Raw genomic sequence first — 42,899 nt, 5'->3', positions numbered from 1 at the left:
TTCCGTCCGAGGGGGCGCGGCTTCTATCGCCTCGTCCCAGGGGAGTCAACCACCTTCGTCGACTCCCTCATCCCCGCTCGCCGTCTTCGGTCGCCTGCGCGACTTCTCCGGTTCGTGGGGGCGCGGCTTCTACCACCACCGCGTTTCGAGTCAACACCGCTTCGTCGACTCTTTCTTTCCCACTTCGCCGCTCCGACCGCTTGCGCGCTCTCGCCGGTTCGTGGGGGCGCGGCTTCTACCACCGCCGCGTCTTGAGTCAACATCGCTTCGTCGACTCGGTATTTCGTCTTTCCCGTCCAGGTGTCCCACCGCCAGCGCGGTTTCGCCTTCCTGTTCGAGGGGGCGCGGCTTCTACCACCGCCGCGTTTCGAGTCAACACCGCTTCGTCGACTCCTTCTTCCCACGTTCCGCTTCCGCCGCCTGCGCGACCTCGCCGGTTCGTGGGGGCGCGGCTTCTACCACCGCCGTGTCTTGAGTCAACAGGCGTCTGCCCACTTCTTCTTCCCCTCCGCGCCAGCATGTTTCACGACCCTCTCCACCTCTTCTCTCCGTCCTTGTCTCCAGGACTCCGCGCCCCGAAGAGCCACTCCCTGCGCCATCCGCCCCACGCACGGCCTATCCTTCTTGGACCGTCAACCTTGGGCCTTCAACGTTCATCGGCCGTTCGAGGAAGCGAGCCCCAAAGCCCCGCCCCGGCTCACCCCCGACCCGGCGAACACATGTTCCCCATGACAAGGATGGGCTGAATGCCTCCCCGAAAGCTCCCACGACACCTCGTCTGGCTCGAGTCCTTCGCGGCCGCGGTCGAGTCCGGCAGCCTGGAAGCCGCCGCCGAGCACCTCGGCGTCGCCCGCTCCGTCGTCAGCGAGCACCTGCGCGCCCTGGAAGCCACCCTCGCCGACGGCCAGCCCCTCCTGGAACGCGGTCCCGGCCGCCGCCTCCACCTCACCACTCGCGGCGAAAAGCTCTACGAGGGCACCCAGACGCCCCTCCACCAGCTCGATCTCAAACGACTGCGCGACCTCGCCAGCACCGAGCCGAGTCTGCGACTCGGCCTCAACCCCACCCTCTCCCACTTCCTCCTCGCCGGCATCGCCGGAGACGTGGCCCGCGACCACATCAAACTGGAGGTCAACTTCGGCGGCACCTTCGAGCTCGTGCGCCAGGTGCAGACCCGACAGCTCGACCTCGCCGTGGACTTCACCCCCTTGCCCCCCCACCGCGGCGTCGAGGCCGAATCCCTCCTCCACCTGCCCTTCGTCGTGCTCTGCGGCCCCGGCAACGAGCTGACCGCCCGCCACGGCGCCCGCCGCTCGCTCCATGTGCGCGACCTGATCGGCCAGCCCTTCATCGACTGGCAGCGCGATGATCCCTACGGCACCGCCAACAGCGCCCGCTTCAACGCCCATGACGTCTCCGTGCGCGAAGTGGCCCGCGTGCAGAGCTTCCTCCTCCTCTTCGATCTGCTGCGCGCCTACCAGGCCTGCGCCATCGCCCCCGACCTCCGGCTGCTGCGCTCCTTCCCCGAGGACCTCTCCGTCTGGCTGCTGCGCGAGGAGGAGCCTCAAGCCGTCGAGGTCGTCGCCCTGCGCTCCTCCGACGGCTCCAACTCCGAAACCGCTCGGCTCGTCCTCGACGGACTGCGTCAGCGCCTCGCGTCGAAACGGCGGAAAACCGACTAGGACGTCGTTTTTTATCGGATTTCCGTCCCCTTCGTTCCTCCTTAAATTTGGTTCCTCCGGGAGGAACATCGATGACCCCCACTGAACGGACCCTCGCCCGCCTGCCCGCCCACCTGCGTCGCTACGTGGTGAGCCAGGACTATGCGTCCTATACCCCCAGGGACCAGGCCGTCTGGCGGCACATCCTCCGGCAACTGCGCGGTCAGATCGCTGGCAAGGCGCATCCCATCTACCTCGAGGGCCTGGAAGCCACGGGCATCGGCACCGAGCGCATCCCCAGCCTGGATGAGATGAACGAGCAGCTCGCCAAGCTGGGCTGGGGTGCGGTGAGCGTGCGCGGCTTCATCCCCCCCGCTGTCTTCACCGAGCTGCAGTCGCTGGGCGTGCTCGCCATCGCGGCGGACATCCGCACCCACGAGCACATCCAATACACCCCCGCCCCGGACATCGTTCACGAGAGCGCGGGCCACGCCCCCATCATCGCCAACGCGCGCTACGCCGAATACCTCAAGCGCTGCGGGCTCGTGGGCTTCAAGGCCATCTCCACCGTGGAGGACGAGGCCGTCTTCCAGGCCATCCGCAACCTGAGCGTGGTCAAGGAGGACCCTTCCGCCACCCCGGAGCAGATCCACCACGCCGAGGCTCGTCTGGACGCCGCCAACCAGAGCCGCCGCTATGTCAGCGAGAGCACCCGCGCCTCCCGGCTCTACTGGTGGACGGCCGAATACGGCCTCATCGGCTCCCTGGACAGCCCCCGCATCTATGGCGCCGGGCTGCTCTCCAGCATCGGCGAGGCCCGCCACTGCCTCACGTCCGAGGTGAAGAAGGTCCCCTTGAGCCTCCAGTGCGCGGACACCGAGTACGACATCACCCGCATGCAGCCCCAGCTCTTCGTGGCCCGTGACTTCGAGCACCTCTTCGAAGTGCTCGAGGAGTTCGAGGCCACCCTCGCCTGGAAGCGCGGCGGGGACTACGGCCTCCAGGAGGCCCTGCGCGCCGGAACCGTCAACCACCTCGTGCTCGCCGACGGCCGGGAGGTGACCGCCCGCGTCGCCGAGATGCTCCCCGGCCTCCACCCCGTCGCCGAGGGGCTCTCCACCGCGCTCGTGCGGCTGGATGGCCCCGTGCTCGTCTCCCGCGAGGGCAAGGCCGAGGGCAAGCCCTGGCCGGGACTCGCGCTCGTGGCCTTCGGTGCCGGAGCGCTCCCCGACCAGGGTCCCTTCCAGCTCGAGCTCGCCAGCGGACTGAAGCTCCAGGGCTTCGCCGCGGGTGGGGGCGAGGTGCTCAACCTGCGCGGGCAGCTCGACGGCCGCCCCGTGGCGCTGCCCAGCGTGGCGCAGCTCTTCCTCACCTCCCACCTGCCCTCCGTGGCCGGCGGCCCGGCGGACCCCGGCACCTGGGATCGCTGGTTCGGCGAACTCAACGCCTTCACCGAGGGCGAGGGGGAAGCCCAGGCCCGCGCCAAGAAGGCCTCCGCCCTGCACCCCTCGCTCGCGGCGCTCTACCGCGAGGTGCGCGCCCAGCGCGAGTCCAAGAGCCTGGACGTCCGGCGGCTCGAGCAGATCTCCCGCGCCGCCTCCGATTTCCCCGAGGACTGGTTGCTCCGGACGGAAATCGACGAACTGAAGGCCGCGCGCGCCTGAATCCTGGATTCCCGGGGGGCAGGTACGACCGGCCCGTCACTCTCTTCCTCTCCGCGAATGGCGTGGGATAGTCCCCAGACGAAGCGCGAGCGGCCGGACCGCCTCGCCCCTCTCCCGCCATGCGCCGCAAGAGCCCAAACGCTGATCCCCCGGTGAAGACCCCTCCCCCTCGCGCGGGCAAGCCCCCCGCCCAGGGCCTGCGCGAGCGCATCCGCCGCGAAGCCACACACCTCATCGCCTCGCGCGGCTTTGGCGCCATCTCCGTCAATGACGTGGCGCTCGCGGTGGGCATCAGCAAACAAGCCCTCCTCTACCACTACCCCTCGCGCGAGGCCCTGCACGCCGCCGTGCTCGACTCCCTCATCGAGCACTCCAACCGCCACCTGCTGCTGCTGCTCGGCGCCTTCACCGACAAGAGCGCGGAGCGGCTGGAGCGCGTCATGGAGCAGCTGCGCGAGTTCTTCGACACCGAACAGGATGCCGCGCGCGTCTTCCTGCGCGAGGTGCTCGACGCGGACAGCCCCCACATGACCGTGCTCATGCAGGGCATGGAGCCCTGGATTCGCATCGCGGTGGACGTGCTGCGCCAGGGCCAGCGCGAGGGCCATGTCCGCCCGGAGCTGGACCCCGAGGCCGCCGTGGGCCACGTGGGCCTGCTCCTGCTCACCTCCTTCGCCATGCGCCGCCCCACCTCCGGCTGGCCCGAGAGCGACGAGGCCGCCTGGCGCGAGCGGTGGCTCGGCGAGGCGGGGCTCATCATCAAGCGCTACCTCTTCGCCGAGCCCAGCCCCACCCCCGCCCGCCGCAAGCGCCCCCGCCGTCAGACGAAGTAGGAGCGGCGCAGCACTTCCTCGGGCAGGTGGTGCAGGTCGAAGCGATCCATCTCCTTGAGCACGTTCTCGTCGAACCCGAGCGCCTTGTACTCGGGCGTGGTGCCAATCACCCCCCGCATGACCCCAGGCGCCATGCTACGCGCCGCCGCCAGGCCCCTCGCCCCCACCGCCATGCGGTTGAAGGCCACGTGCCCCACCTCGTCCACGAGGATCTCCGTCAGCCGCTGCTCCATGGACTCGCGCACCGCGGGTTGATCCCGGAAGATCTCCCCCACGCGCTTGAGCATCCACTGGAAGACGAAGACGCCGGAGATCTCCGACGCCAGCAGGATGGGATGGAAGAACACGCCCGGCGCGTACGCCAGCGTCCCGATGAGCAGCCGCAATTGCAGGTTCGGCTTCCACGCCCCCTTCACCTGGACTCCGAAGTGCTGCGTGGCGCCAATGAGGATGCGCGTGTGGTACGTCTCCTCGTAGCTCAACAGCCGCTCGATTTGATGGAAGAGCTGGGTGCTGTCCTGGCGCTTCTGGCGCACGCGGTTGACCACCTCCACGCCATAGGCCTCGCCCGCGTTGGCCTTCACGAAGGTGAGCAGCGCCAACACCGGCAACGGCAGGTTCTTCACCTCGCGGAAGTCCAGGTACGCCCGGTTGAACGACTCGGCGTCCACCGCCCCGGCGAACTGGGCCTCCCAGCCCGCCGCCTCGCCCAGCCACGCCTCGCGCCGGGAGAAGCCCTTGGTGAAGTCCATGTCCCCGTTGCGCTGCTCGAGGAACTCCCGGTACGCCTTGAGGAGATCCTCCCGCGGCGTGTCCGCCACCGAGGAGTACAAGCCGGGTCGCAGGGAAGTGGGCATCAGGGAGTCAGCCATGGGGACCTCGGGGGCGAAGAGGGGAATCTGACCGTTTGGTCAGCCCGAATTTGCCTCCTGGTCATCATTTCGTCCAGCCACCCCGGCCCCGATTGTCGTCCCCCAACGGCTTCGCGTGAGGATGTCAGGCCGCCTCGCGGCCCTCCTGGACGAGCGGCAGCCCCACCCGGAAGCACGCTCCCCGAGCCACCGACTCGTCGAGTTCGAGCGAGCCCCCGTGGTTCTCCGCGATGATCTGCCGGCAGATCGCCAGCCCCAGGCCCGAGCCCTTGCCCACGTCCTTCGTGGTGAAGAAGGGCTCGAAGATGCGCGAGCGCAGCTCGGGGGGAATTCCCGGACCATTGTCCGCCACCACCAGCTCCGCGCGGCCCTCGCGCACCGCCGTGCACACCCGCACCTCGCCGCCCTCGCCCAGCGCATCGAACGCGTTGCGCAAGAGATTGAGCAGCACCTGGCCGAGCTGCCCCGTGTGGAACGCCAGCGGCGGCACCTCGCCACACTCCAGCTCCACCCGGATGCCCGGCGGCAACGAGCGCCGCACGAACTCCACCGTGTCCAGCACCGTCCGGTTCAAGTCCCCCACCTCCAGGCGCGGACGCTCTCCGCGCAGGAAGGCGCGCAGGTCCTCCTGGATGGAGCGGATGCGCTCGGTGGCGAAGCGCATCGCCTCCAGTGCGTCGGGCGTGTCCTGGAGCACGTAGTCCAACTCCAGCTCGCGCCACACCCGCGCCACCGCCTCCACTTCCTCCGGGTGCGTCTCCAGCCGCTCGCGCAGGCGCCGCAAGCCCTCGGCCTGCTGTTCGAAGTACTCGCGCACCGGCGGCAGGTTGTTGTGGATGGCGGTGAGGGGGTTGTTGATTTCGTGCGACAGCCGCGCCAGCAACTGCCCCATGGCCGAGAGCTTCTCCGCCTGGGCCACCTTCGCGCGCACCCGATCCAACTCGGAGGTGCGCGCCTCCACCAGGCGCTGCAGCTCGGTGTTGCGCTGCCGCAGCGTCAGGTTGCGCCAGCGCACCACGCCCGCCACCACCAGCCCCAGTCCCAGCACGCCCAGGCCCCGCCCCCACCACGAGGCCCACCAGGGAGGAAGCACCCGCAGGGCGAAGCCCGCCACCGGTCCCCACGGCCCCTGGTCATGGCGCGCGCGCATCTCGAAGCGGTAGTCCCCCGGTGGCAACACGCTGTAGTGCACCGGCTGCTCCGTCACGGTGTGCCACTCCTCCATCCCCTCCAGGCGGACCTGCCGCTCCAGGCTCTCCTCATCCACGTCGCCCAGGACCGCGAAGCGCACCTCCAGGTTCGTCTCCCTCGGATGGGTCTCCAGGCCCTCCTCCGGCGGCCGCGACCACATGCGCGACCCCAGTTGGGTGCCCAGCAGGACGACACGCGGAGGCGCCACCGGACCGCGGTAGCGCGCCCCGTCGAAGCGTCCCAGTCCACTCGCGGACCCCACCCAGACCGTGCCGTCCGCGTCCGCCAGGAAGGAGTTGCCAGTGGCCTCGTTGCCCGGCGCCCCGCCACTCGCGCCAAAGTGCTCCGGCACTCCGTCCGGCCCCACCACGTGCACCCCCGCCCCCGTCCCCACCCAGAGCCGGCCCGCCGCGTCCTCGCCCAACTGGTAGACGACGTTGCTGTGCAGCCCATGGCCACGGTTCAGGTGCGACAAGTCCGTGAGGCGCCCCTCCCGGTAGCTGAAGCAGCTCACCCCCAGGGGCTCCACATAGGACACGCACATGCGGCCATCGCGCCGCACCAGGATGTAGCGCAGTTGGTCATCCAGCAGCCCCTCGGCCACCCCGAAGCTCCTGGCGGACTCCCCCTCGCGCACGCCGAGCCCGTTGCCCGGCATCCACAACCGCCCCGCCGCGTCGAGCGCCAGGTCCATGGCGAGCACCCGCTGGCTCATGCGCACCACGAGCGTGAAGGACGGCACGCCGTCCTTGAACACCCCCCGCGCGAAGCCCGCGGGCGTGGCCACCCAGAGTGAGCCGTCGGGCATCCACTGCATCGCGAAGGTGTAGCGGAACAGGTAGCCGGACTCCGGGCCGAACGTCCGCAGCCGTCCGCTCCATGGCTCGTAGCGGTGCAGCCCCGCCGGGTTGCCCGCGGCCCACACCACCCCGTCCCGATCCACGCTCACGGCCTTGAGCGAGTAGCCCTCCAACCCCGGCACCGGCACCCACCCGGCCGCCGTGCCCCGCACGAGTCCCTTGTCCGTGCCCACCCACAACGTCCCGTCCGCGCCCCGCGCCAGCCCCCACACCATGTTCGCGGGCAGCCCCGTGGTGGTGTCATGCACGCTCCACAGGCCTCGCCCCAACGAGCGGTGCACCCCCATGCTCGCGGCCCACAGCGCCCCCTGCCGATCCTCCAGCACGTCCTTGATCCGCGCCGACTGGTTGGCCAGGCCCAGCCGCAACAGCGTCGAGCGCTCGCCGCGGATCTCCAGCAGGCCGCCATTGTGGGGCACCAGGAGCTGCCCCTCGGTGCCCACGCGCAGGCGGATGCCCGCTCCCGGCAACCCGCGCACCACCGAGGAGCGATCCACCAGGGGCGCGCCCGGCCGCGGCTGCATCGCCAACCACCCCTCGTAGCCCAGCCACAAGCGGCCCTCGCCATCTCGCACGAGCGCGTTGATGACGGTCGGCCGGCCCGGCACCTCGTGCACCGACCACTTCCCCTGGGGATCGCGGCTCACCAACCGCAGCTCGGACACGACCTGCATCGCGCCCGAGTCATCCGCCCACAACTTGAGCGCCGCGCCTCCCGGCCAGCCGGGCGCCGGAATGAAGTGCCCCGGCTGCTCCTCCCAATACAAGCCCTTGTCCGTCCCCGCCCACATCCGCTTGCGCGCGTCCACGCGCAGGCTCCACACCCGCTCGGCGACGCCAGGCACCGGCACTTCGACGAAGCGCTCCCCGTCCCAGCGCACCACCCCCGCGCGCGTCGCCACCATCAGCTGGCCTCGCGCATCCAGCGTGATGTCACTCACGCTCGTCGAGGGCAGGCCGGCCTCCCGGCCAAAGCGCTCGAAGCGCGCACCATCGAAGCGGTACACCGCGTCCGCGGCGCACACCCAGATGAAGCCGTCCGCGTCCTGGAGAATCCACGACAAGTCGTAATTGTCGACCCCCGCCTCCGTGCCATAGCTGCGAAAGCCAAGGCGGCCGGGAGGCTCGGCGGTCCAAGCGGGTGTGCCCAGGAGGGAGAAGAGGCCCACCAGGAGCACGGCGAATCGATTCAACGGCATGACTCCATGGCCCTTGAACGACGAGGCCGCACAACCCAGGAAGTCATCCTACCACGAATGGACACATCACTCCGAGACCGGCGGCCTGGGGGACACGGCCCCGGCACGTTCGGCGGAGGGCCGCGCGCGCTTGCGCCAGCGCCCATACAGCGCCTTCGCGGGCAGTGCGATCGCCAGGGAGGTGGCCAGGACAAGCAGAGCGAGTCCCAGGGCGGCGGGAGCCGTCTGTGAGTGGCCCAACCGGCTGCCCAGACCGGGGAACGTGGACCAGCCATAGGCGAGCGGCAGGTGCACCACGTACACCCAGAGCGACGCGCGCCCCACGGGCCCGAGCCATCCATCCAGCCGTGCGGGCAGCAGCATGGCCAATCCCGCCGCCACGCCCAGCAGGCCCACCCGCCAGCACACCAGCGTGACGTCTCCGCCCCACCGGGAGGCCGCGCTCGCGCCCCACAGCGACACCACGCCCAGCATCCCCGTGCCCCCGCCCAGGAGAATCATCCAGTGCGGGATGCGCTTCACCCCCGCGAGCCCCAACCCCGCCACGCAGCCCACGAAGAAGTAGGCCGACCAGGGGAAGAGCGGGAAGTTGGACGTGCGGCCCACCAGGGCCTGCTCCAGCGCCAGGGGCCAGTGCCCCGCGGCCACCACCTGGCGCATCCACGGGCTCACCCAGGGAAAGAGCAGGGCGAGCCCCGCCAGCACCCCCATGCGCGGCCCCCGCCCAGCCACCACCGACAACACCCCCGAGCCGATCAGCAACGCCCCCGCCACGCCGTGCAACGCATCGAAGGCGAGGAAGTGCCGCCAGATCTCCACACGGCCCGCGAGCAGCCCCTCGAGCGCCCAGCCCGGCCAGCGCAGCACGTAGCCCCAGAACAACAAGAGCCCCACGCGCGGCAGATAGCGGCGCCACACCGGCAGACCGTGAGCACCCGTGCGCTGCACCGTCGTCGCGAAGGCCCACCCGGCCACGAAGAGGAACAGCGGCGCGGTGATCGCCCGGAGCGACCAGTAGGCCAGCATGCCCGTGCTCTGCCGGGCCGTGTCCGACAACACCGCGTCCAGCGTGTGCCCCATCACCATGGCGATCACCGCCACCGCGCGCGCCCGGTCCAGGCCGGTGTTGCGCGGGGTGGGGACCACGGCGGGCGGAGCGACGCGCACGTCCTGGGAAGCGACACCCATCATGAAACGCGAGGGGCTCGGCGGACTCAGACGCGCATCGGCATCACGACGGCCGTGAAGCTGCGGTCCCCCGGCGCATGCAGCACGCCCGGGCTGTGCTCATCCCCCAGCTCGAACGCCACCTCGTCCGTGTCCGTCACGCCGAGCACGTCGATGAGGTAGCGCGCGTTGAAGCCGATGGTGATGGCGGCCCCCTGGTAGGCGATGTCCAGCGCGTCCTTGGCCTCGCCCAGGTCCGGGTTGTTCGCCGTGATGAGCAGCTGGTTCTCCGTCAGCCCGATGCGCACCGCGTAGCTCTTGTCCGCGCTGAGCAGCGCGATGCGCTTGAGGCCCTCGAGCAGGCGCGTCTTGGGCACCAGCACCGCCTTGTCCCCCTCCTTGGGGATGACGCGCTGGTACTCGGGGAACTGCCCGTCGATGAGCCGCATCACCATGGTGAGGCCCGTCTTCTTGAAGAGCGCCGAGTTCTCCGCGAACCCCAGGTGGCACTCGGCGTCGGGCGCCTCGTCGAGCAGGCGCTTGAGCTCCATGAGGCCCTTGCGCGGGATGATGACGCCGCCCTTGAGCTTGAAGTCCCCCGCCAGCTCGCGCTCCACCAGCGACAGGCGGTGCCCATCCGTGGCCACCATGCGCACCTTGCCACCCGCCTGCGGCTCGAAATACACGCCGTTGAGGATGTAGCGCGTCTCGTCCGTGGAGATGGCGAACTGCGTCTTCTTGATCATCTCCAGGAGCGTGTTGCCCGTCACCTGCACCAGCGGCGCGTTCTCCTCGCGCGGCAGCTTCGGGTACTCCTCGGGCGCGGTGCCCACGAGCTTGAAGTGCGCGGGGCCACTGGTGATGTCCACGTAGTTGTTCGCCAGCTTCTTGAGCGTCACGTGCGCGTCCGGCAGGTTCTGCACGATGTCGAACACGTACTTGGCGCTCAGCGTCACCGCGCCCGGCTTGACGACCTCGGCGGCGTGTTCGGAGACGATGCCGATCTCCAGATCGAACGCCGTGACCGTCACCCCCGTCTTGGTCGCGGTGAGCAACACGTTGGCCAGGATGGGCATCGTCGTCTTGCGCTCCACGATGCCCTGGGCGCGGTAGAGGGCCTTCTTCAGCTCGTCGGCGGCGATGCGGAATTCCATCTCGGGGGACCTTGAAGAACCAGGGTGCGGGAGTAAGAGGTGGCGGCCCGGGAGGCCGCCTCGGTTCGGGTGTAGCCCGGCCCTCTCGGGTCGTCAACGAACGTGACGTCCGGAGTCATGCCGACTTGTCCGGCATCCGATCAAGGCGTCCAGCCCCAGGGACTCCCGCCTGCCCGGTATGTAGGACACGGCGGGCGCCCGGAAGGCACCACCCCCCGCGTCACCTCCTCCTTCAGGTTGGAACTTTGGGTTGGAATCCACCCGGTGGGACGGCGAGACTGCCCGCCCCCCCATGACCACCCAAGAGCCCGCCCAAGAGACCGTCGTCTACATCGTGAAGGACAGTGGCGTGCGCTGCATCACCGCCCCCTGCCCCGTCTACCTCGCCCTCCGGGCGGACCGGCCCGACGAGGCCGGGCTCAAGGTCACCGACCTCGACCTGTCCGCGCTGAGCCTGGGCGACGAGCAGCGCTCCACGCTCCTCAAGTCCGCCCACAAGACGGGCCCCGGCCTCAAGGTGGAAGCCACCGTGCGCACCGTCCCCCACGCGGGCCCCGGGGGCACCGCCACCATCCTGCGCGTCAGCCGGGTCCTCTGAGACCGAAATGGGGGTGGCATCCGTTCAGGGAGAGGATGAGACTGCGCCTCCTCCTCTCGCGAGACCCCCTGCCATGACCTCACGCTCGTCGTTGCTCGCCCTTCCCCTCGCGCTCGGCCTGCTCGCCGGGTGCACCAGCAACACCCGCCCCCCCGTCGAGGACCGACCCGCCGAGTCCGGTGGCACGCCCGCCGCCACCGGCGCCGAGGTGCCCCCTCCTCCTGCCCCCGCGTCCCCCCCCACCGCGCCGAGCGAGGACGTCTCGGGTGGCACCGCCGCCGCCAGCGACAGCAAGCCCGTCATCTACATCGTGAAGGACAGTGGCGTGCGCTGCATGGCCGCTCCCTGCCCTTCCCTGGTCGCCCGGCCGGCGGATGACCCCAAGGCGGAGGGCCTGCGCATCACCGACCTCGACCTGTCCGCGCTCGGTCTCACCGACGAGCAGCAGGGGCGCCTCATGGAGAAGGTCCACCAGGGCGCCGGCCTCAAGGTCGAGGCCTCGGTGAGCAACGTGCCCCACGCGGGTCCCGCCGGCGCGGCCACCGTCCTGCGTGTCAATCGGGTGGTCGAGGGCAAGTAGCCCCTCGAGAAGACGCTGGTCACCCCGGCTCCCACCCGGGCCATCGCCTTCTGAACAACCCCGATCGGCTCCAGGTCCAGGAGCCACGAATTCACCCTCCAGTCCCCTTCGCGATCCGGGAATTCGTGATCACATAGAATCCACGGAATCCCGCTTCGGAATGGAGAGCCCGACGCCGGGTTGGTGGGTGAAGAACGGCATTCACGGAGGTGTGGGTCATGATGGCACTGCGACTCGGTCTGCTGGCCGTGGTGGGCATCCTCATCGGGGCATCCGGGGGAACGGAGTGGCGGAACGAACCGCCGTGCCCCCCTGGCGCGCGGGAGTGCGCGCCCCCCGAGCCCCTCGACGAGCCCTCCGCCCCCCGCGCGGCCCGCACCGAACAGCACCCCTGTGATTGGGTGGAGACGTGTCAGTTTCCCTGTGGGGAGGGGAGCGTCTGTTGTCAGGCCGATTGGAATTGCCCCGCCGACGCCACGCTTCCCCGCTGCTAGCGGGGGACGGGTCCTACGTGGACCCGTGCGCGATCACCGGCAGGACACGGGGGCCGCGCACGGTGAAGGAGTGATTCCACTCCAGGGGACCCGCGGGCGTGAAGCGCTCGAAGCGAGACAACAGCACCTCCAGACCGATGCGGGCTTCCAACCTCGCGAGCGGCGCGCCCAGGCAGAAGTGGATGCCGTGGCCGAAGGGCAGGTTGTTCACCCCCTCGCGATCCATGTCGAAGCGGTCCCCGTCCGCAAAGCGCGCGTCATCGTGGTTGGCCGAGCCAATGAGCAGCATCACCTTCGCGCCCGCCGGAATGCGCACTCCGCTCAGCTCCGCCTCGGCGGTGGTGAGCCGGCCCATGGCCTGCACGGGCGGCTCGTAGCGCAGCACCTCCTCGATGAAGCGCGGAAGCAATGAGCGGTCCGCCCTCAGGCGCGCGAGCACGTCCGGACGCTCCATGAGGACGCGCACGCAGTGGCCGAGCAGGTGGATGGTGGTCTCCAGGCCCGCCACCAACAGCAGGAACATGAAGCTCATCAGCTCCGCGTCACCGAGGGACTCGCCCTCCACGCGCGCCTGGAGCAGCTCCGTCACCAGATCCTCGCGGGGCTCACGGCGGCGCAGGGCCAGCACCTTGGCCATCTCCGCCTCGGCCTCCCGCACCGCCGCGCGGATCTCCTCCCGGCGCTTCTCGTCCTGGGGGTTGGCGCTGATGCTGGTGAGGTCGTCCGCCCAGCGCTTGCAGCGCGAATGCAGGGAGGGCTCCAGCCCAATGACTTCGCCGATGACGCTGGCGGGCAGCGGCAGGGTGAAGGCATCCACGAAGTCCACCTCCCGCCCCTCGGGGATGCGTGCGACGATGGCTTCGGCGTAGTGACGCACGCGCCCCTCCAGCCGGGCGAGCGCCGCGGGCCCGAACGCCCGGTTGACCAGGTTGCGCAGCCGGGTGTGCTGCGGCGGATCCTGTCCGATCATCGAGTCCGAGAAGGGGTTGTGCCCCAGCCACGCCGGTTTGGTGGCCATGCGCATCCCCACGTTGGAGAAGAGCTGGGGATTCTTGAAGGCCGCCACCACGTCATCGTGGCGGGTGATGACCCAGTAGCCACCGGGGTCCACCTGGCACACCGGCGCATGGCGCCGCAGCTCGGCATAGACGGCATAGGGATTGGCCCGGACCTCGGGCGCCAGCAGGTTGATGCGTCCGCTCATCAGAGAGTCCTCCGAATGGAAGGCGCGTGGGTGTTACCGGCCTCGCCCCACTCCCCCCGTTGGAACTGTCCCCGATTCGGGCCCGCGCGGCCAGACGGTCACTTCGCTGGCACGGGAAGTGGCTGCATCCGAGCCTCCTCGCGCTGGGCCTCGGAGATGAGCCCCGCGGACAGGAGGCGCGAGAGGACGAAGTCCCTTCGCCGGAGCGCGGCCTCGGGGCGACGGAGCGGATCATAGCGGCTCGGTGATTGGGGCAGGCCCGCGAGCAGCGCGACTTCGTGGAGCGCGAGCCGCTCGGGCTCCTGGCCGAAGTACCTTCGCGCGGCGGCATCGAGACCGATGAGGCCTTGTCCAAACCGAGCGCTCTCCGCATAGGCGGTCAGCAACTCCTCGGCGGACCAGTGGCGTGAAATCCAGACGGTGAGCACGAGCGTCTGGAAGGTCCGGTGCAGAGGCCGCTCGCGCTCACTCCTGGGCCGGGAAGCCAGCCACCGGCCCGCTGTCATCGAGGCGAGGAACTCTCCGGCGGAGCGTTGTGCCCTTCGGACCCATTGGACTCCGGGGACATGGCTCACGAGCCGCCAGGGCCAGAGGGGCTCGAGTCGAGGGGGCCCACCCTCCTCGGCGAGCCAGAGCACCTGGTAGGCGAGACCCGTCCGGGGTGGAGGTGGCCGAGGCAGTTCGCCCACACGGGCGAGTCCGTAGCGGTACACGGCCTCCACGCTCCCGAGCAACAGCACGGGAGGAAGGAGCAGGACAGCGAGGGCCCATCGGAAGAAACGACCGTGGCCGCGGGGAGACATGTCTCCGGGCCACTGCAAACGGGGGGCCTTGAGTCGACCCTCTGGAGCACGGGCCCACGACGGGCCGACTACCGCGCGCCCTGCTGACGCCTGCACTCCTCGAGCAGCTTCTTCTTCTGGATGGCGGACGCGCTCTTCCACTCCGCGGTGCCCGCCAGGTTGCAGTTCACCGAGTTGGAGTCCGTGGGCGGAGTGGGAGTCGCCGCCTCGGGTGGAGGACCCTGCTCCACGCCTTGCTGGGGAACGCCCGGGAGCGCATCCCCAGCCGGGGCATCCTCTCCGGGCGGCAGCATGGCGACCTTCACCGAGGAAGGCTCGAGCGAGTGCCACGCGCCCGTGCCCGTGTCGACGATGACGGGGAAGACGCCCAGGAGCACATCGAGGATGACCCAGCCCACCCCCACCTGGTTGCGCAGGTCGAACACCTTGTCCTCCAGCCCCTCCTTCTTGAAGACGAGCGTGTAGGAGCGCCGGGGATCCAACTGGAGCGTCAGCGGCGTGCGCCCGCGCTTGATGCCGTCGATGTAGACGTCAGCATGGGTCGGAGAGGACTGGATGGGGATGGAGTTGGTCTTCTCCGCGAGCAGCGTCGCGCAGCCCACTGAAAGAGACACGGCACCAGCCAGGACCATCGTTGCGAGCTTCTTCATCGTTCCTCTGGACATGTGATGAGCAGCGGCCCCCCGGACACGCCCCCTCATCGGACAAGGCCAGTGACGGGCTCGGAAGCCGGGGGGCATCCTCACAGGAGCCACCAGCGAACGCCAAGCCGTTTGACGCTCCCCTATTCCAGGGGGCCTGACTCGGGAGGTAAGCTCCCCGGAGTCACCTCCGAAGGAGAGGCAGGCATGAGCGACACTTCCCCACGGGAAGGCAGCAGACTGGGACCGTACATCCTCGAAAGGCGCCATCCGGACTCGGACCCGGCCCTGGGCCATATCTACGAGGCGCACCATGTCGAGACGGGAGCGCCCGCGCTGGTGCTGGTACCCAACGCCTCGGCCCGCGCGCCCCGCGCAGCCTGGACCGTGCGTTCTCGGAGCGAGGTCTCTCCGCCCTACTTCGCGGTGGAGGTGGAAAGCTCGCCCGGGGCGAGTACCCGGGCGCTCCATGAACTGACGTTGCTGTACATCGAGCTGTCGGGCGCGATGGCCAGCGTCGAGGATCGCGAAGACACGGCCGCTTTCCTCTCCCACGCGCCCCGCTCCACGCCTCGGCCGTCGCGGCGCCGGCGCGCGCTCACGGTGGGCGTCACCATCCTCGGAGCAGTGGCCCTCGGCATGGGGATGATGCTGCTCTGGCCCCAGCCTCCCTCCCCCATGGATGCGCCGCTGGAGGAGCAAGAGGTGGTCAGCGTGTCTGGAGAAGCCGTGAACTGGGCCACCCTGACCGCATCCACCGGATCCACTACCATCGGTTATCCCCTGCCACCCAAGCCGCTCAAGGGACAGCACAAACCGCCGTGCACCGAGGAAACCGAGGTGGAGATCAACGGGGGCTGTTGGGTCACACTCGAACGACGTGCCCCCTGCGGGCGGGGTTACGCCGAGTACCAGGGCAAATGCTACATGCCCGTGAAGGACCCGCCGCCCGAGCCCCGCTCCATCGAGCCTTGAGGCACCTCCAAGGTCCGTGCACCCGTCTCGCGGATCTACTTGAGTTCAAATCTACCCACCGAGAGTCAGCCCCCAAGGGGGGTTGTCTTACACTGCGCACCGACAGAGGTGTGCTGGTTTCTTCGGCCAAGCATGGCCCCCCAGAAGTCCAAGATGCACCTCGCAGGCCATCCCAGACGGTGCCTCGAGACCAACTTCCGTGGGCTTAGAATCTTCAGACAGACGATATTCTGTAGAACCTATGAACCACCAGAAAAAACCCTTGAAAGCACCACAAACAAATAACCACCAAAACCAATAGCTGCCCTCTCTTCAACCATAATCGCGCGAGAATGGCGTAGACGGGCCAAAACAACAGCCCGCAGAAGAAGAAGAAGTGGGAGTAGCCAGATCTCGCCACGGCATCACCACCAAAAGTCACCACCCAGGGAGACAGCACAATCGAGGCCACCACATCACGCAACGGAATATCGACATCCCCCCGCCAAAAATCCCCCCAAATCCCCAATGCAATTCCGACAAGCGTAACCAAGAAAAGAGCCGCCACACGCGCTCTTGAGCCCGTCGTTAGAAACATTCGCTTCACACCCGCTTTCTCGTCCCGTCAATACGGTTCACTCTGTCGCTTCTGCCTGGAATCAGCCCCAAGCAAAGCACCTCCGCGGAACTCCATCAAGCCCCACAGAGGCAGGCTTGAAAAAAACAGCGCCTAACGAGAATCCGGCTTGAGACCAATCGCCATCGGCGGAATGGTCCAATCCTTATTCCCATCAGGCGCCAAGAGTTCATACTAAAACCTGCCCATCAAGTTCCAAGTGCTCTCAAGGGGCCGCTGGAGCTCCGCGCAACCGGTACCAAATCGGCGTGTTGTCTTGCAACGAGTTCCCCAATAGGACGTATGGCACCACATCCACGATCCCATGTCCAACCGAGCCCCAGAACGTAAGTTGCGAGGAGTAGTTATACGTTCCCAGATTGGCTGGATCTGTCACGAGCTGACCATCCGGTTTGTACACAGCCTCACACATACCATCTGGCGAAACATACTTCTCGTTGTGCTCATTTCCCTTTCCATGTCGATGATAGATGGACTTCAAATCTGACATTTTCTCCCAGCCCTCCTTGATAGCGACGTCACGAGGAGGAGTCCTATTCTGGCTATTCCGGCCGTAATGAGCATTGATCCAATACGAATTTCCGGACCAAGGCCACCCCAACGCAAACAGAAACGCCAGCCGTCCAGTATCCACTTCGAGGCCCGACATGTCCGTGAACATGATGGGGTTGTTGCCCACGTACACGTACAGGTTGGTGTCTCCGCCTGCGAACCGGATGGGATCCTTGGCCGTCCACCTGCCAGTCTCGGAATCATAGTCCCGGGCGCCGAAGCGGGTGAGGCCCGTGTGCCTGTCGTAGAGTCCACCGGCGAAACCAAAGGGCTGGAAGCCAGGATTGGTGTCGACGAGCACCTTACCCCAAGCGTCATAGTCCAGACGCTGCGCGATGGCTCCAGTGCTCGCATCCACCACCAACCGCGGGCTGCCCAGATGGTCGGTGAAGATGCGGTAGGTAGCATTGGCCTTCACCATGTAGTCTGGAACGTTGGCCTGAGAGCCATACACGAACCGGCTCACCACCTGGTTGTTTCCATCCAGTTCCGCGACGATATGCAACTGCCCGTCATACAAGAAGCCCTGGACGAGCACACCATTGACCTTCTTGCCCACACGGCGGTTCTGCGCGTCGACGACATACTCCACCGGGGTGCCATCCGGAAGCTTGGCGGAGAGGAGGTTACCCAAGGCATCGTAGACGTAGGTCGTGAGCTGGGTCCCCGTCTGCTTGGATTGCAGATCGCCATTCGCACCATAGGTATAGGCCGTGTTCCCATACGTCAACAGCCTGTCCTGTGCGTCATAGGTGGCCCTACGGGTGATGCCCGCCTCGGTCAATGCCGTCCGGTTGCCGTTGCCCGGAGCATTCTCATCATACTCAGCGGACGAGACGATGACGCCATCTTCCAGTACGTCCTTCAGCCGTCCAGCGGGGTCATAGACGTAGGTCTGGACGTGGGTCACCCCTTGGACGGTCTCCTCCTTCTCGTAGATGCGCCCGGCGGCGTCTCGCCGCACGAGCCAGGAGAAGAGCGACGAGGTGTTGTGGGACGCGGTCACGGACTCCACCTCTCCGTAAGCGCTATAACCCACGCGCGAGGACACCTTGTCGAGGATCGTGTCTGAGAGAAATCCCGTGTTGGGATGGCTGATGAGGCTGAGCGACCCCGCCTTCGTCAGCAATCCATCGTCGTCATAGCCATAGGAGATGAACAGCTCTCCATTGATGGAAAGAGACGAGCGCCGGAAGAATTTGTCATAGCCATATCCGACGCTTCCATTGACGGCTCCCGCCCAGGTGACCAGGGTCGCGAGTGGACCATCGTAGACGTAGCTGACAGTGGGGCCTTGGGTGTCGGTGAGGTCCTTCAGGTATCCGCTTCCCTCATGATAGAAGACTTGACGTGTCCGAGTGGCGTACCTCCCGCCCGAGGGTGGAACCAGGCTCATGGAGAACAAGCGGCCCTTTTTGACACTGGACGTGTCATCGTAGAGGAGGGTGAATCCCGTCCCGTCCGGGTACAGCCGCGTGGTGGGCTGGCTGTCGAGGTTGTATTTCGAGGTCGTCGTGACGGTAGCGGCACCAAGCACCAGAGGCGGAGTGTAGTCCTCTTCCAGGTTTCCGGGCGTATAGGTGATGGCGTGGGCCGTCCGACCCGGCGGCCTCAGCGACGTGAGATTGCCATTGTCATCATACCCGTACCCGACGGTCCTGTTGCCTGGCAGCGTTTGCGTCTCCACCCTACCGGCCAGATCATAGGACATGCTGGTGACGCGAGACAGCGGATCTGTCTGGGTCTCCAGGTAGCCCTGCGCGTTGTAGGAAAAGTCGACGGTACGCGTTCCTTGAGTCACGAAGTCCAGCCGTCCTTTGTTGTCATAGACGTACTGCGTCGGCAAGAGCCCCGGCACCTCACTGCGCACCACCCTCCCCTTCGAATCCAGGGTGAGGGAGGACTGCCTGCCCATTGGGCTCCTCGTGGAGAGGGTGCGCGTGACCGCATCATAGGTAGACACCGTGGTCAGACCATTCACGGTCATCGATTCGGAGAGGGTGGCGGGGCTGAAGATGTCACCTTGCGTCAGCAGCGTCACCGAGCGTTCGCGCTTCACTTCCCGAGTGCGACCACTGGGCAGCGTGGTGGTTTCCAAAGGAATGTACGGGGACTGCATGCCCAGGCGAGGGTCCGGGCCTTCCTCCACCGTCATCTTCGTCCCGTCAGCGCTAGTGATGACGGTCTTGCCATCGGGCTTGAGCTCGCGGGTCGACACCTCACCCGAGGCCAGGGTGGTGGTGCGCCGCTGCTCTCCCGTGGAGAGGTTCTGCACCCGGTAGGTGGTGCGTCGGCCCAGGGCGGTGTCCACCGTGACCGTGTACCCATCCGGCTGGGTCGTGCGGGTGAGCGTCTTGGAGCCGCCCGCCGGGTTGGAATCCTTCAGCAGCCGTCCCGAGGCCGTGTACTCGTAGGTGTGCGAGTTGTTGCGCGCGTCCTTCAACTGCGTGAGCAGGCCCTCGGGCGAGTGCGTCAGTTCCACCCGCTCGGTGGCCGGGTTGACGATGGCCGACAGGTAGCCATTGGCATCCACCTCCAGCGATGTGTGCTGATCGTACGGAGCCATCAGCCCCAGCGGCCGGCCCGTGGTGCTGTCGCGCTCCACCAGGGTGGTGCGTTCATTCCTGTCCTTGATGGACGTCAGCAGCCCCCGCGCGTCATAGCCGAACTCGTACAGCACCACCTGGGTGTTGTTGGCGTCCACCGTGCGCTGGTGGCGGCCCTCCTTCCGCGTGAAGACATACAGCTCGCTGCCATCCTGGGAGGGGACCCACGCCTCGTTCTCACGTAGGAACGCACCGGGATAGCTCACGCGGCGCACGCTGTGGTTCCACTCGTCGCTCACGTAGCACGAACCATCCGGACCGACGGCCAATCCCGTGGGGGAGTCGAACTTGCCCTGGAGGGCTGGCGTGCCATTTCCGCTGAAGCCGCTCGCCTCCAACTGGCCCGCGTAGGTGGTGATGATGCCATTGGCATCCACCCGGCGCACGCGCGAGAAATGGTCGGCGATGTAGAGGTTGCCCTCGGAATCGAGCGCCAGTCCCTTGGGAGCGGAGAGCAGCGCCTGCTGGGCGGGCCCTCCATCGCCAATGCTGATGCCCTCCAGGGAGCCGTCGTCCCCCGTGCCCGCCACGGTGGTGATGCGGCCGTTGGAGCCAATGCGGCGCACGCGGTGGTTGGCGCTGTCGGACACGTACACATCGCCCGCCTTGCCCACGGCCACGTCCCAGGGGCCATTGAGACACGCCGCCGAGGCCAGACCATTGTCGCCACAGAAGCCGCGCGCATTCGGCTTGCCCGCGAGGGTATGGATGATTCCCTCGGGGGTGACGTAGCGCACCCGGTCGTTGTCGAAGTCGGCGATGTAGAGATTGCCCTCCTTGCCCAGGGCGATGCCCCGCGGGTAGCTCAGGCGCGCGCTGGTGGCGGGGCCCCCGTCACCGGAGGAACCATTGCTGGAGAAGCCGCAGGTCCCGGCGAAGGTGGACGCGGTGCCGTCGGGCAGCACCTTGCGGATGCAGTGCAGGTCGGAGTGGGCGACGTAGACGCTGCCGTCCGGCCCCACTGCGACGGAGCGCGGCTGGTACGCATCGCTGCCGGGCAGCGTGGAGATGATGCCGTCGGTGTTGACCCGGCGCACGCGGTTGTTGAAGGTGTCGGCGATGTAGAGCGTGCCGTCCGGAGCAACGGCGACATCATGGGGATTCCACAGCCGGGCCGACCGGGCGGCGGCCCCGTCGCCAATGCTGCCGAAGTCACCGTCCCCCACGACCGTGGTGAGGATGGGATTGCTGAATGAAGACAGTCCGGTGGCGCGCTGCTCCCCATTGCCCAGATACAGCGTCTGGGAGGCGGGGTCATACGTGTGGTGCACGTCAAGCGTCCATCCCCCCAACTGCGAGGTGGGAACGATCCACGTGCCCACCGTGGTGGTGAGCGTCTGCCAGAGCGTTGCCTCGCGCGCCCCTTGGTTGAAGGAGATGTCCGACGAGGCGAAACGGGCGAACAGGGGACCCGGCCCGCCGGAAAGGCCGCCCGCGGCCGACAGATGGACGAGGTGATAGGAATAGCCGATGCGGACGGTCAGCGGAAAGTAGCCCTGGACCGGACGGCCGAAACCATCCTTGCCATCCCACGTGAAGGTGTGGCTCAGGTTGGGGGTGGCGGGGTAGGACTTGACGTGGCGCTGCCCGGCCACTTCCACCTCCAGCTGGATGGAGAAGACGCCAGGGGGCAGCGTGTTGCCGCTCAGCGGAATCTTGATGGGCTGAGCGGTGCGGAAGGCGGGCACCCGGTTGCTGCGGTAGTTCAGCTGGTAGGGCGTGCCCACCACTCCGACGGACTCACCGAGCACCTGGTTCTGGCAGTCAATGATGGAGCCACACTGCAGATCGGAGTCCTCCTCGTCCTTCTGGGCCACCATTACCTGATTGGGCTTCTCGGCGCCCGGGGGGAAGTCCCAGGGCCAGTTCAGATCCCAGGCGGTGAAGTGGGCGATGGGGGTCCGCCAGAAGCTCTTGCCCGGAGAGAAGCGCGTGGAGAGGATCTGGCGCTCGGCGTCGGTGATACCGAGGTCCGACAGCGCACTGCCCGTGTCGGCGACACCGTCACCCGTGACGTCCAGGGAGACCAGGCCCCCGGACACCGCGAGCACCTTGACGATGCGGCCATTGTCGGAAGGACGCCACACCCCGGCCTTCGTGTCATACCAGCCGGAGGGGACGGGCTCGCCAACGGGGAACTCGAGGAAGTTGTCGACGTAGAGGTAGATGGGCTTGGAGAAGCGCACCTCGGCATCGGAGACCTCGTCCACGCTGAGCTCCACCGCGTAGGTGTAGCCGCTGGCGGGAGGCAGCTCGCCCGGCATGGCCTTGGGACCCTGGGGACCCACGGTGTACTCGGTGGCTCGCACGGTCAGGGTGCTCAAGGGCTCCAGGGTGCCATCGGACAGCACCCTCGACGCCCGGGTGTCGGGAGGGAAGAGGAGGGTGGCCTGACGCGAGCCGTCCTGGTCCGTGGAGACAGTCCCCTGAGCCACCTGGAAGCTGGTGGCGGAACCATCGAGGGTGATGGGGTTCTTCGTCGAGTCGTAGGGAAGGAGGATGACCTCGGGCAGCCACGCATAGCTGCCCCAGCCGGCCTTCACCTGGCGCTGCGCGAGCAGGTAGCCCTCCTTGGAGTACTCGACAGTGAAGGACTCCCCGCCGTTGACGGCCAGGTCGAACATGCCCTCGGAGCGCGTGAGGGTTTGACCATACTCGGGGTGCTCCGGAATGTAGACGCGCACCCCCTCCAGGCCGGAGCCATCGCGCGTCTTCACCTGACCGCGCAGCACCGCGACACGGTGGGGCTCCAGCGTGCCGGGCTTCACGCCCAGCTGAACCGCGTTGGGGCCGGAGTAGAGGAACTCCGTGGCCTCCGAGAGGGGGGTGAAGCGGTTGGAATCGATGGGAGTGGGCTGCGGCTCGCGGGGACCGGGGGGCGGAGCGTTGGCGACATAGAGCTCGGCGGAGGAGGAGTTGCCATTGCTGGAGCCGCCGGCCACCAGCACCTGTCCGGAGGACAGCACGGTGGCGGTGTGGCCGTAGCGGCCCACGTTCATGACCCCCGTGGTGCTCCAGGCCCCCGTGGCCGGCTCATACACCTCGGCGGAGAACTTGATGCCACCGTACTCGTGGTAGCCACCCGCCACCAACACCTGTCCAGAGGACAGCAACAGGCTGGCGCTGTGGTTGCGGCGGGGCTCGGTCATGCGGTTGTTCGTGGCCGTCCAGGCCCCCGTGGCCGGGTCATACACCTCGGCGGAGGCGGCCTGCGCTTTGTCGGCGCCGCCACCGCCCACCACCAGTACCTTGCCGGAAGACAGCAAGGTAGCGGAGTGGAAGCCGCGGGCGATGCCCAGCGAGCCCGTCGCTGTCCAGGTACCGGTGGCCGGGTCATACAGCTCGGCGGATCGCAGGAGGGAGCCATTCGTAGTGGTACCGCCCACCACCAGCACCTTGCCGGAAGGCAGCAAGGTGGCGGTGAAGTCGGTGCGGGCGGTGCCCAGGGAGCCCGTGGCCGTCCAGGTACCGGTGGCCGGGTCATACAGCTCGGCGGAAGAGAGGCTGGTGCTCGAGCCGCCGCCGGTGCGACCACCCATCAGCAGCACCTTGCCGGAGTTGAGCATGACGGCGGAGTGGTGGCTGCGGCACGTCAGCAGGCCCCCCGTGGCACGCCATTGCGCGGCAGCCGGATCATACACCTCGGCGGAGGGGGACGAGGACGAGCACTGCATGCCACCGGCCAGCAGCACGCGGCCATTGTTCAGAAGGGTGGCCGTGTGACCCATGCGGGTGGCGAGCGCCTTGGCGGTGGCCGTCCAGCTTCCGGAAGCCGGCTCATACAGCTCGGCATCCTGCTTGTAGCCACCGACCACCAGCACCTTGCCCGAGGAGAGCAGCGTGGCGGTGTGCCCCTGACGGGTCTCGAGCAGCGAGCCGGTGAGCTGCCAGCCGGCTTGAACGAGGGCGGAGCTGGCCGTGGCGCTCTGGGTGTGCGGAGCTTGCGTCTCGGTCTTTTCCCCATTGCCGCCACAGGCCACCAGGGAGGTCAACGCCCACAGCGCCAGGCCCCACCTGCGCGCCTGTCCTCGTGGGTACTGTCTGGTATCAAGATGCATGTACGAAGTCTTTCTGTTTGTTTTTCATTGACGGCATGTCTCATCACCGACGCGGCTCCCGTGACGAGGGGAGCCGGTCGGGGAGAGACACTTGCTTCAGGGAGAATCCGAGGCCCGCCGCGGGCGGTAACGCCATGCGGGCCTCGGCGAACAACACCTGACGCGGCCCGAGCGACGGGCGCTCCGAACCGCGTCAGGTCACCTCGAGAGCCCGTGCGCTCTCGAGTGACACGAGAGGACGGCTCTACGGGAGCGTCACCTCCCCGGGAGTGGAGCGGTCCGTGTTGTTGGTGGCGTAACCGAGCTGGCCGGAGTCGTTCTGACCCCAGGTGCGAACCCTCCCGCCCGAGAGCACCGCCACGGAGTGGGTGTCGCCAGCGGCCACGCCCATGACCACGTCCTGCGAAGAGAACAACACCTTCACGGGGGAGGGGCGATAGATGATGGAAGCGTCGGAGCCATCGCCAATCTGACCGTTGCTGTTGTAGCCCCAGGCCCAGACGGTGCCGTCCGCGCGCAGCGCCAGCGAGTGCCTGCCACCCGCCGCCACCGCCACCACGCCACTCAGGCCCGGCACCTGCACGGGCAACATCTGGCCGAAGTAGGTGCCGTCACCGAGCTGGCCGCTGCCATTGTCACCCCAGGCCCACACGGTTCCGTCCGAGCGCAGCGCCAGTGAGTGGTAGAGGCCGGCAACCACCGACACCACCCGATTGAGCCTGGCCACCTGCACCGGCCTGGTGCGATCGACCAGCGAGCCATCGCCGAGCTGGCCGCTGTTATTGCGGCCCCAGGCCCACACGGTTCCGTCCGAGCGCAGTGCCAACGAATGATTCTGACCGGCGGCCACGCCCAGAATGGAGAAGAGATTCGTGGGCTCCGTCGGAGAGGAGCAATAGAAGGTGGGAACGGGGGAGCAACCATCACCGATCTGACCGTAGCCGTTGTAGCCCCAGGCACTGACCTTCCCATTCGACAGCACCACCAGGGAGTGGGTTTCACCAGCGGCCACGGCCACCACGCCCGACACGCCCGACACCAGCGCCGGAGACGCGCGCGAACCGAGCGTGTCCCTGCTGACACCGAGCTGGCTGAGGGAATTGGAGCCCCAGGACCACAGCTTCCCGTCAGACCCCAGGGCCAGGGAGTGGAAGCCGCCAGCAGCCACGTTCTTCACATCCGTCAGTGAAGCGGTGGACACGGACACCGGAGTCAGGCGATTGACCGTGGAGTCATCACCGAGCTGGCCACTGAAGTTGTGGCCCCAGGCCCACAGCTTGCCGTCGTTCTTCTGGAACAGGGTGAACTTGGCGCCCGCCACGAGACGTGGAGTCTCCAGCCGGCAGACGAAGCTGCAGCCATCGCCGTTGACGAGGTTGCCGTCGTCGCACGCTTCCGCCGCGGCCTTGATTCCGTCGCCACACAGGGAAGAACCCGACTCGGCGAGGCACAGGGCCGAGCAGCCATCTCCATTGATGGAGTTGCCATCATCGCACTGCTCCTCGGGCTCGAGGCGATGGTTGCCGCACACGAAGGGCAGCAGGGCCTGTCCAGGCGTGGGGTGGGGAAGGGCGTCCTGGGAGCCATCACCGAGCTGTCCCGCGCTGTTTCTCCCCCAGGTGTAGACCCTGCCGTCCGAAAGCACCGCCACGGAGTGGCCGTCGCCAGCGGCCACGGACACGACTCCCGTCAGGCCCGGCACCTGTACGGGAGAGGAGCGACTGAGAGTGGTGCCATCGCCCAGCTGGCCGCTGCCATTGAAGCCCCAGGCCCACACGGTTCCGTCCAGGCGCAGCGCCAGCGCGTGGAACTGGCCGGCGGCCACCTCCACCACGCCTGTCAGTCTAGGCACCTGCACCGGCGAGGGGCGGTCGGTGAACGAACCAATGCCGAGCTGGCCTTGGTTGTTCTGGCCCCAGGCCCACACGGTGCCATCCCAACGCAGCGCCAGCGAGTGGGAATCGCCGGCGGATACCGACGCGACCCCCTTGAGTACCGCCGCCTGCTGCGGGGTGTTGTATTGGGTGTTGCTGCCCGAGCCCAAGCCGAGCTGGCCGCTGCCATTGAAGCCCCAGGCCCACACCGTGCCGCCCGAGCGCAGCGCCAGCATGTGGTACTTGCCAACGGAGACGCCCTTGATGTCGGAGAGGGCCGACACCTCCACGGGGGAGGATTGGTCGGTGGTGGAGCCGTTACCCAACTGGCCGTAAGCGTTGTATCCCCAGGTCAGCACCTTTCCATCCGAAAGCACCGCCGCGGAATTGAATGTGGAGGCGGCCATGGCCACCACTTCCACTCCAGTCCTGCCTGGGACCTTCACCGGGGAGAAGCTGCTGGTGGTCGAGCCGACACCGAGCTGGCCGTCGCCATTGCGGCCCCAGGCCCACAGCGTCTTGTCGGAGAGCACGGCCAATGCGTGGGAGCCACCAGCGGCCACGCGCTTCACCACCATGCCATTCGAGAAATCCACGGGCGCCGAAGCCAGACGATAGGCCGTGGTGCCATCACCCAGTTGGCCACCGGAGTTGGCGCCCCATGTCCACACGGAGCCGTCGTCCCGCTGGATCAGGGTGTATGCTTCCCCCGCCGCGGCACGCGGAGTCTCCAGCCGGCAGACGAAGCTGCAGCCATCGCCGTTGACGAGGTTGCCGTCATCACACGTCTCACCCTCCTCGAGGGATTTGTTGCCACACGTCGCGACGAGCGGCTGCGGCAATTCGCCCACCTCCTCGGCGTCCCGCCATGGCAACTCATGGGACCCACAAGCGACGAGCGTGGCCGAGATTACCAGGACGCTCAACGTCTGGATGAACCGTCTTGCTTTTCTAGCGTTCAGCAATGATTTCCTCTGTATAACCAAGGGGTTGAGCCATTGGCGGGACACAGCGTCATGCCCTCGCGCCAAGGACAGGCACGACAAAGCTCCTGGGCTCGCGACAAACCCGTCCCCCGAGGGGCGGAGCCCAGAAGCTCTCTTTCATGTGATGGAGTGCTTGTCCGGTAGATACTCGATGAAGTCTGATTCCTGAAAACCGCCTCCATTTGCCACATCCATCACGCAGCTGCTGTGAAGCGGTTCACACCTCATGTCGAAAGACTCAGGCTTCAGGCCACTCTTGCGGACCCCGTAAGCGCACTGACAAATTTTGTCAGGTCCCACACCGCGGGCCAGTTGGGCTGATGAAGCCACTGGCAGGAGGGGGCCATGAACGTCTGGCAATCCGCCTTGCGACACACTGTGAGTAAATTTCAATCGAAACCAGGTCGAGCAGCCCTTCCAGCACGATGAGGCGCAGAAGGTGCCTCACCGCGGTGACGGCAGCGTGACCGGCCCCGAGGCCGTGCCGTCACGGCACCAGTACGAGCTTGCCCACGGTGGCACCGGACTCCAGCGCCCGGTGCGCATCGGCGACGCGGTCGAACGCGAAGCGGGTGACGGGAGGCGGCGTGAGGCGGCCCTCGTCCAGCCAGGTGAGCAGTCGGCCCATGGACTCCGCGAGCACGTCCCGCCGCTCGAAGAGATAGGACAGGTTGAAGGCCAGCACGCTCGCGTTGTCGCCCGTGAGCTGCAAGGGATTGAAGCGGGGCGTGCGCAGGAAGTCCGCCGCGAGCTTCACCCAGCTCGGCCGCCCTCCCTGGCGTGGCAGCATGGAGTGAAAGCCATAGAGGACGAGCTTGCCGGGCCGGGCCAGGTGCCGATAGCTCTCGCGCAGCGTGGAGACGCCATTCGCATCGAGCACCACGTCATAGCCATGTGGAGCCGCCCGCTCGGCGGCGCGCCACAGGTCCTCGCGGCTCTTGTCGATGACGACGTCGGCGCCCAGGGCCCGCGCGGTCTCCACCTTGTGCGAGGCCCCCACCACGCCCACGGTGCGGCAGCCCGCGATGCGCCCCAATTGCAGCAGGGCGCCCCCCACCCCACCCGCGGCCGAGTGCACGAGCAACGTGTTGCCCGGGCGGGGGTGGGCCAGCTCGAAGAGGGCGAAGTACGCGGTGAGGAAGACGGTGGGAAACCCGGCGGCCTGCGCCATGTCCAGGCGCGCCGGCAGAGAGAACACCTGGTGCCGGGGCACGGTGACGTGGGTGGAGTAGCCCCCGAAGCGCGTGACGCCGAACACCCGGTCTCCCGGCCTCATGTCGGTGACGGAAGCGCCCACCGCGTGCACCGTCCCGGCGAACTCGAAGCCCGGGGTGATGGGCCAGCCCACGTACTTCCTGGCGGACGCGTACAGCCCCATGCGGACGACACAGTCGGCGTAGTTGACGCCCATGGCCTCCGAGGCGACGACCACCTCATCAGCGGCGGGCGTGGGCTCGGGCCGCGTCTCGAACGTGAGCCGGTCGTAACCACCGGCCCGGGGAATGACCACCTGGCGCATGGAACCGGGACCTCGCGTCAGCGCGAAGCGTCTTCGTCATCGAACGGAAGCACCTCGACGGCCTCGGCCTCCGGTCGTGACTCCGGCGAGGCGGTGGCCTCGGCGCTCTCGTCATCGAACGGAAGCATCGCGGCCGGGAAATCCGGCTCACGGGCGGCGTCGGCCTCGGGCGCGTCCTCGTGCGCGGCGGGCCCTTCCTCCACCTCGGCGACGAAGTCCTCTCCGGCCTCGGCGGACACCTCGGAAGCCCCCTCTTCGTCCGCGGCGGCCTCCCTCGCGCCCTCCTCGGGAGCCCACTCTTCGGATTGCTCCTCCGCGACTTCTACGTCGACTTCGGCGTCTGACCCGGGGGCGAGCTGGGCGATGTCGTCGAGGCTCGCGAGGAAGCCGCCCGCGTGAGGATCCTCGGCCGGTGCCTGTTCCAGGTTCTCCACGTCCTCGAGGCTCGCGAGGAACGAATCCGCCTCGGGATCGACGTACTCCTCCTCTTCGTCCTCCTCGTCGGAAGCGTCGGACTCGCCGTCCTCGTCCTGGAGCATCGCGAGCTCCTCGGCCATCCAGTCCACCTCCCCCTCCTCCTCCGACTCCTCCGGGAGCGCCTCCTCGTCCAACATGGGGACGCTCTCCCGAGCGGCCGCTTCGGCCTCCTCGGCCGCGGCGAGTTCCGCCGCGATCCGCTCCGCCTCGGCCCGCTCGAGTTCGGCCCGCTGCGCCGCGGCGCGCTCCTCGCGAGACACGCGCTCGTACACATTGGCCCGCGCCAGGTGGGCGAGGGACACCCCGGGCTTGTTCGCCTTCTCCCGGGCCTGCAGCTCCAGCAGATCGCGCTCATAGGCCTCGCGCGCGCCCCCGGTCAGGTCCACCAGCTCCTCGGAGCGGGCCTCATACCCATCCCGGAGCACGAGCTGCGCGCGCAGGGACTCGGTCTGCTTGGCCTTCTGCTCCCGCTCGGCCTGGAGGGCCTCCATCTCGGCGTGGTGCAGATTGTTGAGGGCGTCCAGCGCCTCTTCCTCGGTCTTGAGCTCCGCGTCCTCCGCCCCGATGTGCTTCTCCACCCGCTCGATGCGCCGCTGGGACTGGATGAGGCTCGCGGTGTTGACGAAGGGGTTGGGACCGATCCTTCGGATGGACATGGCCGGGGCTCGCTGGTCGCACGGGGGAGGAGGCTGCGGGCGCGGATTGTCGCAGAAAGCGGCGGGCTCCGGAACGAGGCATGCCCTTCCCCGCTCGCCTGGTCGAATGGCGCGTGCAATGCGGGGGGTTCTGGCGCACAACCCAGGAGCGCCGGACGGGCGCGCAGGAGGAACGAGCGGCAGATGCACGAAGACATCGCGGGAGGCACGGGCAAGGTGGCGTCGTGGTTGGAGCTGTCGGCGGGAGCGCTCGCCGCCAACGTGGCCACGCTGCGCGCGGTGGCCGCGGAGACGGGAGGGCCCCGGGCCCTGGGCGCGGTGCTCAAGGGCAATGCCTATGGCCATGGCCTCGCGCGGATGCTGCCGCTCGTGCACCCGCTGGTGGACCTGCTCTACTTCATCACCGCGGCGGACGCGCTGGCGGCGCGGGCCCACGAGCGCAGCCGGGGCCTCGCGCCCAAGCAGATCCTGGTCATCGGCGCGCTGGACGCCGAGGAGGCCGTGGCCCTCGCGCGGGAGGGCGTGGACGCGGTGCTGGCCGACAGCTCCTGGCGGGAGATGGTGGCCCCGCTGCGCCAGGCGAAGCTCGAGCGCCCCCTCCGGGTGCACGTGCACGTGGACACGGGGTTGGGCCGCGAGGGCTTCACTCCAGGGCAGATCACCTGGGGCGAGCTGGACTTCCTGCGCGAGGCGGGGGACGTGCTCCAGGTGGTGGGGGTGCTGAGCCACTTCGCCAACACGGAGGACGTGACGGAGCAGATGTACGCCCAGGCCCAGCTGGACGCGTTCGAGGGCGGGCTGAAGGCGCTGCGCGCGGCCGTCCCGGTGCACGAGCCCCTGCAGCGGCACATGGCGGCGAGCGCGGCGACGCTGGTGCTGCCCCAGGCGCGCTATGACGCGCAGCGCGTGGGCATCTCGCTGTATGGGTTCTGGCCCTCCACGGAGACGCGGCTGTCGGCGCGGCTGGTGCTGGGGCGGGTGCCGGACTTGAAGCCGGTGCTCGCCTGGCGCAGTCCGAGCCAGGTGGTGAAGTGGCTGTCGGCGGGCAGCTACATCGGCTACGGGTGCACGCACCGCTGCTCCGAGGCCACGCGCGTGGCGGTGCTGCCGGTGGGCTATTTCGATGGCTACCCGCGGCTCGTGTCGGGCAAGGCGCACGTGCTGGTGAACGGGCACCGGTGCGCGGTGCTCGGCCGGGTGATGATGAATCACATCATCGTGGACGTGACACGAGCCACCCACGACGAGCGGCCGCTGACGGCGACGCTGCTCGGAGTGGACGGCGACGAGCACCTGCACGCGGAGACGCTCGCCTCCTGGGCGCAGACGATTCACTACGAGTTGGTGACGCGGCTCGGCGCGCACCTGCGGCGCGTCGTCGTGCCCTGAAGCCCCGCCCCATCACGCGTCGCGTCACGTCCGGGGAACGACCTCCGAGGAGGGCCGTCGTTTGACCCGTACAAAAGTTCTGGGCTATCAAACCTGACAGTTGAATCAGTCGTCACCTCGACGAGGGAGCGGGCGGAGCTTTCCCGGGGGGTGGACGCGATAGCCCAGAGGAGCGGCGCAGATGAGTGATCAGGCCCGGGCCGTGGAGGCCCGTAGCATCCAGACGAAGCGGCTGAGCATGCACACGCGCATGGCGGGCGAGGGCTTTCCCGTCCTGTTCGTGCATGGCAATTGCTCCTCCTCGGCCTTCTTCCAGGGCCTGCTCACGCGCCTGCCGCGGGGGCTGCGTGGCATCGCGATGGACCTGCGCGGCTACGGCGACACGGAGCCCAAGCCCATCGATGCCACGCGCGGCATGCGCGACTCGAGCGACGACGTGGCGTCGTTGATGGACGCGCTCGGGCTGACGCGGGCGCTCTTCGTGGCGCACTCGGCGGGGGCCGGTGTGGTGATGCAGCTGGCCATCGATCATCCCGAGCGCGTGGCGGGCCTGGTGCTGGAGGCGCCCATCTCGCCCTTCGGCTTCGGGGGCACGCGCGACGTGGACGGCACGCCCTGCTGGGATGACTTCGCGGGCTCGGGGGGCGGCACGGCCAACCCGGACTTCACGCAGCGACTGAAGAACAAGGACCGCTCGGCCGAGGGCAACACGGCGCCGCGCGCGGTGCTGACGGGCAGCTACGTGAAGCCTCCGTTCAAGATGGAGGACGAGGAGGCGATGCTCGACTCGGTGCTCTCCACGCACGTGTCGGACGTGCACTACCCGGGCACGTTCTCCCCGAGCGCGCACTGGCCCGGCGTGGCCCCGGGCGACACGGGTATCAACAACTCGTTCTCCCCCAAGTACTTCAACCTCTCCGCCTTCGCGGGCATCTCCCCCCAGCCGGACGTGCTGTGGATCCGCGGCACGGACGACGTCATCGTCTCGGACACGTCGCTGTTCGACTTCGGCTACCTGGGCAAGCTGGGCTTCATTCCCGGCTGGCCCGGCGAGGCGCAGTACCCGCCGCAGCCCATGGTGAGCCAGACGCGCCGGCTGCTCGAGCGCTACGCGGCCCAGGGCGGACGCTTCCACGAGGAGGTGTTCGCGGACACGGGCCACAGCCCGCACGTGGAGAAGCCGCGCGAGTTCGAGCGCCTCGTCTTCCCCTTCCTCCAGGAGCACGCCCGCTGACGAGCCCCTGAAGTCCCCCTACCCCGGTCCTTGCCCCCCCAGCCGTTGCCCCAAGGAGTGTTGGATGACCCCGACGTGGAAGCTGTCGCTCCCGACCCTGGCGTTGTTGTACGCCCCCCTGGCCACCGCCGCGCCGCCCGCGGACCTGGCCCCCTACTTCGACACCAACGCGGCTCCGGCCAACACGTACCGGGTGGTGGGCACGCTCACGCCGCCGAGCTGGTCCTGGGGACAGATCGAGCTGCTCGAGGGCCAGCAGCTCTTCCGGAGTGAGTACTACAACCGCCGCACGGAGAAGCTGCGCTCGCAGGACACCTTCCAGTCCTCCAGCTATCCCTTGCGCACGTACTACGGCTCGCTCAACCAGCAGCTCGTGGACACCTTCAACCTGTACTACCAGAACAGCTGCGCCACGGTGGCGGGGAGCACCTGCCCGGTGCCCGGACCCACGCGGCCCGAGGCGCGCTTCGCGCTGTTGCACAAGGGCCGCAAGACGGCGGCGCGCACGTGCAACGTGAACCTGACGCCCACGCTGCTGGTGCACGGCGCCATCCAGGACGCCAACGTGTGGATGTTTCCCAACGGCAACGATGGGACGGGGAGCGCCTACGGAGGCGCGGCGCAGGTGACGGGCTTCGTGCAGGACCTGGAGGCCAAGAACCGCTGCGTGTACGCGCTCACCTTCGGCAACTTCCACGGGGACAACTTCAACCAGGCCATCCACGTGTCCAACGCCGTCAAGCGCATCAAGGCGCTGCATGCGGGGGTGGCGCGGGTGGACGTGGTGGCGTGGAGCAAGGGCGTGCTGTCGGTGGACGCGTGGCTGACCAACGCGCCCACGTGGACGGGCTTCAGCACCACGCGCTTCTTCGAGCGGCTCGCGGCGGAGCAGGCCAAGGCGGTGCCAGCGTATGACGACTCGGTGCGCAGCTACGTGGCGCTGTCGGGGCCGCACAAGGGCATCGACCTGAACTTCCGCCACCCCATCCACACGCTCACCATCGCGAGCACCTCGTACAACGCGCCGGTGGGCCGCGGCCCCATGCCGTGGACGTATTTCTCCGCCTTCCAGTGCGTCAACTGGGGCTCGGACGTGCCCTGGTACAACAACCCCTACGCGGAGAGCGTGTGCGAGGGCTCGGGCGGCACCTGGCCGGACTACTTCCGCCGCATCTACGTGTCCAACCTCACGGGCCTGGACTCCACGGGCAAGCCCGTGTCGGGCGGCTCGCTCCAGACGTTGAACGTGAACCAAGGCGTGTCCTCGAGCGCGTTCAACTTCGACGAGTACAACATGAGCCTGTTCGGCAGCGTGAACGACAGCGGCAAGTACGTGAATGCCTACGTGGGCCAGTTGCAGACGGCGGATGATCTGCGCGGCACCTACCCGATTCCGGATCGCTCCTCCTCCACGTGGTCGGACGTGGACCCGGACGAGTCGCGCTACTTCTCGTGGGTCTCCCAGAAGCTCGTCTACAACCCGTACAACATCTACGTCGCGGCGGGCTACCTGGACAGCACCCACCCCCAGTGCAAGACGACGGCGTATGACTCCGTGGGCAGCCCCTGCTTCGCGTACCACGCGTACAACACGAACCAGAATCGCGAGGGGTACGACTCGCTGAACTACGGCAAGTACCGCATCATCCACGGCCTGGGCATGGCGGCGGCCAAGGAGATGGGAGGCAAGTTCATCACCCGGCTGTCCGAGCGCGGCCTGGACTCGCGCCTGCCCTCGCTCTACGTGCTGTATGGCAACACCTACGGGGCGAGCACCGACGCGCGCTACGAGACGGATGGCATGACGTGCACCACCTGCTCGGTGCGGGGTGACGGCGTGCTGTTCGAGGCGAGCATCGCCGCGGTGGATCAGCTCACCCAGGGCTGGACCACGACCAAGAAGACCGCCTCGGCGAAGCAGGAGGGCATGCCCTACGGCCACCTGGAGATGGGCGTGACCCCGACGGTGTGGAACAAGATGTCCACCCACTTCGGCTCGCTCGACTGACGCGGAGCACGGAGAAGCGCGATGGCCCCGGTTGCCCCCTCGGGTGGCCGGGGCTTTTTCGTGGGGGCCGCCAGCGGTTCTCAGCGGCCCTGGGCCGAGAGGGCCCGCTCGCGCAGCTCGCGCTTGAGGATCTTCCCCGCCGCCGACATGGGCAGGGACGCCACGCACTCCACCTGCCTGGGCACCTTGTAGCGAGCCACCCGGCCGCGCAGGTATTCCAGCAGATCCTCGGGGGTGGCGTGCGCGCCCGGCTCGAGCACCACGAAGGCCCACCCCACCTCGCCCCACTTCTCGTCGGGCAGGCCGATCACCGCGCACGCCCGCACGGCGGGGTGCTCGTGCAGCACCGTCTCCAGCTCGAGCGGGTACACGTTCTCCCCGCCGGAGATGAACATGTCCTTCTTGCGTCCGGCGATGAAGTAGAAGCCGTCCGCGTCGCGGCGCGCGAGGTCCCCCGTGTGGAACCAGCCGTCCGCGTCGATGGCCTCGGCCGTGGCGCGCGCGTCCTCGAAGTAGCCCGAGCACATGGCGGGCGACTTGAGGAGCAGCTCGCCCGTGGCGCCCTCGGGCACGTCCCGGCCCGCGTCGTCCACCAGCCGCGCGTCGACGAAGTAGTTGGGCCGGCCGATGGAGCCCGCCTTGGACACGGCGAACTCGGGGCCCATGCTGAAGATGCCGGGGCCGAACTCCGTCATTCCGAAGCCCTGCTTGAAGGGCACCCGGTGCACGCCCTGCCACGCCTGGAGCAGCGGAAGTGGCAGGGGAGCTCCGCCGCTCGTCATGAAGCGCACGTGGGACAGGTCCGCCGAGCGGAAGCGCGGGGCGTCGTGCATCTGCTGGTATTGCGTGGGCACGGCGAAGAAGAAGGTGACCTTCTCCTGCTCCACCAGCCGCAGCATCTCGTCCGCGTCCCAGCGGCGCATGAGCACCACGGTGCCGCCACAGGTGAGCAGGGGCAGCGTGTACACGAGCAGGCCCCCCGTGTGGAACATGGGCGTGTGTGTCACGGTGATGTCCCCGGGGCGCAGCTCGTGGAGGAGCGTGTTGAGCGTGTTCCACGCCACCATCCGGTAGCTGATGCGCGCGCCCTTGGAGCGGCCCGTGGTGCCCCCGGTGAACAGCAGACAGAGGATGTCCTCCTCGCTCACCGCCTCGTTCGTCACCTTCGTGGCGGGGACATGCGCGAGCGCCCCCGCGTACGCGTGGCTGCCCTCCACGCCCGGCCCGTCCAGGTGGACGAGCGTCAGGGCGCCGCCCACCTGCCGCTTCACCGCCTCGAGGGCCGGAGCGAACTCGCCGCCGAAGAAGAGCACGCGCGACCCGGTGTCGCGCACCAGCTCCGCCAGCTCCTGGGTGTGCAGGCGCCAGTTGAAGGGAACGAAGAGGGCGCCCAGCTTGCCGCAGGCGAAGAGGGCATCGAGGAACTCCACGCCATTGAGGGCCACCATCCCCACGCGGTCCCCTCGGGACACACCGGCCACGTCGCGCAGCCAGCCCGCGAGCGCCTCGGCGCGCGCGTTCATGTCCCGATAGGTGAAGCGACCGGCGGCTCCCCGGGCCACGTCCACCACCGCCGTGTGCTCGGGCCAGTACATGGCCCCCCGGCCCATCCAGTCACCGATGAACATGGCGCGCGCGTTCCTCCGGGGGAGTGGGAGCTCAGGCCGTCCAGCGGTAGAGCGCCGAGGCCATGGCGAGCCCGCCGCCACTGGCGCACAGGGCCACGAGGTCGCCCTTCTTCACCTTGCCCTGCTCCACCGCGTCATCCAGCGTCATCGGGATGCAGGCCGAGCCGGTGTAGCCCCACTTGTCCATCGTCCAGTGCGTCTTGGACATGGGCTGCCCGAGCACCTGCATGGTGGCCTCGATGGCACGCAGGTTGAGCTGGGTGAAGACGAACACGTCCACGTCGTCGAGCGTCAGCCGGGCGCGCCCGAGCACTTGCTGGAGGAGGACGGGCCAGCGCTCGGTGTTGAAGGTGGCGGGGAACTTGCGCAGGAACTGCACCGCGGGCCGGCCCTGGGTGAGCGCCAGCGTCTCCGAGGTGGCGGGCCGGTACGTGCCGCCGGTGTAGATGCCCAGGGCGTCATGGTACTCGCCCGCCGCGAGCAACCGGGCACCGAGGAAGCCCGGGGTGTCGCCCGCGCCGAGCACCACCGCGCCCGCGCCGTCCGCGAAGAGCGTGCAGGTCCGCTTGTCCTTCCAGTTGACGAACCGGCTCATCCCGTACGCGCCCACCACGAGCACGCGCTGGTAGCTGTCGTCCGCGGCGATCGTCTTGCTCGCCACGTCGAGCGCCGTCACCCAGCCGGCGCACGCGCTGTTGAGATCGTAGGTGCCCGCGTTGCGCGCGCCCAGCTTCGCCTGCACCACCGAGGCCGTGGCCGGGCTGAGATAGTCCGGCGTGTCGGTGGCGATGACGAGGAGATCCACCTGCTCCGGCGTCACGCCCGCGCGCCGCATCGCCTGCTCCGCCGCGTGCACGCACAGGTCGGACGTCACCTCGTGGTCCGCCATCACGTGGCGCTGCTGGATGCCCACGTTGAGCCGCAGCCACTCGTCCACGGGCTCGCCGAGGACGCGCTCCACGTCGGCGTTGGTGAGCACCCGCTCGGGCACGTAGCGGCCCGTGGCCAGGATGTGGGCGTACCTCATGACGTCTTGCTCCGGGGGGCACGGGGCTTGCGCGCCCGCTTCTTCTCGGGAGCGGGCGCCCCGGCGGCGCGCGCGTCCAGGCCGTGGCGCAGCAGCGCCATCGCGGTGTCCAGCACGTGCTCCAGGCCCGCGTCTCCTTCCCAGAGCACCCAGCGCATGCCCAGGAAGTCCCCCATGCCCATGAGGCAGTAGGCGAGCACCTCCGGATCCATCCGCCGCACCTCGCCCGCGTCCATGGCGCGCTTGAGCCCGGACACGTAGCCGCGGGCGAAGCGCTCGTAGTAGCGCCGGTAGCACGCCTCATCCACGAACTCCGCCTGGCGCACGATGCGGTACAGGTGGCGCTCGCGGCTGGCGAACTGGAAGAACGTGCGCAGGCCCTCGCGCTCCACCGCGAGCCGGTCCTCACAGCGCGCCACCGACTCGGCGAGCAGCCGGCGCAGCCGCGCGCCCAGCTCGTCCACCACCTCCACGAAGATGGATTGCTTGTCGGGGAAGTAGACGTAGAACGTCCCCAGCGCCACCTCCGCCTCGCGGGTGATGTCCGCGATGGAGGCGTGCTCGTAGCCCTTGTCGCCAAACAGCGTCTCGGCCGCCCGCAGCAGCTTCTCTCGGGTACGCTGCCCACGAGGGGTCAGGGGCACGACGCGGGGAAGGGCCGGAGTTGAAGACCGATTCATCCTTCACCTTGCGTAACATCCCCCTCACGATATTGTCAAAAACCCCCAATCCACACTCATGCGCCGGCGCCCGGCGGAAGCCAACGCGAGGCGCCGGCCTGGAGCGCCAGACACATGCAACTCAAGGACTTGAAGGTCATCGTCACCGGAGGAGCCCAGGGGATGGGCGCTCACTTCGCCACGCGACTGCTCGAGGCGGGCGCGCAGGTGGCGGTGGGAGACGTGAACGAGGAGAAGCTCGCCGCGCTGCCTGCTGCCATCCACCGCCGCCGCCTGGACGTGGCCAACGAGGAGGACTGCGCCTCCTTCGTGAAGTGGGCCCACGAGCGCATGGGCGGCCTCAATGGGCTCATCAACAACGCGGGCATCCTGCGCGACGGCCTGCTGGTGAAGAAGGACCGCGCCACGGGCGAAGTGAAGACGCTGTCCACCGCGGACTGGAACGCCGTCGTCGGCGTGAACCTCACCGGCGCCACCCTCATGGTGCGCGAGGTGGTGGCCCACATGGCGCGCACGGATCAGCGCCCCGGCGTCATCGTCAACATGAGCTCCATCGCCCGGCACGGCAATCGCGGGCAGACCAACTACGTGTCCGCCAAGGCCGCGCTCGCGGCCAACACCGTCACCTGGTCGCGCGAGTTCGCCCCCTTCGGCATCCGCGTGGGCGCCGTGGCCCCGGGGATGATCGAAACGCCGATGACCCAGGGCATGAACCAGAAGGCCCGTGACGCGCTGGTGGCCCACATCCCCGTGGGCCGCATCGGCGAGCCCGAGGACATCTGGCTCGCGGTGAAGTTCGTCCTCGAGTGCGACTACTTCAACGGCCGCACCATCGACGTGGATGGCGGCTTGAACATGTAGGCTCGCCCCCCGGTACGGTTTTCCGGGCTGTCAGACCCTTCTGGCCCACTCGTTCGTTGAAGAGAGCAGCGGGCCCTCGAGGGCCCGGGGCCCCGACGGGCCCATCAGCGAGCGAGCGGGAGAGCCCCGGCTCGCCTCTCCCCTGGGAGAGCGGGCAGGCGGTTGCCCTGCGGGGCATGGTGCGGACAAAGGGGTCCAAGTTGGGGCGTCCGCGCACAATCGCAAGCTGCTCAGGTGTTCAGGGGGTTGCCGCATGGCAGTCAAGTGAGTAAATCATTTCCAGTCGAGAATAGACGGGAGGCCCGGAAGTTCGGGTCTGGTAGGAGAGACGGGGATTCACGCCGCACACCCGTTTCGCGGGACGCAGCACACCGGCGGGGGGGGCCGGCGGACAGGACAGACCGGGGAACGAGGGAACCCAGATTCCCGCTCGGATGTCCAATGAAGGAGAAGCGATCAGCTCAGGTATACAGCTCGCAGCTCGCGGTGCGACCAGCTTCGAACAGGGATGAGCCCTGGAGCTGCTCCAGCACACGCTGCGTACACAAGAGCGTCACCATGGGCGTGGAGCCCGGGTCGCTCATCCATCGGACGCCACCCAGAAGCTGGTTGGCCTGGAGGAAACTCAAGACCGAGTCCCGGAACTGCTTGCCCTGCTCGCAAGCCGTGCGGTGCACGACGGACCGGTCCCGCTGAATGGAGGGCTGCCAGGCGGCCTCCATCTCCTCGCGGGCCATGACCAATACTTCCATCCACCCGCCCTCGGCACCCTCGTTGCGAGAGCCCGGCAAGGGAGTGACCGAATGGATCTTCGGATATCGGCCGGAGGCCGGGCGCGGCGATGTCGCTATCTTCCTGCTCATCCGACTTCCTCCTCCCAGGCCCGGCGCTCGCACGGCGCCGACCCTGGTAGCCGCCATCTCTCTACTTGTAAACCGCCAGACCCCTACCCGCGCGTCCCTCGGCGGTCTTGGGCAGCTTCAGCACGTTGGCGAGAATCAAATCCCTGACCTCGAGCGCCGTCAAGTCCGGGGACCGGCAGCGATATAGCGCCGCCAGACCGGCGACGTAAGGGGCTGCCATGCTGGTTCCGCTCATTCGTTCATAGAACGCCTGGTTGTTACACCTTCGTTCTGTGCTCGAGTAGACATTCACCCCATAACCCATCACATCGGGAACAGAGCGCTGATTCACGACACCACTGGCCGAGAAACTGGCCACGCGGCGCGCGAAGTCCACCGCGCCCACGGCGAGGGCCTCTGGGAAGGCCGCAGGGTAGCCAGCCGTGCCAGCGCCTCCATTGCCGGCGGCCACCACGGGCAGGACGTTGGAGTCCACCAAGCGGCGCACCAGGGTCTGCAGGGCGCGGATGTTCAGGCGGTACTCCATGTCGCTGACGCCCGGCGGCGGCTGCACCGGGAAGCCCAGGGACATGTTCACCACGGCCGGGCGCATGGCGTTCTCCGGACGGGAGAACTGGTGCAGCAGCCACTCCATGCCGGCGGCCACGCGCCCGAGACTCGTGCGGATGGTCTCCGATTCGATGACCGAGGCGACGTAGAGGTCCACCTCCGGGGCGACACCGTGGAAGGAGCCCGCGGCGATGCCGGCCACGTGAGTGCCGTGGCCGTCCGGATCGAAGCCGCGCACGTCGCGCGCGGGGTTCTGCGGCGAGTTGGGAAAGAGCGAGACGTAGCGGAACTGGATGAGGCGGTCCTGGTGCTCGGGATGGTCCGCGTCCACGCCGGTGTCGAGGATGCCGAGCATCACGCCCGCGCCCTTGATGCCCTGGGCATGGGCGGAGGCGATGCCGCTCTCCTCGGGCCACTCGCGGTTGACGAGCGAGGACAGGCCCCGGTTGCGCGGACCAATCTGGCCCGCGGCCACCGGCCCCGGGAAGGTCAGGTGCACGGTGTCGGGGATGAACTCGAAGTCGGCCCCGAGCTCCTCGCGCGCGATGCGCTCGGCCTTCTCCGACACGAAGTGGGCCATGGTGGCGCCGATGAGCGGCATGTGGCGGTAGGTGCCCACCTCCGAGGCGGACGCCAGTTCCATCACCGGACCATCGCTGGCCGCGACGCTCACCTCGTTGGCCTTGCGGCCCCGCTTGCCCGCCGGCGTCTTCTTCCTCGCGACGGGCACGCTCACCTGCGGCAGGCGTCCGGGCAGCGTGGCGGAGCGCAAGCCGAGGTCCCGCAGCATGTCCGGCGCCCGCCCGCTCATCATGAACTGAAGGGCGGTGGTGCGCTGCAACACGCGCTCTCCCTGCTCCGTGCCCCGCACGCCGGGCTTGGCGTGGGTTTCAATCGACTCCTTCGGCACCAGCAGATAGGACTTCATGGTGGGTCTGCTCCTTGACTGAATACCGACTGCACCGGCTGGGCACGCCAGACCACGGGTGGGCGCCAGCCGCGCCCGGTGGGAGCCAGAGTGGGACAACGTCGTCCCCACACCCGGACCTCATAGTGTGACTAGACCGCCTCCCCCTGACATTCCCCCCGCCGTCCATGCTCTGGACATCCGGGCGCGCGCTCGTCGTTCCCCGGAGTGACGTTCCCAACGTCCGAAACCGGAAAACATTCTCATCCGCGAGCGTAATACGAACCCGGACAGCACGGAAAACAACGGTCCGGCGGTAGCTCCCCCCCCTCGCCCGGGCTCGAATCGGAAAACCCTCGGGAAAGCCCGGGGGGCCATCATTGTTCGCCACCTCGTGGCCAAGGCGGACTATGGCTGACGTGCCATCCGCCCGCCGGAGAGATTCGTGATTCCCTACCTGTACGTTCCCCCCCTCAAGCTCGGTCCCCTCACCATCGAGCCCTTCGGCATCTTCGTGGCGATGGGCATCTTCCTCGCCGCCCGATTGCTGGACAGTCAGGCCAGGCGGGAGCGGCTCGACGCCACCCCGCTGCTCGACTACGCGCCCTGGGGCGTGGGCGTGGGCATCGTCACCGGCCACCTGCTCCACCTCTTCGCCTACCACCCCGAGGAGCTCTCCAAGAGCCCCTTCCAGATCTTCAAGGTGTGGGACGGCCTGTCCTCCTTCGGAGGGCTCGTCGGTGGCATCCTCGCCGCCGTCGTCTTCTTCCGGGTGCGCAAGCTGCGCTTCCGCGACTACGCGGACACCTTCGCCCTGGCCGTGGCGCCCGGCTGGGCCGTGGCACGGCTCGGCTGCTTCGCCGTGCATGACCACCCCGGCGCGCGCACCGACTTCTTCCTCGCGGTGGACTTCCCCGAGCGCTTCTACGGCGGCCCCCGCCATGACCTCGGCCTCTATGACGCCGCCTACCTCTTCGCCCTCACCGCGCTCTTGTGGGCCCTGCGCAACACCCCCGCCATGAAGGGCAAGCTCTTGCCCCTGCTCTCCCTGCTCTACGCCTTCGGCCGCTTCTTCTTCGACAGCCTGCGCGCCACCGACCTGTCCTATGTGGACGCGCGCTACTTCGGCCTCACCCCGGCCCAGTTCGGCTGCTTCGGGCTCGTCCTCTTCGGCCTGTGGGGCCTGGCCACGTGGAAGTCCTCCGCGCCCGGGCCCCGGGCCGCGTCCGGACCGCCCGGCGACGCCCAGCCCCAGACCCGCTAGGCGCGGGCCCGCCCGCGGCGGCCCGCTACCAGTTGCTCACCGAGCGCAGATCGAACAGGTCCGGGTAGCCCGCCGCGCGCAGAATCTCCACCGCGCGCGCGCTGCGGCCTCCCGACTGGCAGTACACCACCACCCGCGTGCCCGGCGGCCCCACCTCGGCGAGGCGCTGCGGCAGCTCCTGCACTGGGATGTTGCGCGCGGGCTCCGGGTGCCCCTGGCGGTACTCCTCCGGCGTGCGCACGTCCAGCAACACCCACCCCTGGCCCACCAGCTCCCGGGCCTTCTCGGACAGCTCTTTCGGCGTCATGAACTCCAGACTCTAGCCGGAAACTGGAGCCCGCGCGGCGGGGCGCTACAGTCCTGTCACTCGCATGCCACTGCTGGACAAGAACGCCCTGCTCGCCCAACTCGTCGACCGGCTCCACCAGAGCGACCGGCTCGCCCACCGCGCCGAGGCCGACGCGCGCGAGGCCGCCCGCTCGCTCGCCACCGAGTCCGAGAAGAAGGAAGACGGCCGCGCCGCCATCGAATACGGCAGCCTCGCCACGGGCCAGGCCCAACGCGCCCGCCGCGTCCACGAGGAGCTCCAGGCGCTCGCCGACCTCCAGAAGACGGGCCTGCCGCGCCAGCCGCCCAAGGGCCCCGTCGCCCTGGGCGCCATCGTCGACATGTCCACCGAGGACGAAGAGGGCTTCGCCGAGCGCACCTTCTTCCTCCTGCCCGTGGGCGCCGGCACCGAGCTGACGGGGCCCGACGGCGATGGCTTCCTCTCCGTCATCACCCCCTCCTCTCCCGTGGGCCGCGCCCTGATGGGACGTCGGCCAGGTGACATCATCGAGGTCACCCTCGCCGGCGAGGTCCGCGAGTGGACGGTCCTCGAGATCGCCTGAGCGCGCCCGCTTGCACCCACCCCGCGACTGCTCCCACGCTGGGAGGACGGCCGTCGCACCTGTCCAACGATGGACGGTCCTCCCCGGGGCGGTGGATTTGGTCGCGGCAAGCTGATTTGGAAGGGTCATCATGAGCTCGTCCACCGAGCCGGGCCTGGCGACCGAGCCCGCGCGCACGCCATCCCTGCCCATCACCTGGCCCGCCGCCCTCTTCGGGCTCATGTTCGGCGTGGCGATGACGTACGCGCCCTACGAGTTCCACGCGACGTCGTTCCGCCCGCTCTACCCCTACGTGCGCCCCCTGGGCATGGCCTACCTCGTCAGCAGCATCGTGCTGATGGCCACCATGCTCTACCCGC

General features: G+C 68.3%; 31 protein-coding genes (1 of these 31 cut by a window edge). 13 read left to right on the top strand and 18 right to left on the bottom strand.

Features of this window, described 5'->3' with window-relative positions:
• The first annotated feature begins 746 nt into the window (after positions 1-746).
• The 3 genes from D187_RS07600 (at position 747) to D187_RS49585 (ending at position 4,158) form a co-directional block, all read left to right on the top strand.
• A complete protein-coding gene (locus tag D187_RS07600; RefSeq protein ID WP_002628583.1) occupies positions 747-1,682 on the top strand; it encodes a LysR family transcriptional regulator in 936 nt (311 codons plus the stop codon).
• Positions 1,683-1,753: 71 nt separating this feature from the next.
• Complete coding sequence (locus tag D187_RS07595) at positions 1,754-3,325, top strand: aromatic amino acid hydroxylase (protein WP_002628582.1); 1,572 nt, start codon at positions 1,754-1,756, stop codon at positions 3,323-3,325.
• A 152-nt stretch (positions 3,326-3,477) separates the two neighbouring features.
• The gene (locus D187_RS49585; protein WP_002628581.1) at positions 3,478-4,158 is read left to right on the top strand and encodes a TetR/AcrR family transcriptional regulator; all 681 of its coding nucleotides are present in this window, start codon (positions 3,478-3,480) and stop codon (positions 4,156-4,158) included.
• Here the strand turns inward: D187_RS49585 and D187_RS07585 are convergent.
• The 4 genes from D187_RS07585 to dnaN all read right to left on the bottom strand — a co-directional run bounded on the left by D187_RS07585 (position 4,146) and on the right by dnaN (position 10,601).
• Positions 4,146-5,030 carry a hypothetical protein gene (locus D187_RS07585; protein ID WP_002628580.1) on the bottom strand — a complete coding sequence of 295 codons (885 nt, stop codon included), beginning with the start codon at positions 5,028-5,030 and terminating at the stop codon, positions 4,146-4,148. The two genes, D187_RS49585 and D187_RS07585, sit on opposite strands and share 13 nt — an antisense overlap.
• A 124-nt stretch (positions 5,031-5,154) precedes the next feature.
• Positions 5,155-8,280: a sensor histidine kinase gene (locus D187_RS07580; RefSeq protein WP_043428629.1), complete on the bottom strand. Its 3,126-nt coding sequence runs from the start codon at positions 8,278-8,280 to the stop codon at positions 5,155-5,157.
• A gap of 66 nt (positions 8,281-8,346) precedes the next feature.
• Positions 8,347-9,471: a heparan-alpha-glucosaminide N-acetyltransferase domain-containing protein gene (locus D187_RS07575; protein WP_002628578.1), complete on the bottom strand. Its 1,125-nt coding sequence runs from the start codon at positions 9,469-9,471 to the stop codon at positions 8,347-8,349.
• A 23-nt stretch (positions 9,472-9,494) separates the two neighbouring features.
• Positions 9,495-10,601 carry a DNA polymerase III subunit beta gene (gene dnaN / locus D187_RS07570; RefSeq protein WP_002628577.1) on the bottom strand — a complete coding sequence of 369 codons (1,107 nt, stop codon included), beginning with the start codon at positions 10,599-10,601 and terminating at the stop codon, positions 9,495-9,497.
• A 292-nt stretch (positions 10,602-10,893) separates the two neighbouring features.
• Between dnaN and D187_RS07565 the strand changes: the two genes are divergently transcribed.
• Positions 10,894-11,199 carry a DUF6748 domain-containing protein gene (locus tag D187_RS07565; RefSeq protein ID WP_002628576.1) on the top strand — a complete coding sequence of 102 codons (306 nt, stop codon included), beginning with the start codon at positions 10,894-10,896 and terminating at the stop codon, positions 11,197-11,199.
• A gap of 73 nt (positions 11,200-11,272) precedes the next feature.
• Entirely contained in the window at positions 11,273-11,779 is a 507-nt protein-coding gene (locus D187_RS07560) for a DUF6748 domain-containing protein (RefSeq protein WP_002628575.1), read from the top strand.
• Between the two features lie 507 nt (positions 11,780-12,286).
• Here the strand turns inward: D187_RS07560 and D187_RS07555 are convergent.
• From D187_RS07555 to D187_RS53680, 3 genes are all read right to left on the bottom strand, one after another.
• On the bottom strand, positions 12,287-13,477 hold the full coding sequence (locus D187_RS07555; protein ID WP_002628574.1) for a cytochrome P450: 1,191 nt from the start codon (positions 13,475-13,477) through the stop codon (positions 12,287-12,289).
• 98 nt (positions 13,478-13,575) lie between these two features.
• Complete coding sequence (locus tag D187_RS53685; protein WP_081713604.1) at positions 13,576-14,280, bottom strand: transglycosylase domain-containing protein; 705 nt, start codon at positions 14,278-14,280, stop codon at positions 13,576-13,578.
• Positions 14,281-14,348: 68 nt separating this feature from the next.
• Positions 14,349-14,930, bottom strand: a complete 582-nt coding sequence (locus D187_RS53680) for a PEGA domain-containing protein (RefSeq protein ID WP_162159627.1) — start codon at positions 14,928-14,930, stop codon at positions 14,349-14,351.
• 198 nt (positions 14,931-15,128) lie between these two features.
• Between D187_RS53680 and D187_RS49575 the strand changes: the two genes are divergently transcribed.
• A complete protein-coding gene (locus D187_RS49575; RefSeq protein ID WP_002628571.1) occupies positions 15,129-15,896 on the top strand; it encodes a hypothetical protein in 768 nt (255 codons plus the stop codon).
• A 214-nt stretch (positions 15,897-16,110) separates the two neighbouring features.
• On the opposite strand, the gene D187_RS54835 is transcribed toward D187_RS49575, so the two are convergent.
• The 5 genes from D187_RS54835 to D187_RS07510 all read right to left on the bottom strand — a co-directional run bounded on the left by D187_RS54835 (position 16,111) and on the right by D187_RS07510 (position 29,240).
• Positions 16,111-16,482, bottom strand: coding sequence for a hypothetical protein (locus D187_RS54835; protein WP_155893212.1), 372 nt, complete (start codon positions 16,480-16,482; stop codon positions 16,111-16,113).
• Positions 16,483-16,717: 235 nt separating this feature from the next.
• Positions 16,718-23,728: an NHL domain-containing protein gene (locus D187_RS49570; RefSeq protein WP_002628570.1), complete on the bottom strand. Its 7,011-nt coding sequence runs from the start codon at positions 23,726-23,728 to the stop codon at positions 16,718-16,720.
• A 244-nt stretch (positions 23,729-23,972) separates the two neighbouring features.
• Positions 23,973-26,528: an RCC1 domain-containing protein gene (locus D187_RS07520; RefSeq protein ID WP_162159626.1), complete on the bottom strand. Its 2,556-nt coding sequence runs from the start codon at positions 26,526-26,528 to the stop codon at positions 23,973-23,975.
• A gap of 547 nt (positions 26,529-27,075) precedes the next feature.
• Positions 27,076-28,107, bottom strand: a complete 1,032-nt coding sequence (locus D187_RS07515; protein ID WP_002628568.1) for a synaptic vesicle VAT-1 family membrane protein — start codon at positions 28,105-28,107, stop codon at positions 27,076-27,078.
• A 17-nt stretch (positions 28,108-28,124) separates the two neighbouring features.
• Positions 28,125-29,240 carry a hypothetical protein gene (locus tag D187_RS07510; RefSeq protein ID WP_002628567.1) on the bottom strand — a complete coding sequence of 372 codons (1,116 nt, stop codon included), beginning with the start codon at positions 29,238-29,240 and terminating at the stop codon, positions 28,125-28,127.
• Between the two features lie 183 nt (positions 29,241-29,423).
• On the opposite strand from D187_RS07510, the gene alr reads away from it, so the two are divergent.
• The 3 genes from alr to D187_RS07495 all read left to right on the top strand — a co-directional run bounded on the left by alr (position 29,424) and on the right by D187_RS07495 (position 33,871).
• The gene (gene alr / locus D187_RS07505; protein ID WP_002628566.1) at positions 29,424-30,629 is read left to right on the top strand and encodes an alanine racemase; all 1,206 of its coding nucleotides are present in this window, start codon (positions 29,424-29,426) and stop codon (positions 30,627-30,629) included.
• Positions 30,630-30,810: 181 nt separating this feature from the next.
• Entirely contained in the window at positions 30,811-31,863 is a 1,053-nt protein-coding gene (locus tag D187_RS07500) for an alpha/beta hydrolase (protein WP_002628565.1), read from the top strand.
• Positions 31,864-31,927: 64 nt separating this feature from the next.
• Positions 31,928-33,871, top strand: coding sequence for an esterase/lipase family protein (locus tag D187_RS07495; RefSeq protein WP_002628564.1), 1,944 nt, complete (start codon positions 31,928-31,930; stop codon positions 33,869-33,871).
• Between the two features lie 80 nt (positions 33,872-33,951).
• Here D187_RS07495 and D187_RS07490 read toward each other — a convergent pair whose 3' ends face one another.
• The 3 genes from D187_RS07490 to D187_RS07480 are packed head-to-tail and all read right to left on the bottom strand — an operon-like array spanning position 33,952 to position 37,206.
• Positions 33,952-35,499, bottom strand: a complete 1,548-nt coding sequence (locus D187_RS07490) for an acyl-CoA synthetase (protein ID WP_002628563.1) — start codon at positions 35,497-35,499, stop codon at positions 33,952-33,954.
• 31 nt (positions 35,500-35,530) lie between these two features.
• Positions 35,531-36,526 (bottom strand): 3-oxoacyl-ACP synthase III family protein, encoded by a 996-nt coding sequence (locus tag D187_RS07485; RefSeq protein WP_002628562.1) that lies wholly within the window; start codon positions 36,524-36,526, stop codon positions 35,531-35,533.
• Positions 36,523-37,206 (bottom strand): TetR/AcrR family transcriptional regulator, encoded by a 684-nt coding sequence (locus D187_RS07480; RefSeq protein WP_002628561.1) that lies wholly within the window; start codon positions 37,204-37,206, stop codon positions 36,523-36,525. The genes D187_RS07485 and D187_RS07480 overlap by 4 nt, the downstream gene beginning before the upstream one ends.
• 114 nt (positions 37,207-37,320) lie before the next feature.
• Here D187_RS07480 and D187_RS07475 point away from each other — a divergent pair, with 114 nt between their 5' ends.
• Entirely contained in the window at positions 37,321-38,067 is a 747-nt protein-coding gene (locus tag D187_RS07475) for an SDR family oxidoreductase (RefSeq protein WP_002628560.1), read from the top strand.
• A gap of 461 nt (positions 38,068-38,528) precedes the next feature.
• Here the strand turns inward: D187_RS07475 and D187_RS07470 are convergent, their stop codons facing one another.
• Together D187_RS07470 and popC are read right to left on the bottom strand one after the other, a co-directional pair.
• Positions 38,529-38,819, bottom strand: a complete 291-nt coding sequence (locus D187_RS07470) for a hypothetical protein (RefSeq protein ID WP_155893211.1) — start codon at positions 38,817-38,819, stop codon at positions 38,529-38,531.
• 172 nt (positions 38,820-38,991) lie between these two features.
• A complete protein-coding gene (gene popC, locus D187_RS07465) occupies positions 38,992-40,407 on the bottom strand; it encodes a subtilisin-like protease PopC (protein ID WP_002628558.1) in 1,416 nt (471 codons plus the stop codon).
• Positions 40,408-40,831: 424 nt separating this feature from the next.
• On the opposite strand from popC, the gene D187_RS07460 reads away from it, so the two are divergent.
• A complete protein-coding gene (locus D187_RS07460) occupies positions 40,832-41,650 on the top strand; it encodes a prolipoprotein diacylglyceryl transferase (RefSeq protein WP_002628557.1) in 819 nt (272 codons plus the stop codon).
• 25 nt (positions 41,651-41,675) lie between these two features.
• On the opposite strand, the gene D187_RS07455 is transcribed toward D187_RS07460, so the two are convergent.
• On the bottom strand, positions 41,676-41,957 hold the full coding sequence (locus tag D187_RS07455) for a rhodanese-like domain-containing protein (protein ID WP_002628556.1): 282 nt from the start codon (positions 41,955-41,957) through the stop codon (positions 41,676-41,678).
• Positions 41,958-42,021: 64 nt separating this feature from the next.
• Between D187_RS07455 and D187_RS07450 the strand changes: the two genes are divergently transcribed.
• Positions 42,022-42,540, top strand: coding sequence for a GreA/GreB family elongation factor (locus D187_RS07450; protein WP_002628555.1), 519 nt, complete (start codon positions 42,022-42,024; stop codon positions 42,538-42,540).
• Positions 42,541-42,670: 130 nt separating this feature from the next.
• Positions 42,671-42,899, top strand: partial view of a sensor histidine kinase gene (locus D187_RS07445; RefSeq protein ID WP_002628554.1) — the 5' end (the start) only. The gene runs 2,312 nt beyond the window's last position; only the first 229 of its 2,541 coding nucleotides appear in the window; the start codon lies at positions 42,671-42,673; its stop codon lies beyond the right edge, outside the window.

This window comes from Cystobacter fuscus DSM 2262, assembly GCF_000335475.2.
Classification (GTDB): Bacteria; Myxococcota; Myxococcia; order Myxococcales; family Myxococcaceae; genus Cystobacter; species Cystobacter fuscus.
The sequence above is the reverse complement of the archived record's forward strand: the minus strand, read 5'-3'. Positions and strand labels throughout refer to the sequence as shown.

Coding starts and splice junctions, on each gene's coding strand:
- D187_RS07555 (WP_002628574.1), bottom strand. CDS start 13,477: ATGAGCGGACGCATCAACCTGCTGGCGCCCGAGGTCCGGGCCAATCCC.
- D187_RS07470 (WP_155893211.1), bottom strand. CDS start 38,819: ATGGAAGTATTGGTCATGGCCCGCGAGGAGATGGAGGCCGCCTGGCAG.
- D187_RS53685 (WP_081713604.1), bottom strand. CDS start 14,280: ATGTCTCCCCGCGGCCACGGTCGTTTCTTCCGATGGGCCCTCGCTGTC.
- D187_RS07500 (WP_002628565.1), top strand. CDS start 30,811: ATGAGTGATCAGGCCCGGGCCGTGGAGGCCCGTAGCATCCAGACGAAG.
- D187_RS07560 (WP_002628575.1), top strand. CDS start 11,273: ATGACCTCACGCTCGTCGTTGCTCGCCCTTCCCCTCGCGCTCGGCCTG.
- D187_RS07490 (WP_002628563.1), bottom strand. CDS start 35,499: ATGTTCATCGGTGACTGGATGGGCCGGGGGGCCATGTACTGGCCCGAG.
- D187_RS07600 (WP_002628583.1), top strand. CDS start 747: ATGCCTCCCCGAAAGCTCCCACGACACCTCGTCTGGCTCGAGTCCTTC.
- D187_RS49575 (WP_002628571.1), top strand. CDS start 15,129: ATGAGCGACACTTCCCCACGGGAAGGCAGCAGACTGGGACCGTACATC.
- D187_RS07580 (WP_043428629.1), bottom strand. CDS start 8,280: ATGCCGTTGAATCGATTCGCCGTGCTCCTGGTGGGCCTCTTCTCCCTC.
- D187_RS07595 (WP_002628582.1), top strand. CDS start 1,754: ATGACCCCCACTGAACGGACCCTCGCCCGCCTGCCCGCCCACCTGCGT.
- D187_RS07485 (WP_002628562.1), bottom strand. CDS start 36,526: ATGAGGTACGCCCACATCCTGGCCACGGGCCGCTACGTGCCCGAGCGG.
- D187_RS53680 (WP_162159627.1), bottom strand. CDS start 14,930: ATGAAGAAGCTCGCAACGATGGTCCTGGCTGGTGCCGTGTCTCTTTCA.
- D187_RS49570 (WP_002628570.1), bottom strand. CDS start 23,728: ATGCATCTTGATACCAGACAGTACCCACGAGGACAGGCGCGCAGGTGG.
- D187_RS07455 (WP_002628556.1), bottom strand. CDS start 41,957: ATGACGCCGAAAGAGCTGTCCGAGAAGGCCCGGGAGCTGGTGGGCCAG.
- dnaN (WP_002628577.1), bottom strand. CDS start 10,601: ATGGAATTCCGCATCGCCGCCGACGAGCTGAAGAAGGCCCTCTACCGC.
- D187_RS07495 (WP_002628564.1), top strand. CDS start 31,928: ATGACCCCGACGTGGAAGCTGTCGCTCCCGACCCTGGCGTTGTTGTAC.
- D187_RS07450 (WP_002628555.1), top strand. CDS start 42,022: ATGCCACTGCTGGACAAGAACGCCCTGCTCGCCCAACTCGTCGACCGG.
- D187_RS07480 (WP_002628561.1), bottom strand. CDS start 37,206: ATGAATCGGTCTTCAACTCCGGCCCTTCCCCGCGTCGTGCCCCTGACC.
- D187_RS07515 (WP_002628568.1), bottom strand. CDS start 28,107: ATGCGCCAGGTGGTCATTCCCCGGGCCGGTGGTTACGACCGGCTCACG.
- alr (WP_002628566.1), top strand. CDS start 29,424: ATGCACGAAGACATCGCGGGAGGCACGGGCAAGGTGGCGTCGTGGTTG.
- D187_RS07510 (WP_002628567.1), bottom strand. CDS start 29,240: ATGTCCATCCGAAGGATCGGTCCCAACCCCTTCGTCAACACCGCGAGC.
- D187_RS07565 (WP_002628576.1), top strand. CDS start 10,894: ATGACCACCCAAGAGCCCGCCCAAGAGACCGTCGTCTACATCGTGAAG.
- D187_RS07575 (WP_002628578.1), bottom strand. CDS start 9,471: ATGATGGGTGTCGCTTCCCAGGACGTGCGCGTCGCTCCGCCCGCCGTG.
- D187_RS07475 (WP_002628560.1), top strand. CDS start 37,321: ATGCAACTCAAGGACTTGAAGGTCATCGTCACCGGAGGAGCCCAGGGG.
- popC (WP_002628558.1), bottom strand. CDS start 40,407: ATGAAGTCCTATCTGCTGGTGCCGAAGGAGTCGATTGAAACCCACGCC.
- D187_RS07585 (WP_002628580.1), bottom strand. CDS start 5,030: ATGGCTGACTCCCTGATGCCCACTTCCCTGCGACCCGGCTTGTACTCC.